The following is a 56770-nucleotide window of genomic DNA, read 5'->3' on the forward strand; positions in this document are numbered from 1 at the left end:
CGTGGGTGTGACGCAGCATCTGAAGGTGGGGACTGCGCAGTTTGTTGAGGCCGGGTCAGAAATCCATTACTACGCCGGCCAGAAGGTTGTGGTCGAAGGCGCAATGGAACTCACGGCCAAGGCTGGTGGGAGTTTTGTGAAGGTCGATGCGGGTGGCGTGACCATCAGCGGTGCGGAGGTGAAGATCAATACCGGCGGCTCGCCTGGGGTCGGGACGCCTGCGGCACCATTGTTGCCGGGGCCGATGAAGGTAGCGGATGCGGATAAGGCTGGTAAAGCACCACTCCCCGCCCGACTGAATGAGTCAGGTATCACACCGTTGTGCGGAAAACAGAGTAACGGCGCTTGCAGCCGTAAGGATTGCACATGCATGTAAAAGCGCTGAGCGCTCTGCTGGCAGAGCCTCGCTACAACTTTACTGACCTGCCGGCTGCGAGCGAGTCGCTCTGCTTCATCATTGACCAGGGGCTTCAGCCGCAAGCCTTGAGTAAACTCTACCGAGTAGGCGAACCGGTGGTTTCTCAAGGGCTGTTTTTCGGCACTGACTTCGCAGAGATTCCTGATGGCCCCCTGTGGCTAGTGGCCCCCAAGGGCAGCAAAGTGGCAAACGTAGCGGCAAAACTTTGTGAGGAACGCTTTTCGGGAATTGCGATCTCAACACCTGATCCTGAACAAGCATTGGCTCATGCGCGCTGGTTGCTCCGAGCCAATGACGGTTCAGGTGGGCAGAGCTTGTTGAGCTTTCACAAACCGAGTCTGTGGGCAGCGCTGACTTATACAGCTGGGAAAACCTTCGACCAGTTGCTGGGTTGCTGGAGCGCTGTCTACTGCCCTGCGCCGATACATTTCGGTCAGCAGCGCGGTCCATGGTTGGCCTGGAAAGCCAACGAGGAATCGACGTGGCTTGGTGATAAAGCGGCATTCAACCTTCCTGAGGCTACCGCGCAAGTTCAAGCGCGTCTGGGATGGGTTTATTGGGTGGATGAGGAATACGCAGCGTTTGAAGAGCCAGATGATGAGCGCTTGAACGACATCGCTGACAACCTCGACCTGCTGCTCAAAAGCAATATTTATGACGGTGATCACCTGCTCAAGCTTGGCCACGCCGTGAACGGTCCGCTATTTGAGACACAGCCCGAGATCATGGCGATCCTGCAATCTAAGGACGAGTCGTTTATCAAAGTAGATCGGCTCCTGGAATCAGCCGCCGTCGCCCAACGTTAGGGCGACGCGACAACAGAACGGAATCACCATGGAAATCACGAATCACGCCGTCATGCCCGGCGAAACCCTGGGCCAGATCGCTTCGCGCTACAACAGCACCGTGGCTCAACTTCGCCAGCTCAACCCCTTCATCACAAATGCGGATAACGTCAAAGTCGGCTGGAACCTGAGCGTACCAAAAAGCGCTCAAGCAGCCGCCGCGCCTGCCGCTCAGCCGGCCGCCGCGCCGCAAGCGCCTGTGCAGGCAGCCCCGGAAGCGCCCACTCAGTGTTCCGCTGAAGATCTGGTAAAACTGGATCCGGTCAAGGACGCTCCAAACCAGAATTCAAAAACCTTCATACCCCATGAGCGTGGGTGCAATACAAAGTTTGCCAGCGCGATTTATGCAACCGAAGAACAAGAGTTCTGGCTGCTCCCAGAACGTGCAAGGTCCGCCATCAAAGAATCGATGTTCGCGCTCGATAAAATGATTGCCCCCAGCAAACCACGTGATGCACGCCTGAACGGGCTGCAGGAATCAGGTTTGCTGGAATACTTCCTTGAGCCCAAGTTGAGCAACTTCCTCACGGGCGAGAAGCGTACGCGAATGGAAGAGTTTGAAGCGATGGGGGATGAGATCGAAATCGATCCCGCCACCGCCAAAAAGAGGCAAAACGAAGCTAACGGAAACAAACCGGCAGCGGCTCCTGCACAGTCTCCTCAAGAGGACACCGCGCAATCGCGCATGGACCGTCTAACGGCAGACCTGGCTACTGACCAGGACGTCCACAAAGCCTATGCCGATTTTTACAAGCGGAGGGCTGAGTGGCATGCGCTGAAAAAAGAAGCGGTAGCGGCCGCGAAGCTGGAAGGCTACACCTACGAAAGCGGCTCGCTCTATTCCAAAGAGGCGATTGAGGCGCGCGCACGGGTGCAGGCTTATCTGGAGGCTCGCAAGAAACTTCTCGGCAACAAAGACTTCAAGCAGGTCCCGCTGGAAGACGTTGCGAAAGCCCTGGCGGAAAAGAAAAAAAGCTACGAAAACATCTGCAGCGGCATGAATGACTGCACCGCCGATCTGGTCGGGTATGTCTTGACGCTCTACAAAAACGCCGATGCGCTTGATTACCATGCTTACACTGAATCCATTATCAAAGCGTCTGAATACGGCATTGCACTTCCAGAATTCGCGCTGATCAGTGACGGCCTTCCTTCCGGTATCGAACAGTTCAAACTGTATCTGGATACCGAGAAAGAGCAGGCGGAAGTTACAGCGCAGCTTCAGGAAAAATACAAACGCTGGATCGAGGCAACAGGCCAGAATGCGCAAGCACCAGCGGGCCTGGTTGATGTGGAACGGACCAAATGGGATAGCCTGCAAAAGACCAAAGACGACCTTCAAGCAAAAGCCCAAAGCAATGTCAGCAACAGCAAGCCTGCGCGTTATCTGATTTGGGACCCGGAAGAGTTCCAGCCAAAACCGGTCGACCGCATGGTGAAACCGGGCTTTCCGCTGCGCGAGGTGAGTCTTTCGGATGCCAAGGGCACGCCCCTGGGCTGGTTCAGCATGGCGAACCTGAAAGACGCAAAAAAGATCATGAAAGAGGATTCAAAAAACGCGGCCGGCGCAATAAAAAAGGTAGGTAAAAGTTTGCCTGCGGACGCTACCGAAGGCTCCGATAAAAACAGTGAAATCAACTCGTTCCGCCAATGGCTTCTAGATCAGGGCGCCATAAAGTTCAGCGATCAGGTCGGCGACTGTTTCGATGCAAGAGGCTGGTTCAAAGCCAAAGACTTTTATGCTTACTTGAAAAAGCAAGGCTATGAGGTCACTGAACTGGAAGACGACGCGACCCTTACCAACTGGGGCAATCACCTTCAGCAACTGGTTTTCAAGAAAAGTGTGCGCGGCAAAGTAAGACTCTTTGATGCCAGTCCTCAGGCGCAATTGGTCCGCTGCCTGACACCTCCACAGCCAAACATTCACGGCGAAGTAAAGCTCGAAGGCCCCAAAATGTCTGCCGCCGAGGGCTTCCAGATATCTGGCGAGATGGGACTGAGCCTCGACCTCGCCCGTGGCGAAGTTCAGTTGATGAAAGTCGACATGCCTGCCAAAGCCAGCGCTCAAGAAATCACGCTTGATTACTTGCTGGACGGCAGCCCGCAAAAAATGAATTTCGGCCGCTTCTCCTTCCACTTTGGTGTGAAGGCATGGGGTTACGCCGGCGCATCGTTGCTGTTAGCCGGCAGCGTCGAGTTGAGCCCGATCTTCGGCAACGTCAAGTACGGGGCGTCACTGAGCCCGGTAAAACGCGCACAGCGTGAAGATGCTTCGGCAAAAGAAGAACGCTCCGATCACGCTGCCGCCAAACAAGCCAAGGCCGACAGCGGCGACAACAGCCCTACTCCCGATCTTGAACACAAGTCGAAATCCGGCACCTACGCCGATACCAAAAGCACAGATCAACTGCGAGGCGGACGCTTCGCCAAAGTGCAAGTCGAAAACGGCGCAAAAGCCAGCTTCAATGTGTTTGGAGGCTTGCAAGCCGCGATTGAACTCACCGGAGTAATGAACTGGGCACCGCCCAAAGAACTCGTCGCCCTGCGCACCGCGCCAACGATGGGCGTTGGCAGCGCTAAAGACGCGAAAAGCGCGAATCCATGGCTGACGTTAGCCAAGCTGAGCGGCTCCGTTGGAGTCGCGTTAGGTGCGGGCTTTCAGGGAACGGCGCAGGTGTCTCTGGATAAGGGGCGGTTTATTCTGAACCTGAAGGCCGCGGTAGTGCTGGGTCCGGGTGCTAACGGTAGCTTTAAGTTTGAGATTGGTTATGAGGCGGTGGTTGATCTCATCAATTTGTATCGCAAAGAGTTGCATAAGACCAAAGGCCGTAAAGTCGAGTGGATGGAGCCTGAGGCGGGTGAATATGCATCTGCGCTAAACGCATTGGGCGCTGCCGGTTTGAACGTGACGATGGCGTACATGCTGCGTTGGGATGTTGTGATGAATCTTTATCAGGCGTTGACTCGTAGTGGCAAGGGTGGTCCGATTGCGGATGCAATTATGGTGGACGGCGATGAACAAGCCTTAGAGGAATGGTGTGTTAACGCTATCCCTGATGCGTTAGGGCCACTTCTCAAGACACTTATAAGTCCTCCAGAAGCATTCACGATTAAAGCATTTGACTCAAAAGATGCCACAGGTGGGCAACCACGAGAATACGATCAATCCCAAGCGTATGCCCTGCAGCAAAGAGCTATTGCACGTATCTTAGGTTGGATAGTGAAGAACGCAAAAAAAACAAACTCTATTGACAAAGCCCAACGTCAATTTGAGCTTGCGTGCATGTCAATGAACGAATTTGGTATAAAAGACACTGATGCAGAACTGAGTTATTGCAAAAATCGGTCGGAGTTGGACGCATTCATGTATTCCGGTTCTCGCGACCTGTTTTCTGACAGAAGTACCAAAGCACGAGAAAATTATAAGGCGGACGTTGCCTTACTTGGCGCCAATCTTTCCGACTTCTGCACGAAAAACTATATAGCGATACCAAGCTACTCACCTAGCGGCGCCACACCCTATTTAAAGAACTACTAGCCAATGGCATTCAAAATGAAATCCAAAAAAATCAAATTTTTTCAAATCGGAATTTTATTCTCCGCCCTCTTATTTATCAACGTATCAATCGCTTCATCTCCAGCGCTCCCTGACAAAATACAAAATGGCATACTTTTATATAATCAGTTGAAAATCGATGCAGCATTACCCCAACTTAAAAAAGAGGCTGAAAGCGGAAAAACCGAGTCACAGTACTATCTCGGAGAAGCCCTTCGAAAAAGAAATCGTTACATGACTCCAGAGGCGCAACATTGGTATGAAGCGGCAGCAAAAAACGGAAGCATTTACGCGATGATTCAGTTAGGTCGAAGCAGTCACGACCTTTGCCAGACAATGAAAAACTGCCCTCCAAGCCAGAAAACGCCAGCCGAATGGTTCAGTAACGCTAAGGACTTGGCACTTCCAAAGGCAAATGCGGGCGACCCCGAATCTTTATACTTGATGTATGAAATAACACTGGATCACGAATGGCTGGAAAAATCTGCGAATGCTGGTTATCCGCTTGCTCAATACTGGATGGCCGTGAGCGAGCGCCAAGGCCGGGGGTTCTTTCTGATTCCAGGAAAACGCGAAGAGTCCGTCCGTAACTGGTTAAAGCTTTCGTCTGAAGGCGGTTATTCGAAAGCAATGAACTCCTACCTTGAAATTCTATATAGAGAAGGAGATATGGAAAGTGTCCGCCACTGGCTAGAAATTGCTGCAGAAACTGGCGACCAAGAAGCGGTAAGTAACTATGGTGCCTACATCTCGCACACCCCCGACAAAGTTGGCTATCCACTAGACGTGGTGAAGGGATACGCTATTTTCACTTTACTGAAAGAGCTAAATGGAAATGGGGGAGTAGAAGAATATGCCGACCAGAAAATCGAAGAAATTGCAGAGAAAATGACACCAGAACAAATTGAACAGTCAAAAACTGTGGCGCAAGAGTGGAAAGCAACCCACCCACCACTTTCGTTCTTCCCCGACAAACTCAGCAACTGATTCCTTTTTTATGGAGTTTAGGGAGATGCGTACCGCCGAATTTCATATTGGTGAGGAACCGCTCCCTAACATCCGCAGTGAAGAAGCACCACTCATGAATTCGGCACGAATACCAATGAAACTGATGACCGCCACGTTAACGTTGTTAACCCTGATATCAACTCAGTCATTTGCGCTTACGCACGAACAGAAAGTCGATCTTGAAGGGGTGCGCCATTGGCTTCAGTCAGCAGCTGAAACGGGTGATCAAAAAGCAATTAGCAGTTATGGCTCTTACATTGCCCATGCACCCGACCAAGTTGGTTATCCCCTCGATCTTGTTAAAGGTTATGCACTGATTAGCCTTCTGAAAGAGCTGGATGGTGGAGGCACTATTCAAGATTTCGTTCAAGATACTCTCGAAGAAATTGGAAGCAAAATGACATCTCAACAGATAGAAAGCTCAAAAGCTGTCGCTGAGGAATGGAAAACCACTCACCCACCGCTCTCCTTCTTTCCAGAGAAACTTGGCACATAACATGGTTGAAACATTAAAAATTCAAGCAAGGAATAATTAAGCGTCATCTAAAATACTAAGTTTCTAGATCTCAAGCCAGGACCCGAAGGCTACATGATCGATATTTTGAAAGATACACACCTCAGAAAAAGATGGCGACGACGAAAAATAGTTCTTAGTGTGGTGGCTTTACTATTTTGCTACGCCACCCCGAAAATTCTGGAGCTACTACGTACCCCTGGTGCCATGCTGACGTCATCGAATTACACGGATCGCCCAATTTCTTTCTTTTCAGTAAATGATTTTGGGGGTGGCAATCTTTCTGCAATGGGCGGCGGAGGGATTGTTTGTTGCAGGAAAATCGAAGGGAAATCGGTTCGGGTTACCTGGACTCTCGGCCGAACTGGCGATCAGCTAAGGAAAGGTGTGCAGAAAGAATATCACGAGTTAAACGTGCCTCTACCTCATCGAGCACGAGGCGATGATTATCTGCACGTTCGTTTTTTACCCGGAAACGCAGTTGAGCTGAAATGGAGTTCTAACTTGATCAGCCCATTTGATTCTGAACCGAGTACGACCGGTCCTTAACTGATCGGCATTGTCATTCTCAAAACAGAATCCAGCCGTAGAATATAAGTACAACTCTCTGCTTTGGACCTTATGCGCGTGATAGATATTGCTGCGGACGCCAGCCGGAAACACACATGGCGACGAAGACGAATAGCCCTAGCTGTACTGGCATTGCTGCTTAGCTACGCCCCCCCCAAAATCCTCGCACTGTTCCGCACGCCAGGTGCAATGATGACTTCGGAAAACCACTTGGAGCGACCGATTTTCAGTTTCTGGGTCAATGGATTTTGGGGTGGGAACCTTTTTGCCAAAGGTGGCGGTGGGATAATGTGCTGCTCCAAATTTGAGGGAGACACAGTCAAAGTCACCTGGATATTGGACATGACCAAACAGCAGCAAATACAGGGCGCGGTAGAAGAGCGCCATGAAGTTCAGCTTTCGCTTCCCCAGCGCGGCCCACACGATGAGTACCTGCATGTGCGCTTCGATCCGGGTAATAAAGTACGGCTCGGATGGAGTCCTGACTTGTTTAGCCCATTTGAATCCCGACCAACCAAAGCTGTTTCGGAAAGCAGTGAGGCGCAGTAAGAATATGCGATTCAGCGAGGTGCCCATGTCCGATCATGGAGATATTGATCTGCGTGAAAGTGCTGGTGGCTGCCTTTCTGACTTTTCTAGCTTATGAGCGAATTCGTGCGCCCGGTGCTGCCCTTGCCACGCTGAAACACGGGTCGTTTCTCACTCCGTCCCGTGGTTGCGTCCTGTCAATTTCTCATCAAACCGGCGCCTTCCAACTCAACATCTGCTGCTGCGCCACCTGCAGCAAATCATTGCCATCCTGCGTCAGCAGGTACAGCGCATGGGTGATGTGTGGAATGTCTTGCACGTCGGCGTGCTTGAAGCACAAGCAATGCAAGGTTTCGAGCAGGTCAGCGGCGGCGCGGATGCGCTGGACGGCGGCCTCGAGGATGTCTTTCGGGTTGGCTTGGGTGTCGATGAGCAGCGTCGGGGTTTCGGTGACGTTGCTGCTGAGGGGGAGATAGCGGTTTTGTAGCAGTTTAATTATTGGCATTTTGATTACTCAACTGTATTAGAAGGTAACCGCCATAGCCGTGACCAAACGGTGGGAGGCGGCCGTGTACAGGCTTGGTCAACCGAGAACAGTTCAAAACTCAGCTCGCCCGAAGGCGTCCTGCACACAGCTGCCATAGCAATGCACTCCACGGATCAAGAAATCCGAGCGGTGCAAATGATGGCACATATGCAATGAACTTTTCTCAGGTGACCAAACCCGAACCACTGATTTTGCAGCGGCAACCGACAATACCCGCCCCGCTCCAGCCGCCGAAAGCAGACAAGGCACCAGCCTTTGTAGGAATTCGCCAAACATCCCGAAGAAAACCACCCCACTCCCTGACAGCCGGCGTTCAGCTTGGTTAACCATCCCTTAACGCCGTGGTCAAAAACTCTACTGAACCGCACGCCCTCAGCCATTCTGGCTGTTGCCCAGTGCGGCAGGTTCGGGTGCATCACGCCGAACTCTAGAACCGCCACTCGGGAGTCCTTTCATGAACATTCGTCCTTTATTGCTCACCGCCGCTCTCGCCTGCACCGCGTTTGCCGGGCTGGCCCAGGCCAATGACACCTCTGCCACGTCCAAAGCCGTGCCGTATGAGTACGGCATGCCGCTGCAGGTGGCCAAAGTGGTGTCGTTGACCGAGCCGCCAACGCAACTGTGCAAAGTGGTTACGGCCGACATGAAGTACATCGACAACGCCGGTAAGCCTGAGGAAATCAGCTACCGGAAATTGTCTGACGCATGCAACTTCCAGAACTGACAGAAACGTCTGATTTGCGGGTTTGCGGTAGGCGTGGGGAGTTTCGGCGGTTATGCTCGGAGCCCTCCTCACTGCCGCAAGGATTCGCCATGCAGTTGTCGTTTCGCACGTTGTCGGGCTTCACGTGTTCGTTGTGTTTTTTACTGGCGCTGGCCTGGGGCGTTTTCCCGGAGAGCCTGCTGGCGATCTGGAGCATCGAGTATTCCGACGCTGCCGGGTTTGTCGCGCGGCGCAGTGCGGTGCTGTTTGCGGCATTGGGGGTGATGTTTTATCTGGTGCGCAATGCACCGCCGTCGCTGGGGCGCAATGCGCTGAGCAACGGGTTTATCGTCGGCTGTTTTGGTTTGGCTGTACTGGGGTTTGCGGAATGGCTGAACGGCCATGCCGGCCCCGGGATTTTGCTCGCGGTGCTGGTCGAGTTCGCGCTGGGCCTTGGTTTTGTGCAGGCCCGGCGCGTGACGGTCGAACTGGGTGAAACGGTGCGTTAGACGACTCTGGAGCGTGGGCTGTAGTGATGTTGCACCGTTTGCTGGTTCAGATCCGATCGCAGCCCGGCGATCAGTTCGTTGATTTCACGACAGCCATTGAGATGGCTGGCGTCGATGCCACTGACCAGCAGATCGACCTGATCGGTCTGGTGATCGCCGAAAACCTTGACGGTCATCGACAAGTCCGGCGACAGCGTGCACTGGCAGCGTTTCGGCAGAAAACTGCTTTCAATGATATTGCGTAGTTCCAAGGCAGACAGAAACATGGCGAAACCCTCTCCTTACTTTGAGATGCCAATCAAGTATTCACGCTGACCGTTGCTGCCCCTGCACGGGTGTGTCCCCGCTGTTTCCTTGGGTGCGACAAGCGGTGGTACTGCGAAATGCCCATTGGAGTGTAGGCGCCCAAGGCCGGTGCGCCGCACTGAAAAGACGCATAAAGCGTGCCTTTCATCGGTTCATTTTCACCCTCATGAAATCAAGCACTTGGCGGCGGTGCCAGTATTTGGCTACTTGCAAATTGCAAGAATGGCCTCGGCGGGTACTGCAATTTGCAACTCGACGCTGGTTTGCAATCACGGCCCATGACGGTAAGAATGCCCGTCATCCACCCTACACCCGCACGGAGGCTTCCATGGGTTCTTTCCGCGTTTACGCGACCACCGGGCTGATCATCGCCAGCCTGTCCACCCTCGCCCACGCCGCCAAGCTTGAAGACGTTGCGCCGTACCCAAAGGCTGAAGCCGGGTTCACCCGCCAGGTCATTCACTTGCCCAAGCAAGAGCAGGAAGAAAACTTCCAGGTGGAAATCCTCGCTGGCAAGACTCTTGAAGTGGACTGCAACCGTCAGCGTTTGGGCGGTGTTCTCGATGAGAAGAATCTTGAAGGCTGGGGTTATCCGTTCTATCGACTGGAAAAAGTCATCGGGCCGATGAGCACGATGATGGCCTGCCCGCCCGGCAGCCAGAAGAAACGCGCGTTCGTGCCGGTCGTCGGTGATGGTTTCATGCTGCGTTACAACAGCAAGTTGCCAGTCGTGGTGTATGCGCCGTCGGACGTCGAAGTGCGTTATCGCGTCTGGTCGGCGTCGGACAAAGTCGGTACAGCCCTGCAGGAATAACCCGAACAAGGAGTGCGTCGTTTGATTACCTGCCACGTCCGATATGTCATTGATCCGTACCAATTGCCCGAGTTCGAGGCCTACGCCAAGGCCTGGCTCGGCATCGTCGAGCGCTTGGGCGGCACGCATCACGGCTACTTTTTGCCGTCCGAGGGCGCGAGCAACATCGCTTATTGCCTGTTCAGTTTTCCGTCACTGGCGGATTACGAGAGCTATCGGCACATCGCGATGACTGATCCGGAAAGCACGGCATTGGTTGCCAGCCTGGTCGAGAAGAAGTTCATCGTCAGCTACGAGCGCAGCTTCCTGCGCCCGTTGCTGCCGTAAGCCACTTCACGCCGAGACGCTGCAGACTGCGGCGCGCTCGGCAACATGGCGCAGGCTGTCGAAGTTGATATTGGCGCCCGAGTCGATCGCCACGAATGTCTGCTCGCGCACCCCGGTTCGCGCCACGTATTGCTTTATCCCGGCAACGGCCAGGGCGCCGGAAGGTTCGGTGATCGAGCGGGTATCGTCGTAGATGTTCTTGATCGCCGCGCAGAGGTCGTCATTGCTGACGGTGATCACTTCGTCGACGCAGAAGCGGCAAACCTCAAACCCGAACGCACCGATCTGCGCTACCGCCACACCATCGGCGAAGGTGCCGACATTGGGCAGCACGACACGCTGATCGGCTTCCAGCGCAGCCTTCAGGCACGCGGAGTGTTCTGATTCGACGCCGATGATGCGCACTTCCGGGCGCAGGTATTTGACGTACGCCGCGATGCCGGCGATCAGACCGCCACCGCCCACCGGAACAAAAATCGCATCCAGCGAACCTTGATGCTGACGAAGGACTTCCATCGCCACGGTGCCCTGCCCCGCGATCACCTCCGGGTCATCGAACGGAGACACGAAGGTGCGCCCGCTCTGTTCCGCCAGTTGCAGCGCATGGGCCAGTGCGAACGGGAAACTCTCGCCGTGCAGCAACGCTTCAGCGCCACGACTGCGCACACCCAGCACTTTCAATTCCGGCGTTGTCGCCGGCATGACGATGGTCGCCGTGATCCCCAGTTCGCGTGCTGCCAGCGCCACGCCTTGCGCGTGATTGCCGGCCGAGGCGGTGATTACCCCGCGCGCCTTTTGCTCCTCGGTGAGTTGCACCAGTTTGTTGTAAGCGCCACGGATCTTGAAAGAGAACGTCGGTTGCAGGTCTTCGCGCTTGAGCAGAATCCGGTTGCCCAGCGCCTCCGACAGCGCCGGCGCCGCTTGCAAAGGCGTGCGCACCGCGAGCTCGTACACCGGCGCGGCGAGGATTTTTTTCACGTAGTGCTCAAGCAGGCTTTGCTGATCGTATGTGTAACTCATGAACATCTCCTTGGCAGAATTCACACGGTCCCTGTAGGAGCTGCCGGAGGCTCGGGCCGCGATCAGACGATCTTTTGATTTTGTTTTAGAAAAATCAAAGTCAAAAGATCGCAGCCTTCGGCAGCTCCTACATGAGCCACATTTCAAAAACCCAGGAGACAGAAAGTAAAAACCCGCCTCTAGGGCGGGTTGGGTGCTGCAGTCGTGAGCTAGCCCGCCAAATGAGGAATGGCGGTAATAATCATTGGCTGGCAACGCGATACAGTCGAAGTCATGGGCTGGAAATTAGCCTGCGCGGTGCTGGCAAGTCAATGGCCAATTTTGCGCGGTGGCGTTAGTCTGGCGACTCTCTCATCACACCAAGGAAGGATTGCATGATGTCGATCGCCCTGCCCCTCACGGCTTTGCTCGCGTTTAGTGGTTATACCGTTTCGGTGATGCTCCAGGCTGAACAGTCGTTGATCGATTTTGGCATCAGCCTGATGTCGCGACCCGATACCGCGCAGGTGGTGATTGATCTGTATCTGCTGGCCACGCTGGCGGGCGTGTGGATGGTCAAGGATGCCCGGTCGCGTGGCCAGTCGGTTTGGTCGGTAGTGCCTTACTTGTTGCTGACGGCGGTTTTTGTCTCGGTTGGGCCGTTGTTGTATCTGGTGGTGCGTGGGGTTCGCGAGCGGCGCAAGGCGGTGGAAAAGTGCAGCCAGATACTATGAACACCTGAAAACCCTGTAGGAGTGAGCCTGCTCGCGATAGCGGAGTGTCAGCCAAAAATGAGGTGACTGACACTCCGCTATCGCGAGCAGGCTCACTCCTACACTGGAATGTCGTGGCATTCAGCCCTTTTTTACGGCAACGAACGCGGCGGTTTCGTAAGGCACTGTCACCACATCCCTGCCGCGTAACTCAGGCTCGGCGACAATCAACGCACCAATCTGCTCATCAACCTTGGCCCGTTGCTCCTGCGGCAGCGCGGCGATGAAACTGGTCGAGCGCACGCGGTTGAAGATCACGTCTTCCGGCGAGCCGGTATGGCCATGGTGAAACCGTTCGACTTGCAAAGGCGCGAACGCCGGGTGCGGAAACGCTTCGCGCCAGGCACCTGAGTAGTAGCGCGGCGTGTCACCTTCCAGCGCATTGACGATGGCGTCCAGTTTTGGCACCCAACTCACCTGCGTGTCGCGCAGGTTCCAGATCAGCCCCAACTTGCCACCGGGCTTGAGCACCCGGGCGATCTCCGTCAGCGCCTCGGCACTGGCGAACCAATGAAACGCTTGCGCGCAAATCACCACATCAACGCAAGCGTCGGGCAACGGCAAGTCAGTCGCCGTGCCGCTCACGGCGAGCACTTCAGGCCAGGCGTGCGAGAGTTTTTCCAGCATCTGCGCCACGGGCTCCACGGCAATCACCTGCGCGCCCGTCGCCACCAGACGCCCGGTGAACTTGCCAGTGCCGGCGCCCAGATCGATCACGGTTTTGTGCCGATCCAGACCCAGCCTCACATTCAGCCACTCAGTCACCTGCGGCGGATAGTCCGGCCGCCCTTTGACGTAAGTCTCGGCAGCGGTTTTATAACCGGCAGCGGCTGAATGATGGACGTGATCGGTCATGGCAACTCTCCTTGCGGCAAAACATCGGATCGACGGCAGACGCTCCCGAGCATAGCGCTTGAATTTACCCCTGCCCTGAACAGTCACTGACAATGCAATGAATAAAAATTCACCCTTGGGTGTTAACTCAATATTACCCATGAGGATGACCCATGCACCCTGCTACCAATGATCTGCCCGTTCGTTACGACCGCCTGACCATGAGCCTGCACTGGTTGACCGCCCTGTTGGTGATCGGTCTGTTCGCCTGCGCACAAATCTGGGAACAACTGCCCAAAGGCACGCCGTTGCGCAAGGAGTTGCAAGCCTTGCACATCTCTTTCGGCATTTTGCTGACGGTGATCGTGATTGCCCGGGTGTTCTGGCGACTGTTCAAGGGCCGCCGATTGCAGGCGGCCAATCAGGGAGCGTTGAACATTCTGGCAAAAACCGCGCATCTGGCCCTGTATGCGTTGCTCTTGAGTCAGATTGTGCTGGGTTTTCTGTTGCGCTGGGCGCAGGCAGAACCTTTCAACTTCTTTGGTCTGTTCGATGTCCCAACCTTGATCGCCTTCGATAAAAGCATGAAGTCGACCTTCGGAGGCCTGCATGAACAAGTGGCGTGGGCCATCATTATTCTGGCGACACTGCATGCCGTCGTTGCCCTGGTGCACCACTATGGCCTGCGCGACAACACCTTGCGCCGCATGTTGCCGGGACGCCTATCGAACTGAAGCGCCTCTTTCACTCTGGAGCCTTGCCCATGACTATCCGTTCCGTTATGTTCGCCGCCCCGTTGCTGCTGGTCGCCGCGATGTCCAGCCAGTTGGCCTTGGCCAATGGTGATGAAGACGCGCCGGTGCAGAAACCCGAATGCCCGAAAGGCCAGGTCTGGGACAGCAAAACGCAGAAGTGCGTGCTGCAAACCAGCAGCCTGCTGCCGGACGCTGACCGTACCGATTACGCCTATCGCCTTGCCAAGGTCGGTCGTTACGAAGAAGCCCTGGCACTGCTCGATACGCTCAAGCAACCGAACACCGCCAAGGCCCTCAACTATCGCGGTTACGCCACGCGCAAACTGGGGCGCACGGATGAAGGCATCGGTTATTACCTGCAATCGGTGAAACTCGATCCGCAATACGCGCAAGTGCGCGAATACCTCGGCGAGGCCTATGTGATCAAGGGCCGCGTCGATCTGGCGCAGGAACAGTTGCAGCAGATCCAATCGATTTGCGGCACGTCCTGCGAGGAATACCAGGACCTGGCCGAAGCCATCAACGGCTCATCGAAAACCTGAGCATTTAGAAAGGACAGCCATCATCGTCAGCGATCAGGCATTCAGAGCAGAACTCGGACAGCATCTGGCGCGACTGTGGCGCTACGGTTTGCTGCTGTCGCGCAATCGGCACGTCGCCGAGGATCTGGTGCAGGCGACCTGTGTGCGCGCGCTGGAACGCGCCGGTCAATACGTCGCCGGCACGCGCATGGATCGCTGGTTGCTGAGCATTCTGCATTCGATCTGGCTCAATGAAGTGCGCGCTCGTCGCGTGCGTCAGGGTGCGGGACAGGTCGATGCCGACGGCCAACTGGCGTTCGATGGCGAGTATGCGGCACAGACTCACGTCATGGCCGCGCAAGTGATTCGCCGCGTCGACGCCTTGCCGGAAACCCAGCGCGAAACGGTGTACCTGGCCTATGTCGAAGGCTTGTCTTACCGCGAAGTCGCCGAGATCCTGCAAGTGCCGATCGGCACGGTGATGAGCCGCCTGGCCGCCGCCCGCCTCAAACTCGCTGAATACCCGCCGTTGCAGGCTGTGCCGAAATCCACCGAAGGAGACCGTTGATGAACACACCTTCGGATGAACAACTGGTCACCTACCTCGACGGCGAACTCGACCGTGAATATCGCGACCAGCTCGACGATGCGATTGCCGAGGACTCACTGCTGAGCCTGCGCGTGCAATGGCTCAGCCGCAGCAACCTGCCGTACAAGAACGCCTATGACGAACTGGCGCAACAGGCACCGCTGGATCGCCTGCAAGCGCGGCTGGATGCGATTCCTTCACCACAGCGTCCGGGCTTCAACCGCCGCTGGTTTATCGGTGGCGCCGCCGCAGCGCTAGTGGCCGGTGGCGTGTTGGCTGACCGGTTATTCCTCGGCTGGCATGCCGCGCAATCGAACAACTGGCGCGCATTGGTCGGCGATTACATGGCGCTGTACGTGCCGCAGACGCTCGATCATCTGCCCACCGACGAAGCTTCCCAACGCGCGCAATTGCGCACGATTGATGCACGCCTTGGCCTGAACCTTTCGCCAGCGACTTTGAAGCTGCCGGGTGCCGAATTCAAACGGGCGCAAATGCTTGAGTACGACGGCGTGCCGATTGCGCAGATCGTGTATCTGGACGCGAAACATGGGCCGCTGGCGCTGTGCGTGACCCGCTCAAACAGCGGCAGTCAGCCGCTGGCCCATGAGCGTCGGCATGAGATGACCGTGGTGTACTGGACTGAACGTGAGCATGCGTGGATGTTGATCGGGCGTAACTCGGCGGCAGAACTGGAACAGCATGCGGGACTGTTACGCTCACAACTACTGAAAGCGTAAGAAAGCTACAGGCCTTCGCCGTCTCGAGATCGCGTACACCGAGCGCTGAAGATGGCGACTGATCCAGCGCTTTCGCGAGCAGGCTCGCTCCCACAATGTCCGTGTCGGACACGAAACCTGTGAAAACCACTGAACCTGTGGGAGCGGGCTTGCCCGCAAACGCGGCGGTCAAGGCGAAAGCCTGATGCTGATCGGTTACAACCCGCCATCACTGCTGCAAGGCATGGCCCAGAGGCTGATCAGTAATCAACTTTGATGCGGTCCACGGAGAACCAGTCGGCAGTCGGACAGTTGATCCTGATGGTTTTGATTGCAGACGCAGCAAACAGCACACTCATCGGCACGCCGTAGGACGAGCCCAGCTTCTTGCTGCCGAGCAAGGTCTTGTCGGCAGAAAAATACTCTACAACGCTGTTCTCGTAGTTGACACTCACCTGCCAGAAGCTGATTCGCGTACAGGCTTTCTTCAGTTCCAACTCAACCACGACCGGTTCTGTGCTGAAGGCATCGCGACCAATGCTCAATACCTGGCCGTCAATCCGCCCCGGAAACGACGCACCGATTTCGTCACGGGGCATGATTGCGCATTCACCGCTGCCTGAGACGAAAGTGAACTGCAGGCTCGCGGTTTCCATCACACCGCCCTTTTTCACGGCTTGCGCCGGGGCAAGGGCGAAATCTTCCAACAGCGTGGCGGGCAGATTCAGAACCTCGTACTCAACCCTTTGAAACAGCACCGCCTCGCTGTCGTCCTTGTTTCCCGCAAACGCCACCCTCAACTCGACCGATAGCATGCTGCCCGGTTTGAACTTCAGCAGCAGTTCACGAGGCAGGGTATTGTCCAGGCCGGCAATGACTTCGGGCGCCGTCACCGGGGCTTCGCGGGCGATCGGAATTTCATAGGGCAAATCGTCGTGACCGGTGCCATACACGCGAAACCAGCGTAACTGCCCGACAGCCATTGCCGGCCAAGGTTTGCAGGTCGCCTGACCCGGGCCGGTAAATGCACCCAGATCAAGCGTATTGCCCAGACTTTGAGGAATATCGGGGCTTGGCAGACGCCTGTCGGCAGGCTCGATACGCCGCACGATGACATCGCGTACGGCAGACATTCGAGTACCTGCGCCCTGTATCAACTCCCACGACAGCTTCATCGTTTTACCGTGATTAGCCGCCAGCACCTGCGGTGTGATCAGGAACCTTGCACGTTGACTCTGATTGAACCTGACCGGTTGAAAATGCGGTGAACCAAGCCCTGCAACGCCATCAAGCACAAGCCTGGCCATATCGCCCTCGCCTGCATCCTTAAAGTCGACGCGCGCGTAGACGCCCTCAGCAAACCCGAGTGGATCCAGCTCATAGCCACTGCCGACCAATGTCGGCGGCGGCAGGTCTGATGTCGCGGCACCGACAATACTGACGGTGATCGCCTCTGAACGATCCAGTGCAATACCGCCGCTCACCCGCGTGAAATAGAAAACGGCCGTGCCACCGGCGGCGACAGCAAAATACTTGTTTGGCACGGGAATCGAGTACATGAACGGTGTGTTCTTCACCGTTTCGGTCAGTGTCAAAAACCCCTCGCTACCCGTCGCATCACGAAAGCGCGCGCTCAACTGAATCTCATCGCCTTTCAACCAAGTGCGGGATACATAAACCTGGGCGGTGGCCGCCCGGCCATCGAGCTTTTGCAGGTCAATGGTATCCGGGTCATCCTCAGCGTCGGCGGGATCCTCACTGATAATCGGCGCTTCGTACCAATTGCCCTTGAGGTTGACGTAAAGGAACTGACTTGCCGAGTCTGGATTGTTCGTATCCGGGCCATTGCCCACACAATCGAGCACGGTGTAACTCACACGAAAATCCGGGCTGTCGCCCGCCGCGATAAAGGTTGCCTCATCAATGGTGATCACCAGCGGTTGACCGAGGTCCGCTTCAGCCTGGGTCACGACATGGCTCAACACGACGCCGTTGCAATCGAGTAGCAGCGTATCGAACGCTCTCATCAATGGATAAAACAACGCGACGTCGACCCCCTCGCGGGCCCGCTCGGCATTCACGCCCTCATCACGAATCGACTGCGCAATCTCCAACGCCAATTCCGAGTGCCCGTCCTGCTCCGGAAAGCGATCCACCAGGCCCGGGCGCTTGCTGTGAAACCAGATCCGCAACGGGTATGAGGTTTCCAGCTCGACAGTGGCGCGCTCAAGTCCGTACTCAAGCGTGTTGAGCCCGTCCTGCCAAAGCTTTGCACGCACGTAAAGGCTTGCACGCTGATTTTCCTCGCCCGCCATGATGACTGCCTTGGCAACCGCATCACCGTTCAGGCGCAGGACCAGTGTGTCGTCCGGCTGCGCAGTGGGCGGCGGGTCAATGAACACTTTGACGCCTTCGGGATAGAGATACGTCAGCGCCAGCGGCAATCCCGCTTCGGCAGTCTGAGGCGTAGAAACCGGTTGCTTCATGCCTGGAACCACAGGCTTTTCGAGGGTCGGTGCGGCCATGAGTCAGTCCTTTGGTGTGCAGGTATCCGTGATTGAAAAGGACAAGAAACCTGTCCTTGACATCTGATACCTCAGCACTGGCAACCGCAACTGTCAGATCTGACAGGTATTTAGCCGAATCGCGACCATTCATCGGATCGCCAGAGCTGGGCGACACTGGATCAGACGAGTGATGGCAGCCACAAACGAAACCGTGCGCCGCCCAACGGCGAACTTTCAACCGTCAACGTGCCACCCTGCGCTTCCAGTGCCCGACGGCTGATCGCCAGGCCAAGGCCAAAACCACCCGTAGCCCGGTCACGACTGCGATCCAGCCGATAGAACGGCTCGAAAATCCGCTCACGCTCGTCATCGGGAATGCCAATGCCGTCATCATCGACCCAGATCTCGCAGCCCTCGGCATTGACCTGCACGCCAATCTGAATGCGCTTCTCGCAATAGCGCATGGCATTGCGCAACAGGTTCTGGATCGCCCGCGCGGTCAGGCGTGGATCGAGGGAAAAGCGTTCGAGCTGACCGTGCAGCAACACATCGATGACGATTTCCGGCGATTCCAGTTCTTCATCGACACTGCCCAGAATGCTGTCGATGAACTCGTCCAGCGACACCTCGACCTGCTCCGGCAGTTGCGCCGGATTCTGCAAACGGCTGTAAGAAAGCAGCTCCAGCACCAGCTCATCCAGCTCGCGAATGTGCGCGACCAGCCCCAGCAAACGCTCGCGACTGGCGCTCGGCAAGTCATCGGACAGGGCCAGCGCCAGACCGAAATCCAGACGCGTCAACGGCGTGCGCAGTTCGTGGGACACGGCGTTGAGCAGGTCACGTTGCTGATTGAGCAGGTTTTCGATATCGCCGGCCATGGTGTCGAAGACGTTGGCGAGGCTGCCGATGTTGGAACTCTGGGCGATTTTCGTCCGTTCGCTCAAATGCCCTTTGCCGAAGCGTTCGGCGGTGCCTTTGAGGCGTTCCAGATCACGCCAGTGCGGGCGCAGCCACATCAACAGGCAGGCGAGCAGGCTCGCGCCGATCAGCACGTTGATGCTCCAGTACAACAGATTGACGTCCAGCGGATCCGGCGGCACGACCATTTGCACGGCGGTGGTGTCGTCCAGCGGCGTCACCGCCAACGTACGCCAGCCCCAGTCGCCGATACGCACAACGTTTTCGCCACGGCGCAGGCGCTCCTGCTCGATGGCGCTGAACTCGGCATCGTCGATGCGCGCCAGGACGATGTGCAGCGGCTGGAAATCCTTGTCCATCGACGCCGCCAGCGCCGGCCACTGCTCATGCGGCACGGCGTGAAACTGGCGCGTGATCAGCGATTGCAGACCGCGCGAATAGTCGAGGTTATAAGTGACGAAGCGATCACGAAACGCCATGACCACCAGATCCGGCACCAGATAGATCGCCGCGCTGTAGGAGACGATCGTCACCAGATACAGGCGAAACAGGATGCGAAACATCAGTTCAGCATTCCCACTCGGAACGGCTGAACAAGTAGCCCTTGCCCCACACGGTCTTGATCTTGCGCGCCTCGCCGGCGTGGTCGTCGAACTTGCGGCGCAGCTTGGAAATCGCCACGTCCACCGAGCGATCGGTGCCGTTGAATTCGATACCGCGCAGGCGTTGCAGGATCTGGTCGCGGCTTAACACTTCACCGGCATGACGGGCCAGCACCACCAGCAGGTTGTATTCGCCGCTGGACAGTTCAACCGGTTGATCACGCCAGGTGACCGTGCGCTCGGACAGGTCGATGCACAGATTGCCCATGAGGATGCGGTCATTGGCGGTCAGTGGTTCGCCGAGGCTGCTGCGGCGCAGCAAGGTGCGCACCCGTGCCAGCAACACGCGCGGTTCGCACGGTTTGGTGACGTAATCGTCAGCGCCCATTTCCAGGCCCAGCACTTGATCGTGGCTATCGTCACGAGCGGTGAGCATCAGGATCGGCAGCGTCGCCGAATCGGCGCGCAATAAACGGCAAACCTGCAAGCCGTCGAGGCCCGGCAACATCAGGTCGAGGATCACCAGATCCGGCGGATTGACCCGCGCCCGTTCACGCACGTGGTCGCCACGGCCGATCACGCTGACGGAATAACCGTTGCGCTCCAGGTAGCTGGAAATCAGTTCGGCGAGGGCGGTGTCGTCTTCGACCAGGAGGATGTTGGGCATGGGGTGATCCAGATATTGCTGTGGTGGATGTCAGACCGCTTTCGCGAGCAAGCTCGCTCCCACAGTGGTTTTGCATTGTTCACAAAACCCATGTGGGAGCGAGCTTGCTCGCGAAAGCGGTTTAACCGTCACAAAAGAATTCAAGACCTGAAGGATATACGCCCTCGCCCATTCCTGAGCAAAACCCTTACACAATTTCACACAGCGCCTACAAAGCTTCACCGCTAATCTCGGCGTCTGCCCGTAGGATGCGGACATCAATATTGGGGGTTGTACATGTCGAACAAACTGCTGGCCGGGCTCGGCCTGATCGCGATGGCGCTGACACTGAGCGCCTGTGATTCGTCCTCGAAAACCGAGGATCAGGCACCACCGGTCACGGTGCGCATCGAGACGCTCGAGGCGCACCCCCTGACGATCAGCAGCGAACTCAGCGGCCGCATCGCTGCGCCGCGAATTGCCGAAGTGCGCGCCCGGGTGGCCGGTGTGGTCTTGCAGCGCACCTTCCGCGAAGGCAGCGACGTGAAAAAGGGCGACGTGCTGTTCCGCATCGACCCGGCGCCGTTCAAGGCTGACCTTGACAGCGCCGAAGCCGCCCTGCGCAAAGCCGAGGCCAATGCGTTCCAGGCCAAGCTGCAGGAGCAGCGCTACGCCCAGTTGATCGACGACAAGGCCATCAGCGCTCAGGACTATGACAACGCACGCGCCAATGCCCGACAAACCGCCGCTGACGTTGCGGCCAACAAGGCTGCGGTCGAACGCGCAAAACTGAACCTCGGTTACGCCACCGTCACCGCGCCGATTTCCGGCCGTGTCGGTCGTGCACTGGTCACCGAAGGCGCACTGGTCGGGCAGAACGAAACCACGCCGCTAGCCCTTATTCAACAGCTCAACCCGATTCACGCCGACCTCACCCAGTCGACCCGTGAACTCAATGAATTGCGGCGTGCGTTTCGCTCCGGGCAGTTGCAGGAAGTCGGCCAGGATCAGGTCAAGGCCACGCTGATTCAGGATGACGGCAGCCTGTATCCGTTGCCGGGCAAGCTGCTGTTCAGCGACATCACCGTCGACCCGGGCACCGGCCAGATCATCCTGCGCAGCGAATTCCCCAACCCGGATCTCGACTTGCTGCCGGGCAGTTTCATTCGCGTGCGCCTCGAGCAGGCAACTATCCAGAACGGCATCACCGTACCGCAACGTGCCGTGCAACGTGACAGCGCCGGCATTGCCCAGGTGCTGACCGTCGACGAGCAGATGCGCGTCGCCGAGCAACCGGTGCAACTGGGTGCGGTGCAGAACAATCGCTGGATCGTCACCGGCGGCCTCAAGCCCGGCGACCGTATCGTCATCGAAGGCCTGCAACACGCCCGTCCCGGCGAAACCGTGCAGATCGACGACACCCCTCTTCCACTTGCCCAGACCTCTGGTCAGTAAGCAGGACGCTTTTCTATGCCGCAGTTCTTTATCGACCGCCCGGTGTTTGCCTGGGTCGTCGCGTTGTTCATCCTGTTGGCCGGCGCGCTGGCCATCCCGCAGTTGCCGGTGGCGCAATACCCCGACGTCGCCCCGCCGCAGATCGAAATCTATGCCGTGTACCCGGGCGCCTCGGCGCAGACCGTCGATGAGAGCGTGGTCAGCTTGATCGAGGAAGAGCTCAACGGCGCCGATCACTTGCTGTACTTCGAATCGCAAAGCAGCCTCGGCAGCGCGACGATCAAAGCGACCTTCCAGCCGGGCACCAACCCGGAACTGGCGCAGGTCGACGTGCAAAACCGCCTCAAAGTGGTCGAGTCGCGCTTGCCGCAAGCGGTGAATCAGCAAGGTTTGCAGGTCGAAAAAGTTTCGTCGGGTTTCCTGTTGCTGATCACCCTGACCTCCAGCGACGGCAAGCTCGATGACGTGGCGCTCAGTGATTATCTGGCGCGCAACGTGATGAACGAGATCAAGCGTCTGGACGGTGTCGGCAAAGCGCAGTTGTATGGCGCCGAACGGGCCATGCGCATCTGGATCGATCCGCAGAAGCTGATCGCGTTCAACCTGACGCCGGCTGACGTCAATGAAGCCATCGTCGCGCAGAACGCCCAGGTGTCCGCCGGCAGCATCGGCGACCTGCCCAATCCGTCCAGCCAGGAAATCACCGCGACCATTCTGGTGAAGGGGCAGTTGTCGACGCCGCAAGAATTCGCCGACATCGTGCTCAAGGCCAATCGTGACGGCTCCACCGTGCGCATCGGTGACGTCGCGCGGGTCGAAATCGGCAGTCAGGAATACCAGTTCGGCACCCGCCTCAATGGCAAGCCATCCACCGCTGTCGGCGTGCAACTGTCGCCGGGCGCCAACGCGCTGAACACCGCGACACTGGTGCGGGCGAAGATGGATGAGCTGGCGCGCTACTTCCCGGCGGGCGTGGAATACAAGATTCCGTACGACACCTCGCCATTCGTCAAAGTCTCGATCACCAAAGTGGTTTACACCTTGGGCGAAGCGATGTTGCTGGTGTTCGCGGTGATGTTCCTGTTTCTGCAGAACGTGCGCTACACGTTGATCCCGACACTGGTGGTGCCGGTGGCACTGATGGGCACGTTCGCGACCATGCTCGCGCTGGGTTTCTCGATCAACGTGCTGACCATGTTCGGCATGGTGCTGGCCATCGGTATTCTGGTGGACGACGCCATCGTCGTGGTGGAAAACGTCGAACGGATCATGGCCACCGAGGGCTTGTCGCCCAAGGAAGCCACGCGCAAGGCCATGACGCAGATCACCGGCGCGATCATCGGCATCACGCTGGTGCTGGTCGCGGTGTTTATTCCGATGGCGTTCATGCAGGGCTCGGTCGGGGTGATTTACCAGCAGTTCTCGCTGTCGATGGCGACGTCGATTCTATTCTCGGCATTCCTCGCCCTAACCCTGACACCGGCATTGTGCGCGACGCTGCTCAAGCCGATTGCCAAGGGCGAACATCACGAGAAATCCGGGTTCTTCGGCTGGTTCAACCGCCGCTTCGAGCACCTGACCGATCGTTATCAAGGCTGGGTCGGCTATGCGCTGAAACGCAGTGGCCGTTATCTGCTGATTTATGTCGTGCTGCTGGTTGGGCTAGGCGTTTGCTTCGCGCGCCTGCCCTCCTCGTTCCTGCCGGTGGAAGATCAGGGTTACACCATCACCGACATTCAACTGCCGCCGGGCGCCACCAAGAATCGTACGGTGGCCGTGGCGGAACAACTCGAGGCGCATAACGCCGGCGAGCCGGGGATCAGCGACAGTGTGGTGATTCTCGGTTTCAGCTTCTCCGGCAGCGGCCAGAACGCAGCCTTGGCGTTTTCAACACTGAAGGACTGGTCGCAGCGTGGCAGTGATGATTCCGCCAGCTCGATTGCCGATCGCGCCAACATCGCGCTGAGCGAGATCAAGGACGCCATGGCGTTCTCGGTGCTGCCACCGCCCGTGGATGGCCTCGGTACGTCCAGCGGTTTCGAGTTCCGCTTGCAGGATCGCGGTGGTCTTGGCCATGCGACCTTGATGCAGGCGCGCACTGAACTGCTTGCGGCCGCTGAAAAAAGCCCGGTGCTGATGAACGTGCGCGAAAGCGCGCTGGCCGAAGCGCCGCAAGTGCAATTGATCGTTGACCGTAAACAGGCGAATGCCTTGGGCGTGTCGTTTGCTGACATCGGCAATGTGCTGTCCACTGCGGTCGGCTCCAGCTACATCAACGACTTCCCCAATCAAGGGCGCATGCAGCGTGTTGTCGTGCAAGCCGAAGGCGATCAACGCAGCCAGGTGGCCGATCTGCTGAAAATGCATGTGCGCAACAATGCCGGGCACATGGTGCCGCTGTCGGCATTCGTCCAGGCCAACTGGATTCAGGGCCCGGCGCAGTTGACCCGTTACAACGGCTATCCGGCGATTGCGATTTCCGGCGAACCGTCGCCGGGGCACAGTACCGGTGAGGCCATGGCGGAAATTGAGCGTCTGGTGGCGCAGGGGCCGAAAGGCCTGGGTCAGGAATGGACCGGGCTGTCGTTGCAGGAACGCTTGTCCGGTAATCAGGCACCGATCCTGCTCGGTTTGTCGCTGCTGGTGGTGTTCCTGTGTCTGGCGGCGCTGTACGAGAGCTGGTCGATTCCAACTTCGGTGTTGCTGGTGGTGCCGCTGGGTGTGCTCGGCGCAGTGCTGGCCGTGACGTTGCGCGGGATGCCCAACGATGTGTTCTTCAAGGTCGGCCTGATCACCATCATCGGGCTGTCGGCGAAGAACGCGATCCTGATCATCGAGTTCGCCAAGAGCCTGTATGACGAAGGGCACGATCTGCTCGATGCAACGTTGCAGGCAGCTCGCTTGCGCCTGCGGCCGATTGTGATGACTTCGCTGGCGTTCATTCTTGGTGTGGTGCCGTTGGCCATCGCCACCGGTGCCAGTTCGGCAAGCCAGCAAGCGATCGGCACCGGGGTGATTGGCGGGATGATTACAGCGACGCTGGCGGTGATTTTCGTACCTGTCTTCTTCGTCGTCGTCATGAAGCTCGTACAACGATTCACCAAACCCCACTGATACCAATTGTGGGAGCGAGCTTGCTCGCGAAAGCGTCGGTACATTCAACGTCGATGTTGACTGACCGGACGCCTTCGCGAGCAAGCTCGCTCCCACAGAGATTCTGCAGACATCCAGCACTGTGGTCACACCGGCCATCGCTGGGCTAAGGTGTCTGAATCACCCTGGCCCATCGAGTCCCCATGCGCTTCCTCGCCCGCACCCACCCTCGCCTGTCTGCCGCCGCCCTGTTCGGCCTTGCCACCGGACTCCTCGTCCCCGCCGATTCCATCGTCAGCAAAATCCTCATCGGCTGGAACGCCGGTGTCTGGACTTACCTGATCCTGATGTTCTGGCTGACCGTGCGCGCCAAGGCTCCGGACGTCAAACGCATCGCTGAAGTCGAAGACGAAAATGCCGGGCTGGTGCTGTTCGTGGTGTGCATCGCCGCTTTGGCCAGCCTGGCCACCATCACCTTCGAACTGGCCGGCAGCAAGGATCTGGAAACCACGCGCAAACTGCTGCACTACGGTTTTACCGCCCTCACGGTGATCGGTTCATGGCTGCTGATCGGGGTGATTTTCTGCGTGCACTACGCAAGGTTGTATTACACCTGGGATGGCAAGGAACCAGCGCTGCGCTTCGCCGAAGGGCTGACCACCCCCAATTATTGGGACTTCTTGTACTTCTCGTTCACCATCGGCGTGGCCGTGCAGACTGCCGATGTCGGCGTGGCCACCCGCGATATCCGCAAAATCGTCCTGGCGCAATCGTTGATCGGCTTCGTATTCAACACTGCGATTCTGGGCTTTTCGATCAATATCGCTGCCGGTTTGTTCGGCTGACGCAACCCCGTCCGTCGGCAGCCCGTCGATGGCAGGTGATCATTTACTTGACGGAAGATTTGTTTTTGGTGTTTCCTGAAACCGGTTTCAGCGCTGCTTGCAGACATTGAACCTATAAATCCAATAACAAGGTTTCAGACCGTGAACGACTTCTCCGCCGCCCAGCGCAGCCGCGTGACCATGCTTGATGTCGCCGAACGCGCCGGGGTGTCCAAGGCCAGCGTCTCGCGCTTCATTGGCGATGATCGCGCCCTGCTCTCCGATGCCATTGCCTTGCGCATCGAGCAAGCCATCGCCGAACTCGGCTATCGCCCCAACCAGATGGCTCGCGGCCTGAAACGTGGGCGTACGCGCCTGATCGGCATGTTGGTGGCCGATATCCGTAACCCTTATTCGATTGCCGTGATGCACGGGGTGGAAACCGCTTGCCGTGCGCACGGCTACAGCCTGGTGGTGTGCAACACCGACCGCGATGACGAGCAGGAACGCCAGCACCTGGCGCTGTTGCGCTCGTACAACATCGAAGGGCTGATCGTGAACACCCTGGGCCATCACCGTGATGAACTCCACGAACTGCGTCGCGAGATGCCGCTGGTGCTGGTCGATCGCAAGGTCGACGGGCTCGACAGTGACATGGTTGGATTGAACAACCCGCAGGCTGTCGAGATGGCGCTTGCGCATCTGGAGCGGCGCGGTTATCGGGATCTGGTGCTGGTCACTGAACCGTTTGACGGCACCAGTTCGCGGATCGAGCGGGTCAGCAGTTTTCAGGCGCAGATTGCTCAGCGTTCGGCCCTGACCGGGACGGTGCTGGAAACCGCTGATGATCTGCGCGCGCAACTTCAAATCTTTTTAGACACACCCGGCGACGGCCCGAAAGCGCTGTTTTGCGCCAATGGTGTGGCGGCGCTTGCTGCCACGACGGCATTGCGGGCGATGGGCACGCGGCTGTTCGAGGATGTCGGGCTGATCGCTCTGGATGATCTGGATTGGTATCCGTTGGTGGGCAGCGGGATTACCGCGCTGGCCCAGCCGACGCAAGAGATTGGCGCGCGGGCGTTTGAGTGTTTGCTCAAGCGCTTGCGCGGGGATGATGAGGTGGCGCGGGTGGTGGATTTTGCGCCGGTGCTGGTTGAGCGTGGTTCAACCCGTGAGGTTGGTGGTGTTTGATCTGAGGCCTTCGCGAGCAAGCTCGCTCCCACAGGTGATCGCATTCCATTGTGGGAGCGAGCTTGCTCGCGAAGGGGCCAGCAAAAACAACACTTCACTCACTGATATTTTTTTGAACAAAAATGAAACCGGTTTCAGAGGTCAATAACAATGAATAAACCCGCCGTTTCCATCAGTCTGTCCAGCTACGGCGCCGAGCTTGTGCGCCAGCGCGGGCAGGATACTTTCATCGATATTCTGGCTGCGGCCGGGGCCAATCGCATTGAGTGGCGCGAAGAGCTGCTGACGCGCGAAGACCCTGCGCAACTGGCTCAAGCCACCCAGGCGCGGGGCCTGCTCAGCATCTATTCCTCACCCACCGAACTGTGGCTGGCCGGTCAGGCACAACCGAATCCCGAATTGATCACCGCGCTGCAACAGGCCGAAGCGTTCGGTTCGAAATGGCTGAAGGTTTCTCTCGGCTACTTCACTGACACCAATGATCTGCAAGCCCTGGCCGAGCGCTTGAAACACAGCCCTGTGCAGTTGCTGGTGGAAAACGACCAGACTTTACATGGCGGGCGCATCGAGCCATTCCAGCGTTTCTTCGCTGCCGTCGAGCAGCACAACCTGCCGATCAAAATGACCTTCGACATCGGCAACTGGCAGTGGCAGGACCAGTCCGCCACCAGCGCTGCCCGCCTGCTCGGTCGGCATGTCGGCTACGTGCACTGCAAAGCCGTGGCCCGTCGCGCCGACGGCAAACTGGTCGCGGTACCGCCGGCCGTCAGCGACTTGCATCTGTGGGAACAACTATTGCGGCACATGGCCCAAGGCGTTATGCGCGCCGCCGAATACCCGTTGCAGGGCGATGATCTGGTGCAACTGACCACCGAGCACGTCGCCGCCCTCGCCCGCCTCGGCCAATCCCGTCTGGAGCCTGCCCATGTCTGAGATCGATATTCTTTCGTTCGGCGAAACCATGGCGATGCTGGTGGCTGAACAAACCGGTGATCTGGCAACGGTCGAGCACTTCCACAAGCGCATCGCTGGAGCTGACAGCAATGTCGCGATCGGGCTGTCGCGCCTGGGCTTCAACGTCGCGTGGCTGAGCCGTGTCGGTGAGGATTCGCTCGGGCGCTTTGTGGTCGAAACCTTGATCAAGGAAGGCCTGGATTGCAGCCATGTCGATGTCGATAAACAGCACCCGACCGGTTTCCAGTTCAAATCGCGCAACGACGATGGCAGCGATCCGCAGGTCGAGTACTTCCGGCGCGGTTCGGCAGCCAGTCATCTGTCGCCGCAGTCGATTACCACCAGCCTGCTGAGCGCCCGCCATCTGCACGCCACCGGCATTCCTCCGGCGTTGTCGGCCTCCGCGCGGGAGATGTCTTTCGAATTGATGACGCGTATGCGCAACGCCGGGCGCAGCGTCTCGTTCGACCCTAATTTGCGCCCGAGCCTGTGGGCCAGCGAGCGCGAAATGATCAGCGAGATCAACCGCCTCGCCGCCCTCGCCCATTGGGTGCTGCCGGGGCTGAGCGAAGGTCGTTTGCTGACCGGTTTCGACGACCCGGCGGACATTGCGGCGTTTTATCTCGATCAGGGCGCTGAGGCGGTGGCGATCAAGCTTGGGCCGGAAGGCGCTTATTACCGAACGCATCTGGCGTCGGGATTTGTCGCCGGTGTGCCGGTGGCACATGTCGTCGACACGGTCGGTGCCGGTGATGGTTTTGCGGTGGGGATGATCAGCGCCCTGCTGGAACAACAGAGTTTTGCCGAGGCGGTGCAGCGCGCGAACTGGATTGGCAGTCGGGCGGTGCAGAGTCGCGGGGATATGGAGGGCCTTCCAACCCGGGCCGAACTTGATCGATCGTTCCCACGCTCCAGCGTGGGAATGCATACCGTGACGCTCCGCGTCACAGAGGACGCGGAGCGTCCTTAGAGGCGTTCCCACGCAGAGCGTGGGAACGAGAAGTTGTTTGAACCTGCTGCGACAAAAACAACAAGCTCAGGAGCAAGACCCATGAAAACCGCACCCCTCGCCACCCGCCGCTGGTGGTACATCATGCCGATCGTGTTCATCACCTATAGCCTGGCGTATCTCGATCGCGCCAACTACGGCTTCGCTGCCGCTTCCGGAATGGCCGCCGACCTGATGATCACCCCGGGCCTGTCTTCACTGCTCGGTGCGCTGTTTTTCCTCGGTTACTTCTTCTTCCAGGTGCCCGGTGCGATTTACGCGCAGAAGCACAGCGTGAAGAAACTGATTTTCGTCAGCCTGATTCTCTGGGGCGGCCTCGCCACGCTGACCGGCGTGGTTTCCAACGCCTATTGGCTGATCGTCATCCGTTTCATGCTCGGCGTCGTCGAAGCCGCTGTGATGCCGGCGATGCTGGTCTATCTGTGCCACTGGTTCACCCGTGCCGAACGCTCGCGGGCCAACACTTTTCTGATCCTTGGCAACCCGGTGACGATGCTGTGGATGTCAGTGGTTTCGGGGTATCTGGTGCAGCATTTCAGCTGGCGCTGGATGTTCATCATCGAAGGCTTGCCGGCGGTGCTGTGGGCGTTTATCTGGTGGCGTCTGGCCGACGATCGTCCGGCGCAGGCCAAGTGGCTCACCGACCAGGAAAAGCAGGATCTGGAAAGTGCTCTGGCCGCCGAACAGGTCGGCATCAAAGCGGTGAAAAACTACGCCGAGGCGTTCCGTTCGCCGAAGGTGATCATTCTCGCGCTGCAGTTTTTCTGCTGGAGCATCGGCGTCTACGGCTTCGTGCTGTGGCTGCCGTCGATCCTCAAGGCCGGTGCGCAAATGGACATGATCGAGGCCGGCTGGCTGTCGGCGCTGCCGTATCTGGCGGCGGTGATTGGCATGCTCGTGGTGTCGTGGGGGTCGGACAAGTTGCAGAAGCGCAAACGTTTCGTCTGGCCGCCGCTGCTGATCGCGTCCATTGCGTTTTACGGTTCCTACGCACTGGGCGCTGAGCATTTCTGGTGGTCGTACACACTGCTGGTGATTGCCGGCGCCTGCATGTACGCGCCTTACGGGCCGTTCTTTGCCATCGTTCCGGAAATTCTGCCGGCCAACGTTGCCGGTGGCGCGATGGCGCTGATCAACAGCATGGGTGCGCTCGGCTCGTTCGGCGGCTCGTATCTGGTCGGTTATTTGAACAGCTCCACCGGTTCGCCCGGTAGTTCGTATCTGTTGATGAGCGGCGCGTTGCTGCTGTCGGTGGTGCTGACGATTTTTCTCAAGCCCGGCGCCAGTGATCGCGTCGTTGCCAAAGCCGTCGCCACGCCTGCCGTGCCGGCGCATTCCTGAAGAGATTTTTGCCATGAAAAAACAGGTCGTGTTGTACAAGAAACTTTCGCCCGCGTTGATGGCGCGTCTGCAAGAGCAGTGCGAAGTCACGTTGATCAACAGCCTCGACGCCGATGGACTGATGCAACTGCGCGACGCCCTGCCCCGCGCTCACGGTTTACTCGGCGCCAGCCTGAAACTCGATGCGGCGTTGCTCGATCTGGCGCCGCAACTTGAGGCGATTGCCAGCGTCTCGGTGGGTGTCGACAACTACGACATCGATTACCTGAGCCAGCGCAAGATCCTCCTGACTAACACACCGGACGTGCTCACCGAAACCACCGCTGACACCGGTTTCGCGCTGATCCTCGCCGCTGCCCGGCGTGTGGTTGAACTGGCGAACATGGTGCGCAGCGGCCAATGGAGTCGCAACATCGGCCCGGCGCATTTCGGCACCGATGTGCATGGCAAGACGCTGGGGATTATCGGCATGGGCCGTATCGGCGAGGCGCTGGCGCAACGTGGGCATTTCGGGTTTGGCATGCCGGTGATCTATCACAGCCAGTCGCGCAAGCCGGCGGTCGAGGCGCGATTCGATGCTCAATACCGAAGCCTCGAAGAATTGTTACAGCAGGCTGATTTCATTTGCCTGACTTTGCCGCTGACAGCTCAGACTGAAGGCTTGATTGGCGCTAAGCAGTTCGCGCTGATGCGCCCGGAAAGCATCTTCATCAACATCTCGCGGGGCAAAGTGGTGGATGAGGCGGCGATGATAGAGGCGCTGCGTCATCAGCGCATTCGTGCGGCGGGGCTGGATGTGTTTGAGCGCGAGCCGTTGAATCATGATTCGCCGCTGTTGCAACTGAATAATGTGGTGGCGACGCCGCACATGGGGTCGGCGACGCATGAAACGCGTGAAGCGATGGCGCGCTGTGCGGTGGAGAATCTGTTGGCGGCGTTGAGTGGGGAGAAACCGGCGAATCTGGTGAATCCATCGGCTTGGCAGGGCTGAGTTAATCGACCTGATCGTTCCCACGCTCTGCGTGGGAATGCAGCCCGGGACGCTCTGCGTCCCTTCTGGAAGCTGGAACGCGGAGCGTCCCTTGAGGCATTCCTTTGCTGCGCGTGGGAACGATCAAAAAAACCATCACGCACTGCGCGCCTGTAAAAGCTGCGCCGCACAAAGCGCAATCCGAGCACAGGCATCCGCCAGTTTCACCCGATCCAGCACCAAACCAATCCTGATATGCCCCGCCGCACTCGGCCCGAAGGCCTCACCGGCGAGGACCGAAACCCCGTAGCCCTCCAGCAACTGCTCGGCAAACGCCTGAGCGCCCAAACCGGTCTGGCGCACATCGACCATCACAAACATGCCGCCGTCGGGGCGAATCGGGTACAGCCCCGGACAACCATTCAAACGCTCGCAGACCAGATCCCGCCGCAGGCGATATTCCTCGCGCATCTGCGTCACTTCCGGCAGGTCTGACTGCAACGCAATCTCTGCGGCTTTCTGCACAAAATCCGGCAACCCGAACAACATGCTCAGCGACAAATTGACCAAATGCTCGGCCAGCGATTTCGGCCCGATCATCCAGCCGATGCGCCACCCGGTCATGGCGTGGGACTTCGACAGGCTGTTGATTGTCGCCGTGCGTTCAGCCATGCCCGGCAAACTCGCCGGACTGACGTGCTGCCCCTCGTACAGCAAGTCGCTGTAGACCTCGTCGCTGATCAGCCACAAGTCATGCCGCACGCACAGCGCCGCCAGTTCCTGCCAGATCAGCAGTGACAGGCTCGCGCCGCTAGGGTTGTTCGGACTGTTAAGCAGCATCGCGCGGGTTTTCGCGGTGATGCGCGCAGCGACATCGACCGGGTCGACGCGAAAGCCGTTTTCCGGGCGCACCGGCACCGGCACCACCGTCGCGCCGCAAGCGCCAAACACGCCTTCGTAGGTGACATACATCGGTTCGGCAACAATCACTTCATCGCCCGGATCCAGCAAGCATTGCGCCACCGAATACACCGCGCATTGCGCGCCGGGCATGACGATCACGTGGTCGGCCTCCACCGCTTGCCCGCTGCGCCGACGATGCCGTTCGGCAATCAGCGTGCGCAGCGCCAAACGGCCACGCACTTCGGAATAATGGGTATCGCCGGCCAACAAGCTGTCGATCGCGCCGTGGACGATCGGCAAAGGCGTGTCGAAATCCGGATCGCCGATGCTCAGCAGCAGGATATCGACACCCTCGGCGCGCAACTCCAGCGCTCGGTCGTGAATCTGCCAGGCCGCTGCTCCCTCCCCGGCGATTCGTTGGGTCAAGGCTGAATAGCGCATGTACGTCTCCTGATTGCGCGGTCTCCAGCCTTCACCGTATCTCAAATCACGAAACGCGCCACCATGGCGTTCAAATCCACCGCCAGACGCGACAGTTCGTGGGTCGCAGCGCTGGTCTGATTGGCCCCGGCGGCCGATTGCGTGGCCAGATCGCGGATGTTGACGAGGTTGCGGTCGACCTCGCGCGAGACTTGCGCCTGTTCTTCCGAGGCGCTGGCAATCACCAGGTTGCGTTCGTTGATCTGATGGATCGACTGGGTGATCTGCTCCAGCGCCACGCCGGCCGCGCGGGCCATTTCCAGGGTGGACTGGGTGCGCTGGTTGCTTTGCTGCATCGAGGAAACCGCTTCGCCGGTGCCGTTCTGAATGCCGGCGACCATTTTTTCGATTTCCTGAGTCGACTGCGCAGTGCGATGGGCCAGTGCTCGCACTTCGTCCGCCACGACCGCGAAACCTCGTCCGGCCTCACCGGCGCGTGCGGCTTCAATGGCCGCGTTGAGTGCCAGCAAGTTGGTCTGTTCGGCGATGGCGCGGATCACGTCGAGGACTTTGCCGATGTCACGGCCCTGTGCGGCGAGGCCTTCGATCATCTGTGCGGTGTTCTGCACGTCGTGGGTCATGGTCTGGATCGCGTCGACGGTTTTTACCACTTGATCGCGGCCTTCACGGGCGGCGTGGGTCGACTGGTTCGAGGCTTCGGAAGTCGACACGGCGTTGCGCGCGACCTCTTCGACGGCGGCGGTCATCTCGTTAACGGCGGTGGCGGCTTGCTCGATTTCGTTGTTCTGCTGCTGCAGGCCACGGGAGGCTTCTTCGGTCACCGCGCTGAGTTCTTCGGCAGCGGCGCCCAGTTGTGTGGCGGAACCGGCGATCTGTTCGATGGTTTTGCGCAGGTTGGTCTGCATGGACGCGAGGGCTTCGAGCAGGCGGGCCGGTTCGTCCTTGCCGTCGATTTCGATGAGTTTGGTGAGGTTGCCGTCAGCAATGGTTTGCGCGGCCTGCACGGCGCGGTTCAACGGCGTGACGATGCTGCGCGTCAGCAACCAGGCCAGTAACACGGTGGCCAGTGCCGCCACCACGGCGACGACAATGATCCCGGTGATGGCGCTGTCGTAGTGTTCACCGGCCTGAATCGACGCGGTTTTGGCATCGGCGGCATTGATCGCAATCAGCTTGTTGAGCTGCTCGCCCATCTGATCGGTGCCGTCCTTGATTCGCGTGTTGATCAAGGTGCGCATCTCATCGACCTTGTCCTGGCGCGACAGCTCCATCATCTGGTTTTGTGCTTGCAGGTAGTTGTCGAGCGTCGTCGCGAAAGCCTGATACAAGGCACGCTCATCGGCCTCTGCAGGCAGCGCAGCATAACTCGCCTGAGCACTGCGTACCTTGTCCACCAGCACGCCGATGCGCGTCTGGGCTTCCTGCAAACCTGCCGGATCACGGTTGACCAGAATACGGAACGACAGAATCCGCAGGCGCAGAACGTTTTCCGTTACCACGCCAAGGTACGTCACGCTGGGCAGTTGGTTGGTATCCATGTCTATGGAGGCCTGACGGATGGTCGTCATGCGATTGACGGCGAACACGCCGAGCACGATCACGAGCAAGGCGATAAAGGCAAAACCGAGGAAGGCACGGGGCGCGATGTTCAGGTTACGCAGGGACATAGTTGGACTCTCGGATGAAAGAAGCTACCAGCGTCCATGCGTCATCACTGGCCCGAGGGGTGGGCTCAGTCCGGCGTCACTGTTTTAGGAAGTTATGTGCGCGCCTGTTAGCTGTATCGGCCAGGCTTTAGGAAGGTTGCGGGTCAAGCGCAATTATTTTTCAGGGTGTTACAGCGATGAAACACAGTCATTGTTTTGTGTAGGAGCTGTCGAGTGAAACGAGGCTGCGATCTTTTGACGTTTAAAAGCAGTATCAAAAGATCACAGCCTTCGGCAGCTGATCTGGCTCAGCGTTTGACAGCGAGCTGCCAGACACGGGCGATGTCCGTCGCGCGTTCACGCAACAGGCGCGGTGCTTCGGCGCAGGCCTGCTCCAGCGTCATCGGGCCACTGGTCACGGCGAATGCCGCATCGACGCCGTGTTCGTAAAGCTCTTGATAGCCCTCACCTAACGTTCCGGCGATGACGATCACCGGCACGGCGTGCTGTTTGGCAATCCGCGCGACACCGAATGGCGTCTTGCCGCGCAAGGTCTGGGCATCGAAGCGCCCTTCCCCGGTAATCACCAGATCGGCGTCTTTGACCGCTTCGGCGAGGCCGACCAGTTCGGCGACCACTTCCACCCCGGCTTGAAACTGCGCCCCGAGAAAGGCCTTGGCGGCAAACCCCAAACCGCCCGCCGCGCCACAGCCCGGCTCGTCGCGAACGTCTTTGCCCAATGCTTGCGCGCACAGTTCGGCGAAGTGCCCCAAGGCCTGATCAAGTTGCTGCACCTGCGCCGGCGATGCGCCTTTCTGCGGACCGAAAATCGCCGAGGCACCGTGCGGGCCGCACAGCGGGTTATTCACGTCAGCGGCGATGTCGAAACGCACTTGCGCCAGGCGCGGGTCGAGTTCGCTCAGGTCCAGCTTCGCCAGTTGCGCCAACGCCAGGCCGCCGGGTACCAGCGACTGACTCTGCGCATCGAGCAACTTCACGCCCAACGCTTGCATCGCCCCGGCGCCGCCATCGTTGGTCGCACTGCCGCCGATCGCCAGAATCACCCTTTGCGCGCCGGCATCCAGCGCTGCGCGAATCAATTCACCGGTGCCGAAGGTGCCGCTGATGCAGGCATCGCGTTGCCCCAGCGGCACCAGTTGCAGGCCGCTGGCCTCGGCCATTTCGATGATTGCCGTGTGATTGTGCGGCAACCAGCCCCACGCCGCATCGACCGGCGCGCCCAACGGACCGCGCACACGGGTGCGGCGCAGCTCGCCTTCGCAGGCAGCCAGAATCGACTCGACCGTGCCTTCGCCACCGTCAGCCATCGGGCATTTGATCAGGGTGGCCTGCGGCCAGACCTGGGCCAAACCAAGCGCGATGGCTTCGGCGACGCCTTGGGCACTGAGGCTGTCCTTGAACGAATCGGGGGCGATGACGATCTTCATGCGAATTCTCCGGTTGCAATGCCCCTCATGCTGCCAGTCGGCCCGCGCCTTGACGCCGGTCCGCTGCACAAGTGGCGGGGGCGTTTATTGTTCATTTTCACAAAAGGCTCTGCGGTGAATGTACCGCCGCCATCGCGAGCAGGCTCATTCCTACAGGGGAATGCATTCCAAATGTAGGAGTGAGCCTGCTCGCGATGGCGTCTTTGAAGGCGCCCAATCAATTCGGATCAGTCTGCGGCAGCAACTGCACCCCCAGATACAGCGCCAACATCCCATCCAGCCTGAGCGGATCAACCCCACTCAACTCGGCAATCCGCTCCATCCGATACCGCAAACTGTTGCGATGAATCCCCAACGCATCGGCACAGGCCTGACTCTGGCCATCGTGCTCGCACCAACTGCGCAGCGTCGCCAGCAATTGGCCGTTGGCGTCCCTGGCGATCACTTTGCGCAACGGTTTGAGCAGTTCGTCCAGCGCATCATCGTTGCGATGCCGCCACAACATTACCGGCAAGCGATAGCGGTTCAGCGTCAGCAAACGCGAATGCGGCAACACTTCGCGGCCATAGGCGAGCAAATCACCGACTCGCCGGTAACAACGGCGCAGCCCCGCCAGTCCATCGGCCTGCCCGCCTACGGCGATGCGCAGAACCTTCCAGCCCAGACCATCGAGTTTTTCCAGCAGGCGATCATGCTCGACGTGCTGACTCGCCGGCCGACACCAGAGCAGTGACGACTTCGCCGAACTCACGCACCAACTGTCGGGATAACGCGACATCAGCCAGGCGCTCAACGCCTCGACGGTTTGCCCAGGTCCATGTTCAAGGCCCAGTTCAAAGAGATAAGGCACCCGCGTGAGTTGCGGTTTCAGTCCGAGTTGCTGTGCTTCATCCACCAGACGCGGCGAGTCCCCCGCCTCGCTCAACAACAGCGCCAGCAAATCATCACAACGCTGGCGCCGCCATTGCTGCTCGGCCTGCTGATTGCGCTGACCGACCAGCATTTCGGCGGTCATCCGCACCAGTTCTGCATACGTGCGCAGTTGCTCCGGTTCGCCGGTAATGCCGAGCACACCGATCAAGCGCTGATCAAGCAACAGCGGCAGGTTGATGCCCGGTTGCACGCCCTTCAAACGCACGGCGGTCTGCGCGTCGATTTCGACCACGCGACCGTTGGCCAGCACCAGTTGCGCACCTTCGTGACGGGTATTGATGCGCTCCGGTTCGCCGCTGCCGAGGATCAGCCCCTGGCTGTCCATGACGTTGACGTTGTAGGGCAAAATGGCCATGGCCCGGTCGACGATGTCCTGGGCGAGGTCGTGATCGAGTTCGAACATAACGGCGGCAATCCTTAATTTTCGGCACTGGCAGTTGTTCACCCGCACAGGGTCTGGCGGCAAACCCTGTGCTCAGGCACAAAGACAATCCGGCCAAAGGTGACCGAGACTCTCGGGGCGATCAACGTTACCCTTTGCATCGCAAAAAATCATAATAAAGAGAGAGCCGCTATGTCGCAGAGCGCCGCAGCTACCCAGACCATCGATGACGATAAAAACGCCGTCTACAAACGCATCACCCTGCGTTTGATCCCCTTCATTTTCATCTGCTACTTGTTCAACTACCTCGACCGGGTCAACGTTGGATTTGCCAAACTGCAGATGCTCGACGCACTGAAATTCAGCGAAACCGTGTACGGCCTCGGGGCCGGTATCTTCTTCATCGGCTACGTGCTGTGCGGCGTGCCGAGTAACCTGGCCCTGACCAAATTCGGCCCACGGCGCTGGATTGCGGTGATGATGATCACTTGGGGCACGCTGTCGACCTGCCTGTTGTTCGTCACCACCCCGACCGAGTTCTACACCCTGCGCCTGTTCACCGGCGCGGCCGAAGCCGGGTTTTTCCCGGGCGTCGTGTTGTACCTCTCGCAGTGGTTCCCGACCTTCCGCCGTGGGCGGATCATGGCGTTGTTCATGTCGGCGATCCCGGTGTCCGGATTGCTCGGTAGTCCGTTCTCTGGCTGGATTCTCAATCACTTCGCCGCAGGGCAAGGTGGTTTGGCGGGCTGGCAGTGGATGTTTCTGCTGCAAGGCATTCCTACCGTCATTCTCGGCGCCCTCGCCTATTTCCTGCTGAGCGACAGCTTCGCCAACGCCAAGTGGCTGAGCCCGCATGAGCGTGCGGTGCTTGAGGCGGATCAGGCCGAAGATTTGGCGAACAAGCCGAAAACCACGTCCGACTCGCTGCTGGCGGTATTCAAGAACCCGGCGATCTGGGCGTTTGGCCTGATCTATTTCTGCATCCAGAGTGGCGTGTACGCGATCAACTTCTGGCTGCCGTCGATCATCAAGAACCTCGGTTTCAGCGATAACCTGGTGATCGGCTGGCTGAGTGCGATTCCGTATCTGCTGGCGGCGGTGTTCATGCTGGTGGTCGGGCGTTCGGCGGACTTGCGCAAGGAGCGTCGCTGGCACTTGGTGGTGCCGATGCTGATGGGCGCGATCGGTCTGGTGATCGCGGTGAATTTCGCGGCCAATCCGGCAATTGCGATTCTCGGTCTGACCATTGCCACCATGGGCGCGTTGACGGGTCTGCCGATGTTCTGGCCGGTGCCAACCGCGATGTTGAGCGCCGGTGCGGCGGCCGGTGGTCTGGCGTTGATCAACTCGATGGGGCAGATGGCTGGCTTCCTTAGCCCGTATCTGGTGGGTTGGGTCAAGGACAGCACGGGGTCGACGGATGCGGCGTTGTACCTGCTGGCGGGTGTGATTGTTGGCGGGAGTTTGCTGGCGTTGCGCATGACGCGGACGTTGCGGGTTTGAGTTTTTGATGGATGAAAGAACGGCCCTTTTCAGGGTCGTTTTTTATTGGGGTTTCGGCTGGGCTTTTGTGGTGTTCCGGAGAGCTTTTCCCCCTCACCTCAGCCCTCTCCCCCAGGGGGGGCGAGGGGGAAAGGGAGCCGATCTGCGGGTTTTTCAAGACCTGAGTTCGACTCGGGGAACGGAAGGCGATTTGGGTGCTTTTCAGGAGCTGAGTTCGACTCGGTATCGCTCGTCGGCGTAGCTCGCTCAAACACCACGGTCAGTCCCCTCTCCCACAGGGAGAGGGTTAGGGTGAGGGCAGTGCTTTGGCGTCCAGCTCAATCACCAGACCACCCGGCATTTGCACAAAAATCTGCGCGATCCCTTCGCCCGGCACCTGCGCCAATTGATACGGCAATCCACTGTCACGAACCCGCTGCAACACCGTTTCCGCTGGCTCATCAGTACGAAACGCGATGTGGCTCAGTTCAGTGTCATCGGGCAGTGGCCGCTCGATCACATGCACCACGGCGTGTTCATCCTGATACAGCCAACGCCCCGGAAACGGAAACGGCGGTCGCCGGCCCGGCTTGAGCCCGAGCAACTTGGCAAAACCGTCCTGCAAGGTCTGACCGTCAGCGGTATTGAAGGCCAGATGATCGAATGTCCAGGTCATGAGCCTCTCCTGCGATTGTTGACTGATTGCAGTATCTGCCCTTGCCAATCACTGAAAAATCCCGCAAAAACGCAAAGATATTTAAAGGATTTTTAGCAATGAGCTCGATTCTCGATCTGGAGATCTTCGTCCGCGTCGCCGACGCCGGCAGCATCTCCGCCGCCGCTCGTGCCTTGGAGCTGACGCCAGCCGCCGCCAGTATCGCGCTGAAGCGCCTGGAAACCCGCCTCGGTATCCGTTTGTTCGCCCGTTCCACCCGCAGTATTCGTCTGACGGAAGAAGGTCGGCGTTATCTTGAAAGTGTGCGCCTGGCACTGGCGGCGCTGGCCGAGGGTGAACAGGCACTCAAACAACAAAGCGAAGGGCTGAGTGGCGTGCTGCAACTGGCCGCGCCGTCGGATTTCGGACGCAACGTGTTGTTGCCGTGGCTAGACGATTTCAAGCGCGAACACCCGAATATTCAACTGCAGCTGCTGCTCAACGACCGGCATGCCGATCTGTTTCGCGAGACCGTCGATGTCGCCCTACGCTTCGGCGTACCGAGCGATTCGACGTTGGTGGCGTTGCCGATTCTGCAGGAACACCGCCGTGTTGCCTGCGCCAGCCCTGATTATCTGGCGCGCCATGGCACCCCGCTACATCCCGCCGAACTAACTGAGCACAGCGCCCTGCTCTATCTGCGCAGTGGCCGGCCCTACAACAGCTGGCGTTTCAGTCGCAGCGATGAAACGCTGGACGTCGAAGTCCACGGCGACTACCTCAGCGATGACGGTGAAGTCGCCCGACGCTGGGCGTTGGCCGGACATGGCATCGCCTACAAGGCCTGGCTCGACATTGCCGAAGATGTCCGCGCCGGGCGGTTGGTGACGTTGTTCAATGATTGGCAAGGTGAAAGTGCGCCGTTCAATCTGCTGTGTCCGCATCGGGTGCAAGTGTCGGAACGGGTCAGGGTGTTGCAGGTATTTCTGCAAGAGCGCTGTGCAGGATTGAGCCAATAATTCACTTTGCCGCATCGCCTGCTTCTGGTATTTGATTACCCCTTTCCCACCGACAAAAGGATTTCGGCATGAGCTTTCGCACACTCGGTCACTCGGGATTGCAGGTGTCCACCCTCACCCTCGGCACGATGATGTTTGGCGAGCAGACCAGCGCAGACGATTCGCTGCGCATCATCAACAAGGCCTGGGATCAGGGCATTAATTTCATCGACACTGCCGACGTCTACACCAACGGCCGTTCCGAAGAGATCGTCGGTGAAGCGATTGCCCGTCATCGGCATGAGTGGGTGCTGGCGACCAAGGTCGGTTTCGGCCCGGTGGACGGTGTGCCGAACCGCAGCGGTTTGAGCCGCAAACATATCTTCAATGGCATCGATGCCAGCCTGACCCGGCTCGGCACCGACTATCTCGACATCTATTACCTGCACCGCGAAGACCACAACACGCCGCTGGAAGTGAGCGTGTCGGCGATTGGCGATCTGATTCGTCAGGGCAAGATCCGTTATTGGGGGTTGTCGAACTATCGCGGCTGGCGGATCGCCGAGGTGATTCGTATCGCCGATAACCTCGGCGTGGATCGTCCGGTGATCAGCCAGCCGTTGTACAACATCGTCAACCGTCAGGCCGAGACCGAGCAGATCACAGCAGCGCAAACCTATGGCCTCGGCGTGGTGCCCTATAGCCCGCTGGCCCGTGGCGTGCTCAGCGGCAAGTACGCGCCGGACGCCACACCGGACGCCAACAGCCGCGCCGGGCGTCAGGACAAGCGCATTCTGGAAACCGAATGGCGCGTGGAATCGCTGCGCATTGCCCAGCAGATTCAGCAGTACACCGAGCAGCGCGGCGTCGGGATGGTGGAGTTTGCGATTGCCTGGGTGTTGAACAACAAAGCGGTAACGTCAGCGATTGTCGGGCCGCGTACCGAAGCGCAATGGGATGCCTATACCAAGGCGCAGGCCGTGAGGATCACGGCAGAGGATGAGGCGTTCATTGATTCGCTGGTGACGCCGGGCCATGCCTCGACGCCGGGATTCAACGATGTCAGTCATTTTGTGTCGGGGCGTAAACCGTACCTGATGTGAGCTTTCCCCTGTCCGTTCGACAGCCGACACCCTCGGCTGTTGGTTCATCGATTCAAGCGCGATCAAATGGAATCAATTGATTGATCGCTCGGAAACAGCCAAGGACTTATGCATGCACAATCGCCCTGTCGAGGTATCCAGAAAGCCTTTGCGTGGGCTGCTGTTCAAATGGTTTGCCGATAAAAAGCTGCAAGAGCTACCTTCGCCGGCATCGACCGCGACCGCCGGCGATCGCAAACCCTCGATTGAATACCGGGCGGATATCGACGGGCTACGCGCAATTGCCGTGTTGCTGGTGTTGATTTTCCACGGTGGCCTGACGTTTTTCCCGTCCGGTTTTATTGGCGTCGATATCTTCTTCGTGATCTCGGGTTATTTGACGACCGCGATCATCAAGAAATCGCTGAACAACGGCACGTTCACGTTCTCGGGGTTCTATACGCGGCGAATCTGGCGCCTGCAACCGGCCGTCATTGCCTTGCTGGTGGTAACGCTGTTAATCACAACGCTGCTGTACTTGCCCGATGACTATGTCGACTTTCTCAAAAGCGAAAAGTACACGTCGCTGATCATCTCCAACCAGTACTTCGCCAAAGTCACGACGGGATATGCCACGCCCGATGCGGCCAGTCTGCCACTGCTGCACACCTGGTCGCTGGCCATCGAATGGCAGTGGTATCTGGCGCTGCCACTGGGCCTCTGGTTGCTCGACCGCTATCTGGCGAAAAGCGCTTTCAAAGCGGCGGTACTCGGCTTGACCCTGGCGGCCATGGCGCTCGCGCTGTACCTGTCTTACTCCGCTCCGGATAAAAACTACTACTTCTTCACTGCGCGAATGTTCGAATTGATGATTGGCTCCTGTGCGGTCATCTTCAGCACGGACACGTTCAGGCTCAATCGACTGAGCGCCACGCTGGTCTGCGCGCTTTCGCTGGCGACGATCATCTACTGCGCCACCCTGGAAGATATCCTGCCGGGCTTTCCGCGATACCACGCGATTGCCGTGTGCCTCGCTACGGCAGCCTTGCTGTTCAAGGGTGTTGGCGATGCGAGCATCACCTCGAAACTGCTGGCGTTCAAACCGCTGGTGTTTATCGGCACGCTCTCGTACTCCTTGTACTTGTGGCACTGGCCGATCCTGGCGGTGATGAATTACATGGGCATCGCGCTCACCCCGCCGATGACCATCGTTTACTTCGTCTGCACATTCGTCACGGCGTGGCTCTGCTATGTGTTGATCGAAAACAGGTTTCGCAAGGCCAGGCTCGGCTTTGCCAAAACCCTGGTCGTGTTGATGATCGTGCCGGCTATCGGCCTGTCGCTGCTCCACGCTGCCAGCGTCAGACAGGAAGGCTGGCCGAACCGCTTCAACCAAGGCTACAACAACGTGTTCAATGGCTTGAAAGCCTCTGTTCCGGCCTCTCGGGAGGGATGCCTGGGTGTCAGCGATGGCGCCGATCCTGGCTGTATTGCGGGCGCCGCGCAGGCCGCACCGCAAATATTGCTGATGGGCGATTCGTTTTCGAACCACTATTGGGGCTTTGTTGAAACGCTGGCCAGGGATGCCAATCTTGCCGTACTGACGCAGGGCTACCCGGCGTGCCTGGCCTTGCCCGGGATCTACCTCTACGACGTGAATAAATACACAAACGGGCTGTATCAAAAATGCCACGACGCCACTCAGCGCTATTACGACATGATTGCGAAGCAGCGTTTCAAGTATGTGATCGTGGGTCAGTTCTGGGAGGCCTATCTCGACCATGACATCGTCACGAAGCTGGATGACCCGCGCAGTCCGGAACTGTCGCAACAACGCCTCGGGCTAGCGATCCGCAAGGCCCTGGATATCATTGTAGAATCCGGTGCTACGCCGGTCTTTCTGGAAAACACCCTGCCCATGCCTGCCGGGATCAACACGTGCCTGCTGCAACAGGTCAAGTTGCGCGGGCTGATGGGCAGTGCCGAGCAAAGCAGCCTCTGCGCGACGGCGCCATGGTCAGGCGCCAAGGAGCCGGTGCTGGATCAACTGTTCAATGATCTGAAAAACGAATACCCCGGTTTGATCGTCATAGATCCGAAAATCGTGCAATGCAAAGACGACGCGTGCATGACCACCGTCGACGGTTTGCCGGTCTATCGTGACATTGGGCATATCACCGATTATGCCTCGTACAAGTTCGGCGAGATGTACCTCATGCGCTTTGGCAATCCATTGAAGGTTGCTCAGTGATGTCGACTTTATAAGGCAAGATCAAAATATCGCAGCCTGCGGCAGCTCGTGCGAGGGAATGCGTGTGAAGAATATTGAGCATCCGGCCAATATTCAGCACAAAAACCACGTATCCTTCGCGCCCCGTTTGACCATCAACCCCCGCGAGGACAGTTTGTCTAAAGGTATCGCTCTATCGGTTTCAGCCTCGGTGCTGTTTGCCGTCATGTATTACTACACTTCGCTGCTCACACCGTTGAGTGGCGTAGAGATTTTCGGCTGGCGGATGCTGCTGACCGTGCCATGCATGACCGTGTTCATGCTGGTGTCCGGCGAATGGCGGCGCGTGCTGGAGCTGGTTCGCTGGGTCGCGGCAAAGCCAAAACTGGCCGCCGGACTGGTCGTCTCGGCCGCCCTGCTCGGCGTGCAACTGTGGCTGTTCATGTGGGCGCCGCTTAACGGCTACAGCCTCGATGTGTCGCTGGGCTATTTTCTGCTGCCACTGGCGATGGTCCTGACCGGACGGATTGCCTACGGCGATAGCCTGTCGTACTTGCAAAAAGTTGCGGTGTTCTTCGCCACCCTGGGAGTATTGAACGAGCTGTATCAGGTCGGTGGTTTTTCCTGGGCGACGCTGGTGGTCGTGATCGGCTACCCGCTGTATTTCGTCCTGCGCAAATACCTGAAAACCGACCACCTCGGCGGGTTGTGGGTGGATATGACGCTGATGCTGCCGGTCGCCTGGTGGTTTGTGCAGGGCGGCGAGCAAGGGTTTGGCGTGTTTGATCAATACCCGGGGCTGATGTGGCTGATCCCGCTGCTGGGGTTGATCAGTGCGTCGGCGTTGGTGGTGTACATCATCGCCAGCCGCTTGTTGCCGTTCAGTCTGTTTGGCTTGTTGAGCTATGTTGAACCGGTGCTGCTGCTTGGTGTGGCGCTGTTGCTCGGTGAGAGCATCAAGTCCGGGGAGTGGCTGACGTACATTCCGATCTGGCTGGCGGTTGTGGTGCTGGTCTTCGAAGGTTTCAAACACCTGATGCGTCAACGCCGTCCTTAAAAGCAAAAGATCCCGGCCCTGCATCGCTGCAGGCCGGGATTTTTTCATTTCAGTGGCCGATTACTCTGTGGCAAGTACACCACGACGCACCTGATCACGCTCGATCGATTCGAACAGTGCCTTGAAGTTGCCTTCGCCGAAACCATCATCACCTTTGCGCTGGATGAATTCGAAGAACACCGGCCCCATCAGGGTTTCCGAAAAGATCTGCAGCAGCAGGCGCTTGTCGCCCTGCTCCGAGGCACCGTCGAGCAGGATGCCGCGCGATTGCAGTTGATCAACCGGCTCGCCGTGGTTTGGCAGACGGCCTTCGAGCATTTCGTAGTAGGTGTCTGGCGGCGCAGTCATGAAGCGCATGCCGATCTTCTTCAACTGATCCCAGGTCTTGATCAGGTCGTCGGTGAGAAACGCAACGTGCTGAATGCCCTCGCCGTTGAACTGCATCAGGAACTCTTCGATCTGACCCGCGCCTTTGGACGACTCTTCGTTCAGCGGGATGCGGATCATGCCGTCCGGTGCGGTCATCGCTTTCGAGGTCAGGCCGGTGTATTCGCCCTTGATATCGAAGTAACGAATCTCGCGGAAGTTGAACAATTTCTCGTAGAAGTTCGCCCAGTAGGCCATGCGACCGCGATAGACGTTGTGCGTCAGGTGGTCGATGATCTTCAGGCCAGCGCCAACCGGATTGCGATCAACGCCTTCGATAAACACGAAATCGATGTCATAGATCGAGCTGCCTTCGCCGAAACGGTCGATCAGGTACAGCGGTGCGCCGCCAATGCCTTTGATCGCCGGCAGGTTCAGCTCCATCGGGCCGGTTTCGATGTGGATCGGCTGAGCGCCGAGTTCCAGTGCACGGTTGTAGGCTTTTTGCGAATCCTTGACGCGGAATGCCATGCCACAAACCGACGGGCCGTGCTCGGCGGCGAAATACGAGGCGACGCTGTTCGGTTCGTTGTTGAGGATCAGGTTGATCGCGCCCTGACGGTACAGATGCACGTTCTTGGAGCGGTGGGTCGCGACTTTGGTGAAGCCCATGATCTCGAAGATCGGCTCCAGGGTGCCCGGCACCGGCGAGGCGAGCTCGATGAATTCAAAGCCCATCAGGCCCATTGGGTTTTCGTATAAATCTGCCATGGTGGCACCTCATCATTTCTTATCAATTAACCAGGGTTATTTGTCAGTCATGTGAGGTCGGTGGGTGGCGCGCAGGAGATGCCACGCACACTGCGGGCGAGGAAGTCACCGTAGATCAGTTGAAACCCGAATATCTTCATTGTCGACCCAAGGCTCTTGCGGGCGAGGCTTCTGCTGCCAGAAGACGATTATTATTGTATGCGTAACCCGATTCTACACAGCGTAAATAGGCTTGTCTGCTCTCTCTATAAAATCCGCTTTCCGGCGCCCGGTGCAAGGGGTTTGTTGCACAGGTAAATGCCCGCCAGGATCAGCGCGCCGCCCACGTACATGGCCGGTGTCAGTTGTTCATCAAGCAGCACTGCGCCGAAGATCACGGCCGTCAAAGGGTTTAGAGCGATAAACACCCCACTGCGCGTCGCGCCGATTTTACGGATGCCGTCGTAGTAACCGATGTACGCCAGCGCCGAGCCGAGGGCGCCGAGGTACAGCAGGCCAAGCCATTGCGGCAGACCCAGATTATTCAGCGCCTCCCAGTTCAGTTCGCCGCGCACTGCCGCCAGAACCCATAACATGAGCGTGCCGATCAGAATCGAGTACGTCACGGTCTGCACCGGCCCCAGTGTCTGGTTCAGCTCACGGGAAAACAACGAATAAACACCCCACCCCAGCACACAGCCGAGAATCAACAGATCTCCGATCCATGCGTCAGGCGTTGCAGCCAGTAATTGCGGGTTGCGGCTGATAATGACCAGCCCGGCACCGCCAATACAGGTGGCGATACCGGCGGTTTTAAGCCGGCCCAAGCGTTCTTTGAACAGCCACCACGAGGCAAGCCCGATCACCGCCGGGTTCAACGCCACAATCAACGAAGCGCGCGACGCGTTGATGTATTGCAGGCCGTAAAAGAAGCACAGGTTGTAAAAGAAGATCCCGAAGAACCCCAGCAGCGCCAGTTGTAACCATTGCCGTGGCGACGGCCGCGCCAAGGGAATCCGCGCCAGCCACAAGCAGCCAAGCAGCGCCGCACTGGCGAGCAAGAAGCGCAGGCTGGCCGCAAACATCGGACTGAGAATGCCGGCCAGAAAACGCCCAGCGACAAAGGTCCCGCCCCAGATCATGGTCACCGCCGCCAGTGTCAGATAAACCGGGATGTCGGACGATGTTGTGTGCAGTTGCTCGACGTTGCGCATGACGCTCCAGATCAAAAAAACCAGGGAATGCCGTATCATTCACCTCATTATTCGTCATCGTAAAATGAGCAAATACTCATGACCCTTACCCAACTGGAAATCTTCTCGCTGGTCGCAGAACTGCGCGGGTTCACCCTCGCGGCCCAGCGGCTGGGGATTTCGCAGTCGGCGGTGTCCCACGCGATGAAGTCGCTGGAGCAGGAACTCGGCGTCGAGCTGCTGCATCGCCACCAGGCGTCAGTGGAACTCAGTGATATCGGCAAGCAATTGCTGCTGCGCGCCCGCGCCATGCTCGGTCTGGCCAACACCTTGCGTCAGGAAGCCGCCGATGCACGCGGCATGAAAAGCGGCACCCTGCGCATCGGCTCGTTCGGGCCAACCTCGTCGATCAAACTGTTGCCCAGGATTCTGCGGCAATATCGCGAGGCGCATCCGGGCATCGAAGTGCACATCGATGAAGGGCCGGATCGACAAGTGACGCAATGGCTGGAAGAGCGGCGGATCGACATCGGATTCGTGGTGCTGCCCGAAGAGCGCTTCGACACGTTTGCCTTGATCGAAGACCAGATGGTTGCCCTGCTCCCTGCAGGCCATCCGTTGGCAGCGCGGCCGGCGTTGAGCCTCAAGGATTTGTGCGACACCCCGTTCGTGCTGACCGAGGCCGGTTCTTCGGAGCTGGTGTCGCGGCTGTTCATGGCCGCGCGTTTGCAACCCAACATTCGCTATCGCAGCTCGCAACTGCTCAGCACGCTCGACACGGTCAGCCGTGGTGATGCCATCACCATCGTCGCCGAAGGGTCACTGCCCAACGACGCCACACCTCACTATGTGAAGAAACCCTTGATGCCGACTGTGCAGCGTCAGGTCGGACTTGCCGTCCTCGATCAACGCCAGGCGTCCCCGGCTACGCTGGCCTTTATCGAGTTGGCAACGCGGATGAAACACTGATGGGCGGCGCATGCGCCTTCTGCCATCTATCCTCCCCTCTGGCTGATGTGTTTTTCAGCGGCGCGCCGTTGTCCGGCCTGCCTTCAAGAGCCCCCTTCCATCGCGACAGGATGCGCCCATGCCGTTGACCGTCAAACCCCGCCGAACGCGCAGCAGCCGCATCGTCGTGACCCTGCTCAGCGGCTTGCTTCCGGTGTTGCTGGGCAGCGCGATTCTTTATATGCAGGCCGAACGCACACTGGAACAAGGTTCACGGCAGACTGCCGAAGAAGCGTTGCGCCAGTTCGATTTGATGCTCGATAACACTGCCCAGGCAGCCCGCGAATTGCTGCCACTGGCCGGCCAGACCTGCGAGAACGTCAAACTCGCCCTGCGCGAGCAAGTGACTCGCCGGCCATTTGTACGCTCGACCAATCTGGTGTGGGACGACAACCTCTATTGCAGCTCCTTGTTTGGCGACTTCAAGGAGGCGGTCAATGCCGGCGATTACAATCAGGGCAAGTTGTGGCTGATGAATGGCAACCCGGTGACACCCAACACCGCCCTGCTGGTCTATCGGCTCAGCGAAGGTCGCGGCGGCGCCCTGACGACACTGGACGGTTACCATCTAAGCAACATGTTGCGTCTGATCGGCCGGCACATGTTGCTGGTGCTGCAAGTGGGCGACAACTGGCTGTCGGCCGACGGACAAGTACACACCGGCGCCCTGCCCGAGTTGCCGATAGCGCAACACACACTGGATTCTTCAGGCTATGCGTTCAGCGTTTCTGCCGGTTTTCCCGAGGGCGAAATCTGGCGCTACATGGCCGATGAATATCCGCCACTGTTCAGTCTGTTGATCTTTTTTGGCGTGGTCTCGGGTGCCATCGGCCATGTTTTGCAAAAGCGTTCTACTTCACCGAGCCACGAGATGCTCCGCGCGCTGGAAGCCGGCGAGTTCATTCCTTACTTCCAGCCCGTGGTGCATGGCGACAGCAAAAAATGGTCGGGCGCTGAAGTGTTGATGCGCTGGACCCACCCCAAAGAAGGCGTGGTGCGCCCGGATCTGTTTATCCCGTTCGCCGAGCATTCTGGCCTGATCGTGCCGATGACCCGCGCCCTGATGCAACAGACCGCTGCGCTGCTGGGGCCGCTGTCATCGACGTTCCCCCCGCCATTTCACATCGGCATCAATATCACCGCGAGCCATTGCAAGGATCTGGATCTGGTGGAGGACTGCCGGGTGTTTCTCGCCGCGTTCGTTCCCGACAGCATCAGCCTGGTACTGGAGTTGACCGAGCGCGAGTTGATTGAGCCGACCGACATCACCCGGCAACTCTTCGAGCAATTGCATGCGCTGGGTGTGAAGATCGCGATCGACGACTTCGGCACCGGCCACTCGAGCCTTGGCTACTTGCGCAAATTCAATGTCGACTTTCTCAAGATTGATCAGAGTTTCGTCGCCATGATCGGCATCGATGCGCTATCCCGACACATTCTCGATACCATTATCGAACTGTCGGCCAAGCTTGATTTGGGTATTGTTGCCGAAGGTGTCGAAACTCAGGCGCAAGCCGATTATCTGACCGAACATCACGTCAACTTTCTGCAAGGCTACCTGTTCGGCAAACCGATGCCGGCGGCGGACTTCATCAGCGCATTAACTCACCATTAACTAAACCGGATTAAGACGAGCGTCCCGATCAGGCGCACCAAATTGATACAAAAGACCGCAGTTGTTACATCAAGACAACATCAGGATTTACTCTTGGCGCATTAACTACTACAATTTTTTCAACCTGAGCAAAATTGGCAGGTGAGCCATTTATCACCGAGTCGCTTCAAGGCTCTTGGCTTATAGCTTTGTTTGCGGTTGGTATCAGCCAAACACACTATTGGAGTAAAGATATTGTCCAGACTCGCTGAATTTCGTGCAGCTGAAAAGGCCCTTCAGGAACAGCTCAAGCAGCTGGAATCGCTGAAGAACGATGCCGGGCTCAAGAAAGAAATCGAATTCGAAGAAAAGCTCCAGGGGCTGATGAAAACCTACGGCAAAGGCCTGAAAGACATCGTCGCCATCCTCGATCCGAACCCGGCAAAATCCGGTCTGCAGACCTCTGCAGCACCTAAAACCCGCCGCGCTCGCGTGGTCAAGGTTTATCACAACCCGCACACCGGTGAACTGATCGAAACCAAAGGCGGCAACCACCGCGGCCTGAAAGCCTGGAAGGAACAATACGGTGCCGCCACCGTTGATTCCTGGTTGCGCGGTTAATCCCGCGCCGAAAAAAAGCCCTGCATGATGCAGGGCTTTTTTATTGACAATATCTAACAAATGAAATGAATTTCATCTAACAATTTTCGACTTTTCTGTAACGTTGCTGAGTCAGAAAGCTAAACATTTTGCTGCGCAATGTTGCGATCGCAGCCCTTCGTTAAACTTTGTGCTTAATCCCTTCGGGTATCTAATCAAGCCGTGAAGAGTACAGCGACTTAAAGTTTCAAGCTGTTTCTCAGCGCCACTATCTCGTCTGCGCTTGCCTTATAAACCTCCGCCTGTCCGGCGTAGGAAAGAACATAAGCCTTGTCGGCCTCGACCGCCGCCACCAGGGTTTGCGACAACACATGTCGACCGTTTTCGGTGATCGTGCAAGTGGTTTCCAGCGCCGACAAAGTGCCCAGCGTGGCCTCATGCACTTTGTTGCAGACACTCTGGTAGCCGCCCTGGAAGAAGTCCTTCTGTATCGACTTGCGCATTTCCAGCAGCACACCTTGCAAATTGACCTGGTGGCCCTTCTCAACTTGCGTCATGGTCAACTCCATGACCATCACTTGATTGCCATCGGCGTCGTTCTTGACCGCACGTTGACGGGAAACCTGCGCCGTCGCCTCGGGCAGCGCCTCGACTTCCCAACCGGCCGGCCAGGTCACAACGGGCTCGTCCGCTGATACGCCAACAGCCACAAGAGACAACGCAGAAAACACAAACAGGGATTTGAACAGTCGGATCATTGCCGGGCGCACTCGCAGATTGAGCCGTAAAGTCTGAGCCTCGCCCGCACGCAGGGCAAGTCTGCCCTTTCATTTGGCGATGCCGGCAGGCATGCGTATCATTGCGCCCATTCACTCGCCCATAGTTATTGGAGGGCCCATGAGCCTGCACGAACTCAACACTTTCCCCGGCGTCACCGCCACGCCAGACAGCGCAACCCGCAACTTCGTCTTCAACCACACCATGCTGCGCGTCAAAGACATCACTAAATCCCTGGACTTCTACACCCGCGTGCTGGGTTTCTCGCTGGTTGAGAAGCGTGACTTCCCGGAAGCCGAATTCAGCCTGTACTTCCTCGCACTGGTCGATCAATCGCAGATCCCGGCCGACGCCGCTGCTCGCACTGAATGGATGAAGTCGATTCCAGGCATTCTGGAACTGACTCACAACCACGGTACCGAGAACGACGCGGATTTCGCCTATCACAACGGCAATACCGATCCGCGTGGTTTCGGTCATATCTGCATTTCGGTGCCGGATATTGTGGCGGCGTGTGCACGCTTTGAAGAATTGGGCTGCGACTTCCAGAAGCGCCTGAGCGATGGCCGCATGAAAAGCCTGGCGTTCATCAAGGATCCGGATGGTTACTGGGTAGAGATCATCCAGCCTGCGCCGCTGTAAAAGCTGAAAAGCCCCTCACCCTAGCCCTCTCCCAGAGGGAGAGGGGACTGATTGGGGGATATTGCGGAAGTTCACCGACTTGAACGATTGGCGTTGAATCCATAATCGATCAGGTCTTACTGGTCGACGCACCACTTCAGACACCTTGGTCGGCTCCCTCTCCTTCGGGAGAGGGCTGGGGTGAGGGGCAGCTTTTGACGCGCAATAAAAAACCCGTGATCGCTCACGGGTTTTTTTCATTTCTGGCCGGACGTTTAAGCCGGCGCCGAAGTGCGAATCAAGTGATCAAAGGCGCTCAACGAAGCCTTGGCACCCTCGCCCACCGCAATCACGATCTGCTTGTACGGCACAGTCGTCACGTCGCCGGCAGCGAAGATGCCCGGAATCGAAGTCTCACCACGGTTGTCGACGATGATCTCGCCCCGCGGCGACAGCTCGATGGTGCCCTTCAGCCAGTCAGTGTTCGGCAGCAAACCGATCTGCACGAAGATCCCTTCCAGCTCGACAGTACGCAACTCATCGGTGTTGCGATCCTTGTAGCGCAAGCCGTTGACCTTCTCGCCGTTACCGGTGACTTCAGTGGTTTGCGCACTGGTGATCACGGTGACGTTCGGCAGGCTGTGCAACTTGCGTTGCAGTACGGCGTCAGCGCGCAGTTGTACGTCGAACTCCAGCAGGGTTACGTGCGACACGATCCCGGCCAGGTCGATGGCCGCTTCCACGCCGGAGTTACCGCCGCCAATCACCGCCACACGCTTGCCTTTGAACAGCGGACCGTCGCAGTGCGGGCAGTACGCCACGCCTTTGTTACGGTATTCCTGCTCGCCCGGCACGTTCATTTCTCGCCAGCGCGCACCGGTCGCCAGAATCACACTCTTGGCTTTGAGGGTCGCGCCGCTGGCGAAGCGGACTTCGTGCAGCTCGCCGTTCTTGCCCGCGATCAGCTTGTCGGCGCGTTGCAGGTTCATGATGTCGACGTCGTACTGCTTGACGTGTTCTTCCAGCGCCGTGGCCAGTTTCGGGCCTTCGGTTTCCTGCACGGAAATGAAGTTCTCGATGGCCATGGTGTCGAGCACCTGACCGCCAAAACGCTCAGCCGCAACACCAGTGCGAATGCCTTTACGTGCAGCGTAAATCGCTGCCGAAGCACCGGCCGGGCCACCGCCGACAACGAGCACGTCGAAGGCCTCTTTGGCGCTGATCTTTTCAGCCTGACGCTCGATCGCGCCGGTGTCGAGTTTGGCCAGAATCTCTTCCAGGCCCATGCGGCCCTGACCGAAGTTTTCACCGTTGAGGTAAATGCTCGGCACGGCCATGATCTTGCGATCGTTGACTTCGTCCTGGAAAAGCGCGCCGTCGATAGCGACGTGGCGGATATTCGGATTGAGCACGGCCATCAGGTTCAGCGCCTGGACCACGTCCGGGCAGTTCTGGCAGGACAGCGAGAAGTACGTCTCAAAGCTGAACTGACCTTTGAGCGAGCGGATCTGCTCGATCACTTCAACGCTGGCTTTCGATGGGTGGCCGCCGACTTGCAACAAGGCCAGCACCAGCGAAGTAAATTCGTGGCCCATCGGGATGCCGGCGAAACGCAGACTGATGTCAGCGCCCGGGCGGTTGATCGAGAACGATGGCTTGCGAGCATCGTCACCGCTGTCGATCAAGGTAATTTGGCTCGAAAGGCTGGCAACGTCTTTCAGCAGTTCCAGCATTTCACGGGATTTCGCACCGTCGTCGAGGGAGGCAACGATCTCGATCGGCTGGGTGACCCGTTCCAGGTACGATTTCAACTGGGCTTTAAGATTGGCGTCCAACATACGGGCGATTTCCTTTATTTGAGGCGAAAAAAAGCCCGAGCGAATCTCGCCCGGGCATTTTTATGGGGCGGTGCAGCGTACTTAAGAAGGTGCGGCGTACCGCCCTGAGTTGCGTGTCACAGACTTAGATCTTGCCGACCAGGTCCAGGGACGGTGCCAGAGTGGCCTCGCCTTCTTTCCACTTGGCTGGGCAGACTTCGCCTGGGTGAGCAGCAACGTACTGAGCAGCCTTGATCTTGCGCAACAGCTCGGAAGCGTCACGGCCAACGCCGCCATCGTTCAGTTCAACGATTTTGATCTGGCCTTCAGGGTTGATCACGAAGGTGCCACGGTCAGCCAGGCCAACTTCTTCGATCAGCACGTCGAAGTTGCGGGAGATGGCGTGGGTCGGATCGCCGATCATGGTGTATTCGATTTTGCCGATGGCTGGCGAAGTGTTGTGCCAGGCAGCGTGGGCAAAGTGGGTGTCGGTGGAAACGCTGTAGATTTCTACGCCGAGTTTCTGGAAAGCAGCGTAGTTGTCAGCCAGGTCTTCCAGTTCGGTTGGGCAAACGAAGGTGAAGTCGGCTGGGTAGAAAAACACGACCGACCACTTGCCTTTCAGGTCAGCGTCCGAGACTTGAACGAAGTCGCCGTTTTTGAACGCGGTAGCTTTGAACGGTTTTACTTGGCTGTTGATGATAGGCATTGATGACTCTCCGTCAGTGGTTATGAAGTTGATGGGTGAATCCTACCCACTCACTCGACGGAAGGCTCATTGGCAAACCTGATGCTGCTGATTTGTTTTCGCTATTAGCTGACTGTATTAATAGAAGAAAACGATCTCTACGACGAAGCCGGTTTATCCGTAATCCGAGCCATTCCCTGGAATGGGCTGGCTTCAACATAGCGCATGGCGGACTTCATATCCTTCCAGCCGACGTAACTCATCAACGATTTCAGATCCCAGCCACTTTGGTGTGCCCACGTAGCGAAGCCGCGGCGCAGGGAGTGACTGGTGTAGTTCTCGGCGGCAATGCCCGCACGCTGCAAGGCCTGGCGCAGCAGAGGAATGATGCTGTTGGCGTGCAGCCCCTCCTCGTTCAGATTGCCCCAGCGGTCGATGCTGCGAAAAACCGGGCCACGCACCAGCGCCGCCTCCGTGATCCAGTCGATGTAGGCCTGCACCGGGCAGAGCTTGAGCAGCGCCGGCGCTTGATAGGTCTGCCCGAGGTTCTCGCGATCACCCTTGCTGCGTGGCAAATACAAGGTGATGCCTTTCCCTGCGTGCGCCTGCACGTGTTCGATTTGCAAGCGACACAACTCATCACTGCGGAAGCCACGCCAGAATCCCAGCAGAATCAAGGCGCGATCACGGTAAGCCTTGAGGAGTAACGGGCGGTCCTGCTGCTCTCTCGCGGTTTGTATTTCATGCTCAAGCCAATCGATGACGCGCTGCAGATCCTGCAACTGCAGCGGCTCCGCCTGTTTCTCCTGTGCCGGGTGCAGCGCGCGAATCCCCTTGAACACCTTGCGCACCACCGGCGCCTTGGTCGGATCGGCAAACCCTTGGCTGTTGTGCCACTGCGCCAGCGCCGACAGCCGCAGCTTCAACGTATTGATCGACAACTCCTCAGCGTGCGCCACCAGATAACGCGCAACGCTATCAGCCGTCGCCGGCAGAAACCCGCCCCACTTCACTTCGAAATGCTCGATGGCCGCGCGATAGCTGCGGCGAGTGTTGTCACGGGTGGCGGCTTGCAGATAGCGATCCAGATCGCTCATGGGCTGTTTTCTCGCTGGCGTACTGAGACAGGGATGCAGACGCGCATTTTGCCGTCTGACACTGGGTAATACCAGTATATCCCGTGTCTTTATTATCAAATGTTTACCTTTATTTTCTGGATGGTACACTGCGCGCTTTAGTGGCATGTACCACAGTACGTAACCGTAGGAGTTCACATGGCCCGTGGCGGCATTACCAAAGCCCTGGTGCAGATCGCGCGCACAGCAATCCTCGCTCGTGGCGAACACCCGAGCATCGATGCAGTACGCATTGAAATGGGCAACACCGGCTCGAAAACCACGATCCATCGCTATCTGAAAGAGCTGGATGACGGCGCGCAGCCGGTTGAAGCCTCGGCAGAGCCGATCGATGATGAGCTGACCGCCCTCGTCTCGCGCCTCGCCCAACGCCTCAAAGAACAGGCGCAAGAGCCTATCGAGCAAGCCCGCGAGCAGTTCGAGGAACAGCGCGAAGCACTGGAGTCGGAGCTGAAACAGACTCGCCAGGCTCTGGAAAAGCTCGAACACGAGCACGACATTCAAGGGGCTGCACTGGCGCGTGAATCCGAAACGCTGGGCAACACACGTTCGATGCTGCAAACCGAACAAACCCGCAATGCCGGACTGAATCAGGCATTGGCCGATTTTGAATTGCGTTTGCAGGACAAGGACGAGCAGATCCGCTCGCTGGAAGAAAAACACCTGCACGCTCGCGATGCACTCGAACACTATCGCAACGCCACCAAAGAGCAGCGCGAGCAGGAACAGAGCCGCCACGAAAGCCAAGTGCAGCAGATTCAGGCCGAATTGCGTCAAGCCCAGCAAAGCGCGTTGGTGCGTCAGGATGAGATCACGCAACTGCACCGCGACAACGAGCGTCTGCTTACCGAGAACCGTGGCACCCAACGCGAATTGAGCCTGATGCAGGACCAGCTCAAGCAGAGTAATCAGCGCCAGGATCAACTGCTCGAACAAGCGACCCGTGTCGACAGCGAGCGCACCCTCCTCCAGGAACGCTTGCGCGTGGCCGCACTGGAAAGCCAGGCACTCAAACAGAGTGTCGAGGAGCAGACGCTGCTCAGTCAGTCACTGGAAAGGGAATTGAGCAAAACTCAGGCAAGCCTGGAAGAAAGCCAGCGTCTGGCGGCTACCGTCGCGGCAGCGCCAGACTTGGCCAAACCGAAAGACGCTTAAGCGCCGACCGGCGTACGCAGGGTGACAAATTCTTCGGCGGCCGTCGGGTGCACCCCGATCGTGTCGTCGAAGTCGCGCTTGGTCGCGCCAGCCTTCAACGCAATCGCCAAACCCTGAACGATCTCGCCAGCGTCCGGGCCGACCATGTGGCAGCCGAGAACCTTATCGGTTTTACCGTCGACCACCAGCTTCATCAGGGTCTTTTCCTGGCACTCGGTCAGGGTCAGCTTCATTGGACGGAAACGGCTTTCGAAGATCACCACATCGTGGCCGGCTTCGCGCGCTTGCTCTTCGGTCAAACCGACCGTGCCGATGTTTGGCAAGCTGAACACCGCCGTCGGGATCATCTTGTAATCCACCGGACGGTACTGCTCAGGCTTGAACAGACGCCGCGCCACGGCCATGCCTTCCGCCAGCGCCACGGGCGTCAGCTGCACACGACCGATGACATCGCCCAGCGCCA

The 56770-nt window shown here is 58.2% G+C and carries 51 protein-coding genes and 2 pseudogenes (1 of these 53 cut by a window edge); 34 read left to right on the forward strand and 19 right to left on the reverse strand.

Going from position 1 to position 56770, the window contains the following annotated elements; all coding sequences use genetic code 11:
• The 7 genes and pseudogenes from ACWR1S_RS07100 to ACWR1S_RS07130 form a co-directional block, all read left to right on the forward strand.
• A pseudogene (locus ACWR1S_RS07100) lies at positions 1-376 on the forward strand (type VI secretion system tip protein VgrG); the annotation flags it as partial.
• Positions 367-1224: a DUF4123 domain-containing protein gene (locus ACWR1S_RS07105; RefSeq protein ID WP_454562955.1), complete on the forward strand. Its 858-nt coding sequence runs from the start codon at positions 367-369 to the stop codon at positions 1222-1224. The pseudogene ACWR1S_RS07100 and the gene ACWR1S_RS07105, both read left to right, overlap by 10 nt.
• 28 nt (positions 1225-1252) lie before the next feature.
• The gene (locus tag ACWR1S_RS07110; RefSeq protein ID WP_454562956.1) at positions 1253-4801 is read left to right on the forward strand and encodes a LysM peptidoglycan-binding domain-containing protein; all 3549 of its coding nucleotides are present in this window, start codon (positions 1253-1255) and stop codon (positions 4799-4801) included.
• 15 nt (positions 4802-4816) lie between these two features.
• The gene (locus ACWR1S_RS07115; RefSeq protein WP_454562957.1) at positions 4817-5806 is read left to right on the forward strand and encodes a tetratricopeptide repeat protein; all 990 of its coding nucleotides are present in this window, start codon (positions 4817-4819) and stop codon (positions 5804-5806) included.
• Positions 5807-5831: 25 nt separating this feature from the next.
• Complete coding sequence (locus ACWR1S_RS07120; RefSeq protein WP_454562958.1) at positions 5832-6323, forward strand: hypothetical protein; 492 nt, start codon at positions 5832-5834, stop codon at positions 6321-6323.
• A 93-nt stretch (positions 6324-6416) separates the two neighbouring features.
• Positions 6417-6890: a DUF3304 domain-containing protein gene (locus tag ACWR1S_RS07125; protein WP_454562959.1), complete on the forward strand. Its 474-nt coding sequence runs from the start codon at positions 6417-6419 to the stop codon at positions 6888-6890.
• A gap of 213 nt (positions 6891-7103) precedes the next feature.
• On the forward strand, positions 7104-7460 hold the full coding sequence (locus ACWR1S_RS07130; protein WP_454562960.1) for a DUF3304 domain-containing protein: 357 nt from the start codon (positions 7104-7106) through the stop codon (positions 7458-7460).
• Positions 7461-7647: 187 nt separating this feature from the next.
• Here the strand turns inward: ACWR1S_RS07130 and ACWR1S_RS07135 are convergent, their stop codons facing one another.
• Complete coding sequence (locus ACWR1S_RS07135) at positions 7648-7944, reverse strand: hypothetical protein (RefSeq protein WP_007912147.1); 297 nt, start codon at positions 7942-7944, stop codon at positions 7648-7650.
• Positions 7945-8440: 496 nt separating this feature from the next.
• Here ACWR1S_RS07135 and ACWR1S_RS07140 point away from each other — a divergent pair, with 496 nt between their 5' ends.
• Together ACWR1S_RS07140 and ACWR1S_RS07145 are read left to right on the forward strand one after the other, a co-directional pair.
• The gene (locus tag ACWR1S_RS07140) at positions 8441-8710 is read left to right on the forward strand and encodes a DUF2790 domain-containing protein (protein WP_105708212.1); all 270 of its coding nucleotides are present in this window, start codon (positions 8441-8443) and stop codon (positions 8708-8710) included.
• A gap of 89 nt (positions 8711-8799) precedes the next feature.
• Positions 8800-9198: a hypothetical protein gene (locus ACWR1S_RS07145; protein ID WP_160058105.1), complete on the forward strand. Its 399-nt coding sequence runs from the start codon at positions 8800-8802 to the stop codon at positions 9196-9198.
• Here ACWR1S_RS07145 and ACWR1S_RS07150 read toward each other — a convergent pair.
• Positions 9195-9464 (reverse strand): DUF1652 domain-containing protein, encoded by a 270-nt coding sequence (locus ACWR1S_RS07150; protein ID WP_007912157.1) that lies wholly within the window; start codon positions 9462-9464, stop codon positions 9195-9197. The two genes, ACWR1S_RS07145 and ACWR1S_RS07150, sit on opposite strands and share 4 nt — an antisense overlap.
• A 368-nt stretch (positions 9465-9832) precedes the next feature.
• Between ACWR1S_RS07150 and eco the strand changes: the two genes are divergently transcribed.
• Together eco and ACWR1S_RS07160 are read left to right on the forward strand one after the other, a co-directional pair.
• The gene (gene eco / locus ACWR1S_RS07155) at positions 9833-10318 is read left to right on the forward strand and encodes a serine protease inhibitor ecotin (RefSeq protein WP_454562961.1); all 486 of its coding nucleotides are present in this window, start codon (positions 9833-9835) and stop codon (positions 10316-10318) included.
• A 21-nt stretch (positions 10319-10339) separates the two neighbouring features.
• On the forward strand, positions 10340-10645 hold the full coding sequence (locus ACWR1S_RS07160; protein WP_064362707.1) for an NIPSNAP family protein: 306 nt from the start codon (positions 10340-10342) through the stop codon (positions 10643-10645).
• A gap of 30 nt (positions 10646-10675) precedes the next feature.
• Here the strand turns inward: ACWR1S_RS07160 and ilvA are convergent.
• Positions 10676-11671 (reverse strand): annotated as a pseudogene (gene ilvA / locus ACWR1S_RS07165) (threonine ammonia-lyase, biosynthetic); the annotation flags it as partial.
• A 368-nt stretch (positions 11672-12039) separates the two neighbouring features.
• Between ilvA and ACWR1S_RS07170 the strand changes: the two are divergent.
• On the forward strand, positions 12040-12378 hold the full coding sequence (locus tag ACWR1S_RS07170; RefSeq protein WP_454562962.1) for a DUF2834 domain-containing protein: 339 nt from the start codon (positions 12040-12042) through the stop codon (positions 12376-12378).
• Positions 12379-12498: 120 nt separating this feature from the next.
• Here ACWR1S_RS07170 and ACWR1S_RS07175 read toward each other — a convergent pair whose 3' ends face one another.
• A complete protein-coding gene (locus ACWR1S_RS07175; RefSeq protein ID WP_454562963.1) occupies positions 12499-13272 on the reverse strand; it encodes a class I SAM-dependent methyltransferase in 774 nt (257 codons plus the stop codon).
• 152 nt (positions 13273-13424) lie between these two features.
• Here ACWR1S_RS07175 and ACWR1S_RS07180 point away from each other — a divergent pair, with 152 nt between their 5' ends.
• The 4 genes from ACWR1S_RS07180 to ACWR1S_RS07195 are packed head-to-tail and all read left to right on the forward strand — an operon-like array spanning position 13425 to position 15856.
• Positions 13425-13985 (forward strand): cytochrome b, encoded by a 561-nt coding sequence (locus ACWR1S_RS07180; protein WP_454562964.1) that lies wholly within the window; start codon positions 13425-13427, stop codon positions 13983-13985.
• 29 nt (positions 13986-14014) lie between these two features.
• On the forward strand, positions 14015-14548 hold the full coding sequence (locus ACWR1S_RS07185; protein ID WP_454562965.1) for a tetratricopeptide repeat protein: 534 nt from the start codon (positions 14015-14017) through the stop codon (positions 14546-14548).
• A gap of 19 nt (positions 14549-14567) precedes the next feature.
• A complete protein-coding gene (locus ACWR1S_RS07190) occupies positions 14568-15095 on the forward strand; it encodes an RNA polymerase sigma factor (RefSeq protein ID WP_454563068.1) in 528 nt (175 codons plus the stop codon).
• The gene (locus tag ACWR1S_RS07195; protein WP_454562966.1) at positions 15095-15856 is read left to right on the forward strand and encodes a transcriptional regulator; all 762 of its coding nucleotides are present in this window, start codon (positions 15095-15097) and stop codon (positions 15854-15856) included. Before ACWR1S_RS07190 ends, ACWR1S_RS07195 begins: the two co-directional genes overlap by 1 nt.
• A gap of 239 nt (positions 15857-16095) precedes the next feature.
• On the opposite strand, the gene ACWR1S_RS07200 is transcribed toward ACWR1S_RS07195, so the two are convergent.
• The 3 genes from ACWR1S_RS07200 to ACWR1S_RS07210 all read right to left on the reverse strand — a co-directional run bounded on the left by ACWR1S_RS07200 (position 16096) and on the right by ACWR1S_RS07210 (position 20529).
• Complete coding sequence (locus tag ACWR1S_RS07200) at positions 16096-18360, reverse strand: hypothetical protein (RefSeq protein WP_454562967.1); 2265 nt, start codon at positions 18358-18360, stop codon at positions 16096-16098.
• Positions 18361-18521: 161 nt separating this feature from the next.
• Positions 18522-19823, reverse strand: coding sequence for an ATP-binding protein (locus ACWR1S_RS07205; RefSeq protein WP_454562968.1), 1302 nt, complete (start codon positions 19821-19823; stop codon positions 18522-18524).
• Between the two features lie 4 nt (positions 19824-19827).
• A complete protein-coding gene (locus ACWR1S_RS07210) occupies positions 19828-20529 on the reverse strand; it encodes a response regulator transcription factor (RefSeq protein ID WP_007912171.1) in 702 nt (233 codons plus the stop codon).
• Positions 20530-20805: 276 nt separating this feature from the next.
• Between ACWR1S_RS07210 and ACWR1S_RS07215 the strand changes: the two genes are divergently transcribed.
• From ACWR1S_RS07215 to ACWR1S_RS07250, 8 genes are all read left to right on the forward strand, one after another.
• Entirely contained in the window at positions 20806-21963 is a 1158-nt protein-coding gene (locus ACWR1S_RS07215; protein ID WP_454562969.1) for an efflux RND transporter periplasmic adaptor subunit, read from the forward strand.
• A 15-nt stretch (positions 21964-21978) separates the two neighbouring features.
• Entirely contained in the window at positions 21979-25077 is a 3099-nt protein-coding gene (locus ACWR1S_RS07220; protein WP_454562970.1) for a multidrug efflux RND transporter permease subunit, read from the forward strand.
• Positions 25078-25259: 182 nt separating this feature from the next.
• The gene (locus tag ACWR1S_RS07225; protein ID WP_454562971.1) at positions 25260-25901 is read left to right on the forward strand and encodes a DUF1345 domain-containing protein; all 642 of its coding nucleotides are present in this window, start codon (positions 25260-25262) and stop codon (positions 25899-25901) included.
• Between the two features lie 141 nt (positions 25902-26042).
• Complete coding sequence (locus tag ACWR1S_RS07230) at positions 26043-27071, forward strand: LacI family DNA-binding transcriptional regulator (protein ID WP_454562972.1); 1029 nt, start codon at positions 26043-26045, stop codon at positions 27069-27071.
• Between the two features lie 150 nt (positions 27072-27221).
• Positions 27222-28004 carry a sugar phosphate isomerase/epimerase family protein gene (locus ACWR1S_RS07235; RefSeq protein WP_454562973.1) on the forward strand — a complete coding sequence of 261 codons (783 nt, stop codon included), beginning with the start codon at positions 27222-27224 and terminating at the stop codon, positions 28002-28004.
• Entirely contained in the window at positions 27997-28995 is a 999-nt protein-coding gene (locus ACWR1S_RS07240; RefSeq protein ID WP_454562974.1) for a sugar kinase, read from the forward strand. Before ACWR1S_RS07235 ends, ACWR1S_RS07240 begins: the two co-directional genes overlap by 8 nt.
• A gap of 81 nt (positions 28996-29076) precedes the next feature.
• Complete coding sequence (locus ACWR1S_RS07245) at positions 29077-30375, forward strand: MFS transporter (protein ID WP_454562975.1); 1299 nt, start codon at positions 29077-29079, stop codon at positions 30373-30375.
• 13 nt (positions 30376-30388) lie between these two features.
• Positions 30389-31366, forward strand: coding sequence for a 2-hydroxyacid dehydrogenase (locus tag ACWR1S_RS07250; protein WP_454562976.1), 978 nt, complete (start codon positions 30389-30391; stop codon positions 31364-31366).
• 135 nt (positions 31367-31501) lie between these two features.
• Here ACWR1S_RS07250 and ACWR1S_RS07255 read toward each other — a convergent pair whose 3' ends face one another.
• From ACWR1S_RS07255 to ACWR1S_RS07270, 4 genes are all read right to left on the reverse strand, one after another.
• Positions 31502-32689, reverse strand: a complete 1188-nt coding sequence (locus ACWR1S_RS07255) for a pyridoxal phosphate-dependent aminotransferase (protein WP_454562977.1) — start codon at positions 32687-32689, stop codon at positions 31502-31504.
• Positions 32690-32730: 41 nt separating this feature from the next.
• Complete coding sequence (locus ACWR1S_RS07260) at positions 32731-34356, reverse strand: methyl-accepting chemotaxis protein (RefSeq protein WP_454562978.1); 1626 nt, start codon at positions 34354-34356, stop codon at positions 32731-32733.
• Between the two features lie 287 nt (positions 34357-34643).
• Entirely contained in the window at positions 34644-35783 is a 1140-nt protein-coding gene (locus ACWR1S_RS07265) for a glycerate kinase (protein ID WP_454562979.1), read from the reverse strand.
• Between the two features lie 217 nt (positions 35784-36000).
• Complete coding sequence (locus ACWR1S_RS07270; RefSeq protein WP_454562980.1) at positions 36001-37119, reverse strand: sugar diacid recognition domain-containing protein; 1119 nt, start codon at positions 37117-37119, stop codon at positions 36001-36003.
• Between the two features lie 171 nt (positions 37120-37290).
• Between ACWR1S_RS07270 and ACWR1S_RS07275 the strand changes: the two genes are divergently transcribed.
• A complete protein-coding gene (locus ACWR1S_RS07275) occupies positions 37291-38601 on the forward strand; it encodes an MFS transporter (RefSeq protein ID WP_331695661.1) in 1311 nt (436 codons plus the stop codon).
• Between the two features lie 286 nt (positions 38602-38887).
• Here ACWR1S_RS07275 and ACWR1S_RS07280 read toward each other — a convergent pair whose 3' ends face one another.
• A complete protein-coding gene (locus tag ACWR1S_RS07280; RefSeq protein WP_454562981.1) occupies positions 38888-39256 on the reverse strand; it encodes a hypothetical protein in 369 nt (122 codons plus the stop codon).
• Positions 39257-39354: 98 nt separating this feature from the next.
• On the opposite strand from ACWR1S_RS07280, the gene ACWR1S_RS07285 reads away from it, so the two are divergent.
• The 4 genes from ACWR1S_RS07285 (at position 39355) to rarD (ending at position 44602) form a co-directional block, all read left to right on the forward strand.
• Positions 39355-40254 (forward strand): LysR family transcriptional regulator, encoded by a 900-nt coding sequence (locus ACWR1S_RS07285; RefSeq protein WP_454562982.1) that lies wholly within the window; start codon positions 39355-39357, stop codon positions 40252-40254.
• Between the two features lie 68 nt (positions 40255-40322).
• A complete protein-coding gene (locus ACWR1S_RS07290) occupies positions 40323-41336 on the forward strand; it encodes an aldo/keto reductase (RefSeq protein WP_454562983.1) in 1014 nt (337 codons plus the stop codon).
• A 112-nt stretch (positions 41337-41448) separates the two neighbouring features.
• Complete coding sequence (locus ACWR1S_RS07295) at positions 41449-43566, forward strand: acyltransferase family protein (protein WP_454562984.1); 2118 nt, start codon at positions 41449-41451, stop codon at positions 43564-43566.
• A 154-nt stretch (positions 43567-43720) separates the two neighbouring features.
• Positions 43721-44602, forward strand: coding sequence for an EamA family transporter RarD (gene rarD / locus ACWR1S_RS07300; protein WP_454562985.1), 882 nt, complete (start codon positions 43721-43723; stop codon positions 44600-44602).
• A gap of 60 nt (positions 44603-44662) precedes the next feature.
• Here the strand turns inward: rarD and hppD are convergent, their stop codons facing one another.
• Both hppD and ACWR1S_RS07310 read right to left on the reverse strand, forming a co-directional pair.
• Entirely contained in the window at positions 44663-45739 is a 1077-nt protein-coding gene (hppD, locus tag ACWR1S_RS07305; RefSeq protein WP_007912211.1) for a 4-hydroxyphenylpyruvate dioxygenase, read from the reverse strand.
• A gap of 245 nt (positions 45740-45984) precedes the next feature.
• Positions 45985-46932, reverse strand: a complete 948-nt coding sequence (locus tag ACWR1S_RS07310; RefSeq protein ID WP_454562986.1) for a DMT family transporter — start codon at positions 46930-46932, stop codon at positions 45985-45987.
• 78 nt (positions 46933-47010) lie between these two features.
• Here ACWR1S_RS07310 and ACWR1S_RS07315 point away from each other — a divergent pair, with 78 nt between their 5' ends.
• The 3 genes from ACWR1S_RS07315 to ACWR1S_RS07325 all read left to right on the forward strand — a co-directional run bounded on the left by ACWR1S_RS07315 (position 47011) and on the right by ACWR1S_RS07325 (position 50134).
• Positions 47011-47880 carry a LysR family transcriptional regulator gene (locus ACWR1S_RS07315; protein WP_454562987.1) on the forward strand — a complete coding sequence of 290 codons (870 nt, stop codon included), beginning with the start codon at positions 47011-47013 and terminating at the stop codon, positions 47878-47880.
• Between the two features lie 118 nt (positions 47881-47998).
• Entirely contained in the window at positions 47999-49534 is a 1536-nt protein-coding gene (locus ACWR1S_RS07320; RefSeq protein ID WP_454562988.1) for an EAL domain-containing protein, read from the forward strand.
• A 234-nt stretch (positions 49535-49768) separates the two neighbouring features.
• On the forward strand, positions 49769-50134 hold the full coding sequence (locus ACWR1S_RS07325) for a histone-like nucleoid-structuring protein, MvaT/MvaU family (RefSeq protein WP_454562989.1): 366 nt from the start codon (positions 49769-49771) through the stop codon (positions 50132-50134).
• A 218-nt stretch (positions 50135-50352) separates the two neighbouring features.
• On the opposite strand, the gene ACWR1S_RS07330 is transcribed toward ACWR1S_RS07325, so the two are convergent.
• Positions 50353-50871, reverse strand: coding sequence for a DUF4946 domain-containing protein (locus tag ACWR1S_RS07330; RefSeq protein ID WP_454562990.1), 519 nt, complete (start codon positions 50869-50871; stop codon positions 50353-50355).
• Positions 50872-51010: 139 nt separating this feature from the next.
• Between ACWR1S_RS07330 and gloA the strand changes: the two genes are divergently transcribed.
• Positions 51011-51532 carry a lactoylglutathione lyase gene (gene gloA / locus ACWR1S_RS07335; RefSeq protein WP_454562991.1) on the forward strand — a complete coding sequence of 174 codons (522 nt, stop codon included), beginning with the start codon at positions 51011-51013 and terminating at the stop codon, positions 51530-51532.
• 254 nt (positions 51533-51786) lie between these two features.
• Here gloA and ahpF read toward each other — a convergent pair whose 3' ends face one another.
• From ahpF to ACWR1S_RS07350, 3 genes are all read right to left on the reverse strand, one after another.
• Positions 51787-53349 (reverse strand): alkyl hydroperoxide reductase subunit F, encoded by a 1563-nt coding sequence (gene ahpF, locus ACWR1S_RS07340; RefSeq protein ID WP_454562992.1) that lies wholly within the window; start codon positions 53347-53349, stop codon positions 51787-51789.
• Between the two features lie 124 nt (positions 53350-53473).
• Positions 53474-54037: an alkyl hydroperoxide reductase subunit C gene (ahpC, locus tag ACWR1S_RS07345; RefSeq protein ID WP_007912224.1), complete on the reverse strand. Its 564-nt coding sequence runs from the start codon at positions 54035-54037 to the stop codon at positions 53474-53476.
• A 137-nt stretch (positions 54038-54174) separates the two neighbouring features.
• A complete protein-coding gene (locus ACWR1S_RS07350) occupies positions 54175-55113 on the reverse strand; it encodes a site-specific integrase (protein WP_454562993.1) in 939 nt (312 codons plus the stop codon).
• Positions 55114-55290: 177 nt separating this feature from the next.
• Between ACWR1S_RS07350 and ACWR1S_RS07355 the strand changes: the two genes are divergently transcribed.
• Complete coding sequence (locus ACWR1S_RS07355; protein ID WP_454562994.1) at positions 55291-56307, forward strand: DNA-binding protein; 1017 nt, start codon at positions 55291-55293, stop codon at positions 56305-56307.
• On the opposite strand, the gene gorA is transcribed toward ACWR1S_RS07355, so the two are convergent.
• Positions 56304-56770 carry the 3' end of a glutathione-disulfide reductase gene (gene gorA / locus ACWR1S_RS07360; RefSeq protein WP_454562995.1) on the reverse strand. Its footprint extends 892 nt past the window's final position, so 467 of the gene's 1359 nt are visible here — the last part of the coding sequence; the start codon falls outside the window, past its right edge — the gene reads right to left on this strand; its stop codon occupies positions 56304-56306. The genes ACWR1S_RS07355 and gorA overlap by 4 nt on opposite strands.

The organism is Pseudomonas sp. AIG, assembly GCF_977020205.1.

Bases quoted from the DNA above. Each gene is read 5' to 3' on its own strand.
- ACWR1S_RS07170 (WP_454562962.1), top strand. From the start codon at position 12,040: ATGATGTCGATCGCCCTGCCCCTCACGGCTTTGCTCGCGTTTAGTGGT.
- ACWR1S_RS07250 (WP_454562976.1), top strand. From the start codon at position 30,389: ATGAAAAAACAGGTCGTGTTGTACAAGAAACTTTCGCCCGCGTTGATG.
- ACWR1S_RS07265 (WP_454562979.1), bottom strand. From the start codon at position 35,783: ATGAAGATCGTCATCGCCCCCGATTCGTTCAAGGACAGCCTCAGTGCC.
- ACWR1S_RS07205 (WP_454562968.1), bottom strand. From the start codon at position 19,823: ATGTTTCGCATCCTGTTTCGCCTGTATCTGGTGACGATCGTCTCCTAC.
- ACWR1S_RS07185 (WP_454562965.1), top strand. From the start codon at position 14,015: ATGACTATCCGTTCCGTTATGTTCGCCGCCCCGTTGCTGCTGGTCGCC.
- ACWR1S_RS07210 (WP_007912171.1), bottom strand. From the start codon at position 20,529: ATGCCCAACATCCTCCTGGTCGAAGACGACACCGCCCTCGCCGAACTG.
- ACWR1S_RS07175 (WP_454562963.1), bottom strand. From the start codon at position 13,272: ATGACCGATCACGTCCATCATTCAGCCGCTGCCGGTTATAAAACCGCT.
- ACWR1S_RS07245 (WP_454562975.1), top strand. From the start codon at position 29,077: ATGAAAACCGCACCCCTCGCCACCCGCCGCTGGTGGTACATCATGCCG.
- ACWR1S_RS07225 (WP_454562971.1), top strand. From the start codon at position 25,260: ATGCGCTTCCTCGCCCGCACCCACCCTCGCCTGTCTGCCGCCGCCCTG.
- ACWR1S_RS07110 (WP_454562956.1), top strand. From the start codon at position 1,253: ATGGAAATCACGAATCACGCCGTCATGCCCGGCGAAACCCTGGGCCAG.
- ACWR1S_RS07255 (WP_454562977.1), bottom strand. From the start codon at position 32,689: ATGCGCTATTCAGCCTTGACCCAACGAATCGCCGGGGAGGGAGCAGCG.
- eco (WP_454562961.1), top strand. From the start codon at position 9,833: ATGGGTTCTTTCCGCGTTTACGCGACCACCGGGCTGATCATCGCCAGC.
- ACWR1S_RS07135 (WP_007912147.1), bottom strand. From the start codon at position 7,944: ATGCCAATAATTAAACTGCTACAAAACCGCTATCTCCCCCTCAGCAGC.
- ACWR1S_RS07260 (WP_454562978.1), bottom strand. From the start codon at position 34,356: ATGTCCCTGCGTAACCTGAACATCGCGCCCCGTGCCTTCCTCGGTTTT.
- ACWR1S_RS07295 (WP_454562984.1), top strand. From the start codon at position 41,449: ATGCACAATCGCCCTGTCGAGGTATCCAGAAAGCCTTTGCGTGGGCTG.
- ACWR1S_RS07195 (WP_454562966.1), top strand. From the start codon at position 15,095: ATGAACACACCTTCGGATGAACAACTGGTCACCTACCTCGACGGCGAA.
- ACWR1S_RS07330 (WP_454562990.1), bottom strand. From the start codon at position 50,871: ATGATCCGACTGTTCAAATCCCTGTTTGTGTTTTCTGCGTTGTCTCTT.
- ahpF (WP_454562992.1), bottom strand. From the start codon at position 53,349: ATGTTGGACGCCAATCTTAAAGCCCAGTTGAAATCGTACCTGGAACGG.
- ACWR1S_RS07120 (WP_454562958.1), top strand. From the start codon at position 5,832: ATGCGTACCGCCGAATTTCATATTGGTGAGGAACCGCTCCCTAACATC.
- ACWR1S_RS07125 (WP_454562959.1), top strand. From the start codon at position 6,417: ATGATCGATATTTTGAAAGATACACACCTCAGAAAAAGATGGCGACGA.
- ACWR1S_RS07145 (WP_160058105.1), top strand. From the start codon at position 8,800: ATGCAGTTGTCGTTTCGCACGTTGTCGGGCTTCACGTGTTCGTTGTGT.
- ACWR1S_RS07240 (WP_454562974.1), top strand. From the start codon at position 27,997: ATGTCTGAGATCGATATTCTTTCGTTCGGCGAAACCATGGCGATGCTG.
- gloA (WP_454562991.1), top strand. From the start codon at position 51,011: ATGAGCCTGCACGAACTCAACACTTTCCCCGGCGTCACCGCCACGCCA.
- ACWR1S_RS07235 (WP_454562973.1), top strand. From the start codon at position 27,222: ATGAATAAACCCGCCGTTTCCATCAGTCTGTCCAGCTACGGCGCCGAG.
- ACWR1S_RS07355 (WP_454562994.1), top strand. From the start codon at position 55,291: ATGGCCCGTGGCGGCATTACCAAAGCCCTGGTGCAGATCGCGCGCACA.
- ACWR1S_RS07270 (WP_454562980.1), bottom strand. From the start codon at position 37,119: ATGTTCGAACTCGATCACGACCTCGCCCAGGACATCGTCGACCGGGCC.
- ACWR1S_RS07215 (WP_454562969.1), top strand. From the start codon at position 20,806: ATGTCGAACAAACTGCTGGCCGGGCTCGGCCTGATCGCGATGGCGCTG.
- ACWR1S_RS07220 (WP_454562970.1), top strand. From the start codon at position 21,979: ATGCCGCAGTTCTTTATCGACCGCCCGGTGTTTGCCTGGGTCGTCGCG.
- ahpC (WP_007912224.1), bottom strand. From the start codon at position 54,037: ATGCCTATCATCAACAGCCAAGTAAAACCGTTCAAAGCTACCGCGTTC.
- hppD (WP_007912211.1), bottom strand. From the start codon at position 45,739: ATGGCAGATTTATACGAAAACCCAATGGGCCTGATGGGCTTTGAATTC.
- ACWR1S_RS07180 (WP_454562964.1), top strand. From the start codon at position 13,425: ATGCACCCTGCTACCAATGATCTGCCCGTTCGTTACGACCGCCTGACC.
- ACWR1S_RS07280 (WP_454562981.1), bottom strand. From the start codon at position 39,256: ATGACCTGGACATTCGATCATCTGGCCTTCAATACCGCTGACGGTCAG.
- ACWR1S_RS07105 (WP_454562955.1), top strand. From the start codon at position 367: ATGCATGTAAAAGCGCTGAGCGCTCTGCTGGCAGAGCCTCGCTACAAC.
- ACWR1S_RS07275 (WP_331695661.1), top strand. From the start codon at position 37,291: ATGTCGCAGAGCGCCGCAGCTACCCAGACCATCGATGACGATAAAAAC.
- ACWR1S_RS07285 (WP_454562982.1), top strand. From the start codon at position 39,355: ATGAGCTCGATTCTCGATCTGGAGATCTTCGTCCGCGTCGCCGACGCC.
- ACWR1S_RS07200 (WP_454562967.1), bottom strand. From the start codon at position 18,360: ATGGCCGCACCGACCCTCGAAAAGCCTGTGGTTCCAGGCATGAAGCAA.
- ACWR1S_RS07130 (WP_454562960.1), top strand. From the start codon at position 7,104: ATGACTTCGGAAAACCACTTGGAGCGACCGATTTTCAGTTTCTGGGTC.
- ACWR1S_RS07320 (WP_454562988.1), top strand. From the start codon at position 47,999: ATGCCGTTGACCGTCAAACCCCGCCGAACGCGCAGCAGCCGCATCGTC.
- ACWR1S_RS07140 (WP_105708212.1), top strand. From the start codon at position 8,441: ATGAACATTCGTCCTTTATTGCTCACCGCCGCTCTCGCCTGCACCGCG.
- ACWR1S_RS07310 (WP_454562986.1), bottom strand. From the start codon at position 46,932: ATGCGCAACGTCGAGCAACTGCACACAACATCGTCCGACATCCCGGTT.
- ACWR1S_RS07290 (WP_454562983.1), top strand. From the start codon at position 40,323: ATGAGCTTTCGCACACTCGGTCACTCGGGATTGCAGGTGTCCACCCTC.
- ACWR1S_RS07115 (WP_454562957.1), top strand. From the start codon at position 4,817: ATGAAATCCAAAAAAATCAAATTTTTTCAAATCGGAATTTTATTCTCC.
- ACWR1S_RS07350 (WP_454562993.1), bottom strand. From the start codon at position 55,113: ATGAGCGATCTGGATCGCTATCTGCAAGCCGCCACCCGTGACAACACT.
- ACWR1S_RS07150 (WP_007912157.1), bottom strand. From the start codon at position 9,464: ATGTTTCTGTCTGCCTTGGAACTACGCAATATCATTGAAAGCAGTTTT.
- ACWR1S_RS07315 (WP_454562987.1), top strand. From the start codon at position 47,011: ATGACCCTTACCCAACTGGAAATCTTCTCGCTGGTCGCAGAACTGCGC.